We start from the raw sequence: 57671 nt of genomic DNA on the forward strand, positions 1-57671 counted from the left end.
TACGTCAGGGCACGTTCGAAGGCGACGCTCGCCGAGGAAGCACCCGGTGCGTACAAGGACATCGACGAGGTCGTTCGGGTGAGCGACGAACTCGGCATCGGGACGAAAGTCGCCCGGCTGAAACCACTCGCCAACATCAAGGGGTGAGGGACTTCCCGCACGTGTCTCCTCGGTTCCAAACCTTCCCCATCACTCTCGCAGTCCCTTCCTGAGGAACTGCGCACACGATTCGTGCACCTGATACGTGTCACTCTCGCTCACATCACTGTTCAGGAAGTCGAAGGTCACTTCCACGAACGGTTGGTCGCCTTCGATTTCGAAGCAGCAGATTGCACAGTCCATTGTCAGTCTCGCATTGGTGCTCAGACGTACTGCACCCGGTGGAGTTCGTAGCGGTACCGCCCGCCTTCGTCTTCAACGACGAGGAAGTGTTCGTCACCTCGACGCTTGAGTTCGACGAACTGCTCTTTGAGCGCGCCGGGGTTCACTGATTCCGTTCCGACGGCATCGAAGTAGAGGACGCCAGGTTGACGCTTTCTGTTGTCGGCCCGTCTGGCGTGGACCGCGAGCGTCGTTCCCCGGTTGCGCACGCCGATGTCCCCGGTCAGCGTCCATCGGTGGCTGTTCACTCGAACTTCTTTGCCAGTGATTCCTGCCGAGTGGGTCTGCACCATGTAGAGAGTAGGGGAGAGCGGAATTTGCCATTTTCTTCGTACCGAATGAACGTCCGAACCGATGTGGTTTCGAATCCGTCGTCACTGGTGGCGGGCTTCGACCGCTGTGGCCGTTCGGCGGTCCGGACGAGGACGCCGGACGGGACAGCGCCGAGAGAGACACCGCGTTCGACGCAGATGGAGTCGACGTGGGCCCGCTGGATGGACGAAGCAACGTATCTCAAAAGCGCACGGCGTGCTGGTTTCGGCGAGAGTTAACTGTCGAGTGCGCTTGCTCATTCGCTCCACGTAGTCCGGACGAGGTCGGTCGTCGACACGTCTCCGCGCCGCTCAGTCGGAACGTAGCGATGTACGTCGTCGTGGCCATTCTCGCAGTCGTCGGAAATCAGCACAGCCAGCCCCAGTTCCGTGAGATGCTGGAGATGCGCGAACGCCTCGCCCGCGCCGAACTTCACGTGATAGTCGGCCATCTCCCCGAAGAGGTCGGTCGCGACGGCCCACGGCGTGACACCCGAGTCCGTCTCGGCGAGTGAGGACAGCGCGTCTAGCGTGTGTACAGACCGCTCGCGGTGATGGGCACGAATCTCCGCTGTTCGCTCGGACACGTCGAATGCCGTACCGTGACCGGGATGGGCCATGTCGACTCGCTCGGACAACCGGGCGAGTGTCTCTCGATACGCGGACAACGGCGCGGTCTGGCGAGTGTCGCCACCGCCGACGTTCGGCGTAACCGTCCGCAACACGGCGTCGCCGACGAAGCCCGCTACGTCGCCCTCGGACTCGTCTTCGTCGAGGACGAACGCGGCGTGGCCAGCCGTGTGTCCGGGTGTATGCAGCACTTCGACACCGGCCACTGTGTCGCCATCGGCGAGCGATTCGACCGGCGTCGAATCCGGAACTGGCGTCGGCGAGTCGAACGCGACGAGTTCGTCGATTCGGTCGTCGGGTACGCCCCACTGTCGGAGCGTTTCGGCGTCTCGCGTTACCCGCCGTTCGCGTTCGTTAGCGTAGTCACCGAGCAGCGGTGCGTCCCGTTCGTGCAACCAGAGCGTCGCGTCGGCTGCAGAGGCGAGTCGCGGCGCATTCCCAGTGTGGTCGGCGTGCCAGTGCGTAACGAGGACGTGGTCGATGTCGGTGAGCGAGAGCCGGGCGTCTTCGATACCGTCACAGAGTCGTCGCCACGGGTCGTCACCCGGCGGGCCGGGGTCGACGAGGACACCGCGCGCAGGCAGGAGATAAGCACTGTTTCCGCCTTCCGGCCCGCTCCCCGAGCCACTGGTCACCGCGATTCGACGTATCTCGGCCATGCTGTCGTGGAATTCGTGGCGGGCGGGTGAGAAACGTGTTGTGTTCCCAGCGGGGTCACTCGCACTCGCTCACTGACGTATCTCGACGCCCGAGAACTCGAAGCGAGTTCCCCCGTCGCTGCCAGCACAGCAAGTCACTTCCCAGCCGTGCGCCTGGGCGATGTAGCGAACGATGGCGAGGCCGAACCCGCTTCCTCCGGGCGTCGAGGAGTGGCCCGGTTCGAACACCGATTCGCGCTCAGCCGGTGGAACGCCGGGACCATCGTCTTCGACGTAGAAGCCCTGCTCGTCGACGACACCGATGCGAACGGTGACGGCTGGTCCGCCGTGCGTCACCGCGTTTCGGAACAGGTTCTCGAACACGTTCCCCAATCGGTCTGCATCCCCGTCGACGGTGAACTCGTCGACGACAGTTAGTCGTGCGTCGTGCGTTTCGACCAGTCGCCAGCATCGGTCGGCGAGACTGGTGACGTCGACGGTTCGTTTTTCCGAGACGTGTTTGCCCTGTCGTGCCAGCGTCAACGTGTCGTCGACGATGACCTGCATTCTGTCGAGCGCTTCGGTGATGGATTCGAGGCGTTCGTGCTCCGCAGCCGATGCCGATTCGAACAGTGACTCCGTGTGGGCCTGTGCGATGTTGAGGGGGTTACGGAGGTCGTGCGAGACGAGGCGGGTGAACTCGTCCAGTCGCTCGTTCTGTCGACGGAGTTCTTCTTCTCGTTCGACGCGTTCGGTGATGTCCCGCGCGATACCGACGATTCTGGTCAACTGGCCGTCGACGATGACTGGTGCGAGTTTGGTCTGCCAGACGATTTCGCCGCCCGGCAGCGCGAGCTCTTCTTCGTAGACGATGGGCTCTCGCTGTTCGGCACAGCGTCGATAGTTCTGCTCGACGGCGGCCCCAGTTTCCTCACCGAGCGCCTCACGCGGCGTCTTGCCACGAACCGCTTCGGTCGTCAAGCCAGTCGATTGCTCGTGGAAGGGATTGAGTCGGGTGAACCGGAACTCGTACTCGTCGTCGGTGTCGTCGACGTCGAGGAGGAAGATGGCGTCGTCGGCGTTCTCGAACACGGCCTCGTACTCCCCGGTCAGTGACCTGAGTTTCTGTTCCCGCTGCTTTCGCTCGGTGATGTCCCGGCTGATTCCCATCACGCCGACGACTGCCCCGTCCTCGTCACGATAGGGGTACTTGTCGTCGAGGAACACGTGTCTCTCGCCGTCGATGTACCGGTCGACTTCGCGCCTGTCGGCCGTGTTCTGGGTGACGATGCGCTCGTCGATCTGGCCAATCTCTGTTGCACTTTCGGCGTCGAACAGGTCCTCGTCGTCCTTCCCGAGCAAGTCGTCTGGTTCGCAGCCGAAGAACCCGGCAGCCGACTCGTTCATGAACTGGTACGAGCCGTCCTCGTCTTTGACGTAGATGGCCTCGGCTGTGTTCTCGACGAGCGCCTCGAGAACCTGGTTCGTCTGCTCCAGTTCTGCTTCGACCGATTTCTTCTCAGTGATGTCCTCGAAGTAGATGGAGAGCCCGTCCTCGTCGGGATAGAGACGAACGTCGAACCACTGATCGTTGCGTGGATTGTATCCTTCGTACGTACACTCTTCTTGCTCGTCGAGCGCTCGTTCGACGTTCTCGTATGTGGGTGTCTCGACCAATTCGGGATAGACGTCCCAGAGACACTCACCGATGAGGTCGTCGCGGGACTTATCGAGTATTTCCACTGCTCGTTCGTTCACGAACGTGTACCGACACTCCGAGTCGAGCGCGACGACGCCGTCTGTCACCCGTCGTACTGCGTCACTCCGTGCGACGACGCGCTCTGACGCCTCCTCACGGGTCATAGAAAAACCATACTCGATTCGGTGTGATAATTGTGGCCTTTCGCTCGGCGAATCGGGGTTCGAAACCCTCACAGGATTTATGTATTTCGTGGAGCCTTAGTATCCGTAACAACCACGAGAATGGACTACAGCCCGGACACCCTGTCAGGCGACGGTCGCCCTCCATGACGACGGACAAGTCGACCAGTAGCGGTGACGATGGTCGTGCACTCGGCCAGACAGCACTCGCCTTGGTCGGCGTCGTCGGACTAGTCCTCGCTGCGATGTTACTCCCCGGCTTGGCGGGACAAGCACCGTTCGCTGACCTGGGTAGTTCTGCTGACACGCCTACCGGTGGCGAACTGGCAGAAACGGGCACTGCTGCGACCGGCTCAGACGGCGAACGCGGTACACCCCGCCAGAACGGTGACCAGCCCCTCGACACTGCCACACCGACGATTTCCGGTGCGCCAGACAGTCAAGAGGGGCGAACCGTCACTGGTGATGGCGCTGGAGGAACAAGCGGACAGCCCGGAGATAGCTCCGATTCGGGCAGCAGTGGCGGAACGGGCGATGCGAGCGACGGAAGCGGTGCAGGAAGCGAAGGTGGTGCTGGCTCCGGTTCCAGCGACGTACTGACGAACGGTGCCGACGCCGGTGCGGCTGCGGCTGCAGCGAGCGCACAGTCACAGACTATCGACGCGGCCACTGCGGGCATTTCCGAACTCGGTTCCCCACCGTCGTCCACGCAACTCGGTGGCGTCGACGCGTCCTCGCTCACGAACCAGTCCGCGGCCCGCCTCTTCACCGTCTGGAGTAGCGAACCGACGTACTTCCGGACGAACGTGTATCAACAGTACACGGGGACCGGCTGGGACCGAACGTCGACCGCACAGGTGTTCACCGGCGAGATTCCTGACGACGACACGGTCGCAGGCGGCGGCACTATCGAACAACGGATTCGCCTCGAAGTCGACTCCGGTCAGATTCCGACGGCGTGGCGGCCGACCGAGTTCACCGTCGAGAGCGGGGACACGGTCGTCGTGAGCGAGCAGGCGACGTTCCGTCGCGAACAGCCACTGCCGAAGGGCACCGTCGTGACCGTCACGAGCCAGAAGCCGCCGAACGACCCCACTCGGTTGAACGCGGCCGGGATGGACTACCCGGCCGATATCGAAGCGACGTACACGCAACTTCCGGCGGTGACGCCAGAGCGGGTTCGCGTGTTCGCGTCCTCCATCACCGACGACGACCAGACGGCCTACCAGAAGGCCAGCGCCATCGAGAACTGGCTCGAAACGCATCGAGCGTACTCGTTGCAGGCGAGTCACGACCAGTCGCGCCCCGTCGTCGACCAGTTCCTCTTCGAGATGGAAACCGGCTACTGTCAGCACTTCGCCAGCGCGATGGTCGTCATGCTCCGGAGCGAAGGCATCCCCGCACGGTACGTGACGGGCTACTCACCCGGCGTGCAACTCGGCGCGAACGAGTACGCGCTCACGACGGCGAACGCTCACGCGTGGGTCGAGGTGTACTTCCCCGGGACCGGCTGGGTCCAGTTCGACCCCACGCCCGCAGGCGGCCGACAGACGGCCGACCAGACGGCGTTCTCACAGGCTGCTGCACAGAACGGCGGCAGTACTGGCGCTGGCGGCGCAGGCGATGGTGGAGGTACCAGTGGGGACACCAGCGGTAGTGGGTCGGAATCCGCTGGTGATGACGGAAGTGGTGACGACAATCCCCAGACCGGTAGTGATGGCGCGGATTCAGGCACGTCGGACGGACAGGGCGATGCGACCACGAACGGTTCGTCGACGGGTGACGGTGGCCTCGGCGGCGTCGGCAACCAGACCGTCGCACCGAGTCAGGCCAGTTCGCCGGGCAGTCCCGGCGAGCAATCGCTGTCCACGAGTGGGCCGCCGTACACCGTCCAGTTCAACCGGTCGGTCGTCCCCGGTGCAGACGTAACCGTGACAGTCTCACGGGCAGGGACGCCCGTGAAGGGTGCGACGGTCGCGTTCGAGGGCGAGCGAGTCGGCCAGACGGACGAACGTGGACAGGTCGTCGCGACCGTCCCCTACGTCAGGGACCTCGACGTGACCGTGACTGCACCGAGCGGAACCGACTCCACGACCATGGCTACCCTCGTACAGGATGGCTCAATACTACCGACTGATGCAGCGACCCCGTACTCGATTCAGGTCAGACCGGCGGCGACCACGCCGGGGAACAACACGAGCGAGTCGCGAACCTACCGCGTCGAGTCGAACGTCACGATTACAGTGGACGGTCGGCCGTTTCCCGGCGGAAAGCTGAACGTCACGGCCACGGTCCAGGACGTGCCGATGCGAGAGGCGACTGTGAGTCTCGACGGCACGAAAGTCGCCACGACCGACCGACAGGGGCGGGCCACCGTCACCTTCCCGAACACCGTGAACGGGACACTGCCGCTGACGGTCGAACGGGGTGAAATCTCGGGGACGGCCAACGTCACGGTACAGGAAGTCGACGTCTCGGTGTCGCCAGCGTTCGGAATCAATATTCCGGGTGCACCAGCGACTGTCCACGTCACGGCGGACGGTGACCCGCTCTCCGGCGTTCCCGTCACTGTCGGCGGTGAGCGTGTCGGCGTGACTGGGACGGACGGGACCGTCGACACCGCACTCCCGCTCACCGATAGCGTCACCGTGACCGCGACCGTCGCGGGCCGGTCGGTGACGACGACAGTCGGCGGACTGTTCGGTAACCTCGCGCTCGTCGTCGGTGGATTTCTCGCGGTCCTCCTCGCCGTCGCAGCCATCGCACGGCACTACGGCGTCACGCCCGGGGCGGCACGAAACCGGGTGCGGGCGCTCGTCTCGTGGGCGGCGACGACGGCTGTCTCGGTCGTCTTCGCGGTCGCTGGCCGACTGCACGCACTGGGTCGCTGGCTACTCGGCCTCGGTCCGGCAGCGCTCGGCCGACTCCGACTCGTTCCCGGGCGGCTGTGGCAGTGGCTGACGGCACTCGCGCACCGATTGGACCCACGCCGACTATTCGCCTGGCTCCGTGCCGGACTCCTTGGGCTGTTCGGTGACGACGAAGGAGCCACGTCGAACGGCACTGGTTCGAGGCAGACGGTGGCGAGCGCGTCGAGCACGCCAACCTCGGCCGCACATCGGTCACTCCGCGACCTCTGGGCCGAATTCATCGGCGTCGTGCGCCCACCGAGTGTCCGGACGAAGACGCCGGGCGAAATCGCCCAGTACGCCATCGACCACGGGTTCCCGGCTGGCCCCGTGCGAGTCGTGACCGACGCGTTCCGCGACGCCGAGTATGGCGCCCACCCGACAGACGAGTCAGTGCTCGGGCGGGTCCGGTCTGCCGTCGCTGAACTAGGCGGCACCGACGGTCGCGCGACCGAGACCGAGCCGAGCGCCGAGGAGTCAGACGCGACGACGAAAGCGACTGGGTCGAGTCACGCTCCATCCGGAGGTGACGACTGATGGACCGCATCCTCCGGGCGTGGCGGCGACTGGTCGTCGCTGCTGGCCTGCTCGCCATCGCGGTTGGACTCGTCTTCGCGTTCGTCCCCGGGTCGGTCCCTTCGGGAGTCCTCCGGGGCATCGACGACCTCGTGACGACGACTGGACCAGCGACGCTGTCGCTCGCGGTCGCCGCACTCTTCGGTTTGTACGCGCTCGTTCGAGTCTGGCTCGACCGCACTGCGGAACCAGACGAAGCCTTCGGTGACCGGCGAGCGAGTCCATATTCGGGCCTCGACCAGTCGGCCGGTCCGAGCCACGTGACCGGAAGCGACGTCGATGCGACGCTCGCCTGGGCGGCCGCCAGCACAACTGGCGACGCACATCCGGGCCATCTGGACGATGCGAAAGACCGGCTCAGAACGGTCCTCTCTGCAGTCCTCGAACGAAGCGGCGAGTACGCCGACGGGACCGAACAGCAGACTATCGAGCACGCTATCGCAGCGGGGACGTGGACCGACGACACGGTGGCAGCCGTGTTCCTCGGCGACGAGACGAACGAAGCACTGCCAGACCTACCACTGTGGCGGCGACTCTACGCTTGGCTTTCGCCGACCCGTGCATTCCGGAGACAGTACGAACGGACGCTCGCCGCCGTCGAAGACCGCTGTGCCGACACCGTGTCGGGCTACAGTCGACCGGAACCGGTTGTAGTCGTCGAGTCCAGTGGCGGATTCGACCGGAGCGAGGATGGCACCGACGAGGTGGCCCGATGGTGACGCGAGTCGGCCGCTGGCGTGGTGTGACGGCGGCGACTGTCGCCTTCGCGGCGGCGGGGTTGGCGACCGGCCAACCGTCGCTGCTACTCGCCGCAGTCGTCCCGCTCTTGTTCGTCGCCTACAGCAGTCTCTCGACGGTCTCATCGCCATCGAAGACGCTCACGGTCGAGCGTGTCGCCGAACCACCGTCGCCGATCCCAGGCCAACGTGTCACCATCTCGCTCACCGTGACGAACGACGGCGAGCAGGCGCTGACCGACGTCCGACTCCGCGACGGCGTCCCCGACGGCGTCACCGTGGTCGATGGCTCTCCGAACGCGGCACTCTCGCTACGAAGTGGGCAGTCGACGACCGTCGAATACGTAGTCGTCCCGCGACGCGGGACCCACACGTTCGAGCCAGTTCGAGTCCGTGGCCGAAGCCTCTCAGCGAGCGTCAGTTCGACCGACGACATCGACGCGACCGGGACCGACGTGCTCGACTGTCGCGTCACCGTCGAGGACGTCCCGATACGCGACCAGACCACGTTCGTCACGGGCCCACGGCCGACGAACAGCGCGGGAGCGGGTATCGAGTTCGAGAAGACCCGCGAGTACCGCCGCGGCGACCCCATCAACCGTATCGACTGGCGACGGCTCGCCAAAGACGGCGTGTTGACGACCGTCGAGTACCGCGAACACCGCTCGACGAACGTCGCCGTCGTACTCGACGCACGCGCGCCGGCCAGACAGACCGCTGCAGCGGGATTGCCGACTGGTGCAGCGATGAGTGCGTACGCCGCGTCGCTCGCACTCGACGCACTGGCCGACGCCGGCCACCGGGTCTCGCTCGCCGCCTTGGGCGTCCGTGGTCCCGCCGGCGACTCCCCAGCGTGGGTCGGTCCGGAGAGCGGCCGGGGATTCACTGCCCGCGTCGCACAGGTCATCGACGCTGCGACCGTCGATGGTGGTTCGGGGACGATAGACGTCGAATCGATGGGTCGACGCGAACGCGGGGCAACGAACGGGGCCACCAGTTACGGCGGTAGCCCGGGCGGCCGTGGGGCTGAAGACGGCGCTTCGCCGATGGCGACCGACGGCGGCCGGTCCGACCTCGACCGCCTGCTCGCGCGACTCTCGCGTGATACGCAGGTGCTGTTCGTCACGCCCGCACTCGACGACTTCCCAGTCGAAGTTACGAAGACGGTACAGGCCCACGGTCACCGGACGACCGTCCTCTCACCGAACGTCACGGGTGGCTCGACGGCTGGCCAACAGGTCGTGACCATGGAGCGCGCACTCCGACTCGACGAGATGCGGACGACCGGCGCACCAGTCGTCGACTGGGCGCACGACGACCCCCTGCCACTCGCACTGGCGCAGGCCATCCGGCCATGGCTCGGGTGAAAAACACGAGGACTTCAACGATGAGTGGCACACCAGACCCCCAATCCGACGACCCGGCACGACTCCACGCGAGGGAGCGACGCCACCGGAGTTCGACCGAAAGAGTGGCCACACCACGAACCAGTGGTCTTCTCGCACTCGTCTCGACCCTCGTTGGCGTCGAATCACTCGTCGTCGGAACTGGCCTCGTACTCGCGGGAGTCCTCGCAGTCGTGACCGGGCTCGTGTTCGCAGTCACCACCTCGCTCGTCGGCCGAGAATCGCCCCTCGGCGACCTCGGCGCGTCGATATCCCTCCCGGTACTGGTCGTCCTGTTCGCGGCCAGCGCTGGCCTCCCACTCGCTGGGTCCGGAGCCGGTGCTGGTGTACTCTCACCCCTCGTGACGACGATGGTCGTGTTCGCGGTCTTCGGTGCGGCGACGACGCTGACCGGCGCCCTCGGCGGTGGCGTCGTCTGGCGAACAGCAGTCTCGTTGTTCGAGACGCTCTCGATTCCGGTTCTCGCAACGGTCGTCCTCTTCGTGCGTGACGTCGGTCTAGTCGGTGAACTCGACGGAGCACTGGGCGGCCTCCTCGACGGCGTGACCGACGCAGTACTCGCACCCACTGGTACGAGTCCCGAACTCGCTGGTTTCACGCTTCTCGTCGCTGCCGCGTCGATAGCGACGGCGGTCGCACTCCCACGACTGCCACTCGTCCAACTCGTCCACCGTCGAAATCGCCAGCGAGTCGCCACGTGGCGCGATTCCGTCGTCTCGTGGTGCTGGCGTCTCGGCGTCGTGGCGGGACTGGCACTCCCAATCGTGACGCTCGTCCAGCTCGCCGGCGCGACCGATTTGCTGTTCGAGTGGTCGCCGACGGTCAGATCGTTCGTAACGGACCTGACGACGCTCCAGCCACTTCGGTGGCTTCTGTTCGGTGTCGTCGTACTGGCGACCGGCCTCGGCTTGCTCGTCGTGGCCCTCCGGTGGGTCGCCCACCGTGAGGCAAAGGGGGTGGCAGTCGACTCGCTTCCGCGATTGACCGGTGGCGTCCTCCTGACGACGCTCGCGCTCGGTGCCGGTGACCGCGTCGTTTCACTGCTACAGGGACAGGCGCCAACCGGTGTGGTCGAAATCGTCGCTCGTCTCGTCGAACTCAGTTCGCCAGCAGTCGTCGTGCTCGTCCTCGTCGTCGCGCTCTGCACCGCGTTCCTCGGAACGCTGCTGACCGTATCCTTCCTCGGCGTCGTCGGCTTCATTCCGCGGCGGTCCGCTCCGGCGGCCGTCGCTGGGGGAGCACTCCTACTGGGAGCGTTGTTCGCCGGGGCCAGTGGCTCCGGGACTGGCTTCGTCCTCGTTCCCGTCGCCGCCGGAATCGTCGTCTGGGATGTGGTCAGCTACGGCGCGACTATGCGCGAGGAACTCGGGGCTGGTCCATCGACGACCCGACCGGAACTCGTCCACGCGGTCGCGAGCCTGTTCGTCGGAGTCGGTGCAGTCGTCGCCCTCACCGTCGTCGCCGGGATTCGGGTACCGACCGCAGGGCCGACTGCGACCATCGTCGCGGTTCTCGCGGCGGTCACCGGGGTCGTGTTCATCACGAGTGTCCTGCGAGGCTAGCGCTCGGGCAGTCGTCGAAGGAACGTCTGTAGTTCCGCAAACGCAGCGTCGAACCGTGTCTCGAAGACGTAGTGACCCGCGCCGGGGACGTGCACGAGCCGGCCCTGTTCGAGGGCTTCGGCTGCATCGTAGGCGGCGACGCGCCGCTCCACTTCGCGGTCACCGAGCAGCACCAGTGCGGGACACTCGATGTCGGGAAATGCGTCAGGAGCCTGTGGGTAGCCCTCGCGTGCGATTTCGGCGATTGCTGTCCGACACTCATCGTCGGCGACGGCGTGGCGTCTCGCCTGTTCGGGCGTGAACTCCTGGTACTCGTCGGCGCGTTCCTCCACCGTCTTCTCGGCGTCTTCGGCGAGTTGCTCGCGAACGATTTCCGCCCGTTCGCCCGGGCTCATCTCGGACTCACCGTACATCGCGGCTGGGTCTTCGAGGACGACCGCCCGCGGGAGTTCGGGATGGGTCGCGGCCGTCCACGCGACGGTCGACCCGCCCATCGAGTGGCCGAGCAGTATCGGGTCGTCGAGGTCGAGCGACTCGACCAAGCCGACGAGGTCTGCGACTCGGTCCTCGATGTCGTAGCCGGACTCCGGCGCGCCCGAGTGGCCGTGTGCCCGGGCGTCGTACGTGATGACCTCGTACTCGTCGGCGAGAGCCGACGCTAACGGTTCGAAGCATCTGCCGTTCTCTCCGAAACCGTGCGCCATGACGACTGGCGGCCCGTCGCCGGTTCGGTAGTACTGCAACTCGACGCCGTTCGTCTGGAGGGAATCGGTGGTCCAGTCTGTGGGGAGGTCCATGGTCGGGCGTGTCGCCGTGGTCGCAAATAGGTTTAGAGACGATGAGGAATATCCCTCAGGGCATGACGTCGTGAGACTCGACGACGGACTCGGTGAGCGAATCACAGTGTGAAAGTAGTGTCTTCGCGTCCGCATCGCTCGCCCGCTCTGCGGTCTGGCAGACGAAGAGGAAGTTCTCTCGGCGAACGGCGTACCGAGCATCCAAAAAGCCTGTCCGGTCGATGTCCTCCGCGTACGTTTCGGCAGCCTCGACGGTGTCCCAGCGGAGTATCGAGAGAAAGAACGGCAATACCTCTGGGTTCGCGTACGTTCCCTTCCCTGCCTCGTCGGATTTCATCCCGGGGATTCCGTCTTCCTTGCTGCGGCGTTCCCAGCCTTCCGGAGCAGGGGGAACCAGTGAGACCGGCTCGGCGTCTGACTCCGGGGGCGGTGGCGTTTCCTCTCCAGAACCGGAGAGCGCACTACAACCGGCCAGTGACGCGCTCAGGAGAGTTCCAGCACTGATCAGGGCCGTTCGTCGATGCATACCCGCACCTTCGTCAAGTCACGTAAAAGGCTTGGCAAGTCGGTAGAACGCCGTACCAGTCGCCGTGCAGAAATATTTGACTCAGAGTAACTCCGAGTCTTCGGCCAGTTTGGACGGAGATCGGAGTACCGGTTGGTTGGCACAGCCCGGGGTCTACGTTCATGACCTCTCCCGAGGATTCCAACCCCGGACAGAACGGCAGACTGCAAACCCTGATATCCCAACTTAGCGGTACGATGCCGTGGGATTCCCACGTCTTCAGGTGCGGGAGGATGTCAACTGGTCGGTCCGCCTGGGCCGTCTGGGCCGTCTGCGGTTTACGCAGGCCGAAATTCCTCAAAACCACTCTTGCTCCCAATTTACCGCTACGGCGACACGGCAGGAACTTCGATGCGCTCTAACACGTCGGTCACTACGTCGGCGACGGTCGCGTTCTGGATGGTCGCCTGCGGCGTGAGAATGATGCGGTGTTGCATCACCTCGCGGGCGACGAACTTCACGTCTTCTGGAGCGACGTACTCTCTGCCTGCGACGACGGCGTGTGCTCGCGCCGCTTCGAAAAAGCGCTGAATGCCACGCGGTGAGACGCCGATGTCGACGCGCTCGTCGGACCGTGTCGCCCGCGCGAGGTCGACCATGTACTCGCGGACGTTCTGGCGCATCGTCACCGTCTCGGGCGTCTGCTGGAGTCTGCGGACCTGATCGGGGGTTACGGCGGCCTCGATAGTCGGCATCTGTGTGCGTCGGTTCGCCCGGCGGTCGACGAGTTCGAGTTCGCCATCGCGGCTGGGGTAGCCCATGCTCGTCTTCACGACGAATCGGTCGCGCTGTGCTTCTGGTAGCTCGAACGTCCCTTCCTGTTCGACTGGGTTCTGCGTCGCGATGACGAAGAACGGGTCCGGCAACTGGTGCGTCGTCCCGTCGACGGTGACCTGCTTTTCGTCCATCGACTCCAGCAATGCAGCCTGCGTCTTCGGTGGTGCCCGGTTGATCTCGTCTGCGAGGACGACGTTCGCGAACACCGGCCCCGGGTGGAATTCGAACTCGGCGTCGTGTTCGTTGTACACGTGCGAGCCGGTGATGTCGCTCGGAAGTAAGTCGGGGGTGAACTGTATCCGTGAGAAATCGAGCCCGAGTGCCTGTGCGAACGCGATGGCTGTCAACGTCTTCCCGGTCCCGGGCACGTCTTCGAGCAGCACGTGTCCTCGGGCGAGTGCGCCCGTGAGGACGATTTCGAAGAACTCCCGCTCGCCGATGACGGCCTCGTTCACGCGGTCGATGACGGCTGTACAGCACCTGCTTGCCTCGTCGATGGGCATCTCGTCGGCGTCGGGCATTCGTGGTGTGTCTATCAGTCGTGTGGGGTGTATAAATCGCTGGTGCCCAGTCTCGCCTGGGCCAGGTTCGACGTCTGTCAGCGCGGGAAAATCGGCCCGTCAGCGGGACCTACCGAATCAGCGTGCAGATGGCTGGGGCGGTTCGACCGTGCTCTTCCGCTCCACGTCACGTAACCAGCCGCCCAGTGCGCCTGCCAGACCGCTCGGAATCGCGAAGAGCAGCGCGACCACGGTCCCGATGAGGAAGACGCTCATTCCGGCGAGGAGACTCCCGACCGGACCCGCGATGAACCCCACGAGTGCCCCGAGTAGCGAGAGGAGGACCGCAGCGACGATGCCACCTAACGCCCCCGAGAGGGTTCCGTTCCACCCGCCGTTCCAGGCACCCCCGCCCGCGAGGTACCCGGCGATGAATCCGCCGATGAGTCCGCCGCCGATGGTCCCGAAGACCGGGATGACGATACCACCCAACGACCCGATGAGGACGGTGACGACGAATCCAGTGATGACCGCTCGCCAATTCGTATCCATACTCCGCATAGGAGTCACGAGGTCTTGCCTTCGTCTGCAGTGAAACCTGAAAGTCAGGACGAGGGTACAAAGGCGAAGAGCCTCAGCAGTGACGCGAGACTTCTGTCGGGGGGTCGTCGTCGCTTTTTGAACAGGACGGTATCTGGGGCGCTGGCTAGAGAAGCCAGTTGGGGATTCAAGAGAGAACTGCGACGTCGACGAGACGGAAAGCGTCTGGTCAGTACAACTGCACTCGTCGAGTTCTGGGGTCGCCAGTAAGGACCTCCGCTGTCCGGCTCCATGCCGCGAGATGTTCGGTCGGAGAAATCTGTTCGGCCCGCGGTAAAATGAAATTTCCAGAACAGATTCTTACAAACTGTCTTTTCGCCAATTATTGGATTTCAGGGGCTGAGAGACTATTCTTTGTGGGGTCGATAGATATCAAGCGTCAATGGTACCGGTTTCAGAGTGGTAATTAGCCGTATGAGAACCTGGGATTCGTTTGGGGTCAGATCGTACTACGCTATTTATAAGTGTACTCAAGACCAGCCACTTCCTGAATTGGGCAAGATATCTGTGAGATGTGAACCTCGTCCAGGATTGCCGAACATGATAGTATCCGTCAACATATTTTTCGAGGGTACTGACCCGAGTCCGGGGGAGGTCAAGTACGGCCCGGGGGATCCGAAAACTGGCTTCCCTGTCCTGCGCTATGAATTATTCGCACCCATCAATAGGTTCGGTGACATTCGTGAATTTCTCGACTCTGAAGAACCAGTAGAATTTAGATTCGATTACGAATCTGATTTCAGTTACGAATCTGATGAAGCCGGTACTCAAATAGTCACGGGATGGGCAATAAGTACGATTGAAGATGAACCCATCGGTGAGGAAGAAGACGAGGGGTTACTCCACCTATAATATCTCTGTTTCCCGTGGTCCAGATCGGATTCTCACAACAAGTGTTCGAAACTGGCGTTCCGAACTCAACTGCTGGCTGTCTCTCCCTCGTTTTTGATCGCTACCGTCCAAATGAGGTGCTCGACAACCGCATGTCTATCGGGGAGGTGCTGAATGAATAACTAGAGCGTTCCATATCTGGACAACATTGTCTTATCTGCTTCATCGCCTATCTAGTGTCGAAGACGTTCGAGGCATTGTACTCGACCTTTTCACAAGCAATTGGGCGCTTCGATACGGCGTTGAACGCTAACTAACCCGCCTAATACGGCACCCGCGTCGACATCGCGCTCTCGTCCGAAAAGGCCACACAATCGAGCATTGAGGTTCGTGATTCCAATGGGGAATAACACAACGGTTGGAAGACGGTGTATCGGATCGGCAGTGACCAGTTCTACGCGAGATGGGGTGATTCCGTACCGATGGCGGTGATTCTCGAATCTCTCGCGACACTGTGCGTCCTCGTGTTCGTCGTGACGAGTATGCTTGCGATGGGGCTGAACCTGACGGTCGCACAGATACTCTCACCACTCAGAAATCGGACGCTGGTCGCGTCGGCGCTGGTCGCCAACTTCGTAGTAGTACCACTTCTCGCCGTCGCTATCTTGCGATTCGTCCCGCTCTCGCAGGCGCAGTCTATCGGGCTCGTTCTCCTGGCGACGGCAGCCGGGGCACCGTTCTTGCCGACGCTGGTGCAGGCGGCGAAGGGCGACGTCGCGTTCGGGGTCGGGCTGATGGTGTTGCTGATGGTGACGACGGTCGCATACGTCCCACTCGTCTTACCAGTGCTGTTGCCCGGCGTCGCAGTCGACCCCATGGATATCGCTAGCTCGCTGGTCGTGTTACTCCTGCTCCCGCTCTCTATCGGTCTCGCGGTTCGCGCACGGTATCCAGAACTCGCGCGACCGGTCCAGCCGGTGATGGCACAGACGTCGACGACGGCCTTGGCCATCTTGCTCGTCCTCATGCTCGTGCTGAACTTCCAGACGCTCGTCGCGGTCATCGGGACGGGCGCGATACTGGCTCTCGGACTGTTCGTCGTCCTCTCTCTCGTCGTCGGCTATCTCCTCGGAGGCAGTGCCCTCGAAACCCGGGCAGTCGTCGGGTTGGGGACTGCCCAGCGAAATATCTCGGCGGCACTAGTCGTCGCGGCACAGAATTTCGCCGACCCCGACGTCGTGGTCATGCTGCTCGTCGGAGCTATCCTCATGTTAGTCGTGCTGTTAGTCGTCGGCGGCGAACTCGGCAAGCGGAGTACGGCTCCGTACGAGTCCGTCGACGACGGCGTGGAGTCCCCGGTTTCACCGACTGACCCACACGAAATCTGATGTAGGCGGGGACGTTTCTGCACGAACGGAGTTCGATGTCGGGCGGAGATCAATGTCGGCCCGAGAGACGGAGACGAGTTCTTCGTGGAACGCGGCGACGCGAGATTATTGCGCCGGACCGGTGAAACTCCGGTCGCATTTTTCGCAGACGTACACTCCCAGATTATCTTTGTTCTCTCGAAAGGTCGTATTCCGCGAGCCGCAATAGGGACAAACGGTGTTACTGCGTGGAGGAGTCACGTTTCATTGGGTGAGTAGGCTCGTTCTATGAAGAGAGTATTGATTCGAAATATATAGTACAGTATGTACTTTCCAATAGTGTCGTCTCGCGTTCGTCGGACGAGTAGTGAGTCGGTGGGGCCGCCATGTGCGGTACCGAAGCAACTCACGATTACCCACCTTCGGGGGAACACGTACTACGATAGGAGTGCCTATCGGTCGGTCAGTCCGATTCGAGGGTGAACTCGACGCGCCAGTCGACGTTCGTCCAAGGCCCTTGAACCTCGCCGCTCCGGTGATATTCCAGCGTCTCATCGAGAGAGTACTCCCCAGGACTGTCGAATGCGGGTTCGGCGAGTGCATCACGGTCGAATTGCGAGCGGATTTCGTAGCGCCTCTCCACCGTCTCGCCGGGCTCGATGTCGGTCGTAATGCCGATGTCACACCAGACGAGAGATGTGTCCCCATCAGTTTCTCTGACGCTCACGCAGTCTTCTTCGACGTAGTCGCGCCACAGAAGTGCCTGTGCATCTGTGTCCGTCCGCTCCGCCCAGAGTATCGAAAACGGCGGTGCGGCCCCGCTGAAGACGGACTGAACATCGTCGCCGACGTTCGTCAGCGAGAACACGATTGCGCCGGGGTCGTCGGGAGCCACGTGGTCGTCGACGAGTTCGGCACCGAATTCGAGGACCGGTTCTCGGTCGGGAAACGCCCGGTAGACCGCGACGCCCCAATGTGTCGCCGTCGCGTCAGGGTCGGTATCCGACTCCCACGTGAAGAAGTCGACACGTTCCGTGAGTTCGCGGAGTCTATCTGGAACAGAATCGCGCCATACCTTCCCCTCTGAGAGTGACATTTTGACGACATTTCGGTGTTCCGATGACTCGATATCGTCGACGTCCAGAATCGTCTGTTCGCCTTCTTCGCGCGAAACTGCGTCGGTGGAGTACACCTTGTCGATACGGACGAAGTACTGCTTTTCCGGCGCGACCTTCGTCGTGGACACGTCGAACGCTGTGACGGAGAACCCATCGTTCGAGGGTACTTCTGTCGCGGACGACCCAGTGTTCGTCGTCGACGGGGAGCCATCTGTCGTGTCAGCGGTACCGAGGCAGCCTGCGGGGAGGGCCGCGCCGATAGTAGCGATGAGGGTTCGGCGGCGCATATCGTCACATGTGTGCTACGTATCAAAAATGTAGAGTTAGCTGAAACCGTTCTTGTACCGTGGTCGGGAGTCGTCCGAGACAGCGTCTACCGTCTCACTCCACAAATTAGTTACACTGACTAGTAACACTGATTGGGAAAACCGTGGACGACGTGGCCATAGCCGGCCCAGCATGACGTTTTCCCCCTAGCGACCCTACTCTGCGCATGACTGCGCCCCGTTTCGGGTATCTCACTCCGGAGACCCTTCCGCTGTTCACCGACCGCTACGAGTTGACGATGATGCAGGGGTATCACGCGCAGGACCACAACCCGGAGACGACGTTCAGCCTCTTCTTCCGGAAGTTGCCGTCGAACCGCGGCTACGCAATCGCCGCGGGCCTCGAACAGGTACTCCACTACGTCGAGAACCTCAGCTTCGGTGACCGAGCGCTCACCTACCTCGCGGAAGCGGGCTTCGACGACGAGTTCCTGGATGTGCTGGCCGACTTCTCCTTCTCGGGAGAGATTCGTGCAGTGACGGAAGGGACGCCGGTGTTCCCGAACGAGCCACTCCTCGAAGTGACGGCTCCGATTCTCGAAGCCCAGTTGTTGGAGACCGCCATCATCAACCAGGTCAGTTTCCAGACGCTCGTCGCCACGAAAGCCCGCCGGATGCACGACGCGGTCGAGCGACACGGTGGGGAGCAGACGCTCGTCGATTTCGGGTCACGGCGGGCACACGGCACCGACGCCGGCCTGAAGGCGGCGCGTGCCGCCTACATCGGCGGTTTCGACGGCACGTCGAACGAGGCCGCAGGCGAACTGTTCGGGCTGCCAGTGTTCGGAACGATGGCGCACTCGTGGGTCCAGAGCTTCCCGAGCGAACGCGACGCCTTCGAGGCGTTCGTTCGCGAGTACGGCGAAGACAGCGTCCTGCTGGTCGATACCTACGACACCGTCGAAGGTGCGCGCTGTGCCGTCGACGTGGCGACTGAACTCGGCGTCGACATCAGTGGCGTCCGACTCGATTCGGGCGACCTCGTAACGCTCTCGAAGGCGGTCAAGCCCATCGTCGGCGACGCCGATGTGTTCGTCTCGTCTGGACTGGACGAGTTCGAAATCGACTCGTTTCTGGCTGCAGGTGGGGTCGCTTCGGGATTCGGTCCCGGTACGGCACTCGTCACGAGTGACGACCAGCCGTCGCTCGACGCGGTGTACAAACTCGTCGCCGTCGAGCGAGATGGCGAGTTACAGCCGACGATGAAGCTCTCGTCGGGGAAGGTCACCTATCCGGGACAGAAGTCGGTCCGGCGAGTCGCAACGGTCGGGAAAGCCGTCGAGGACATCCTCGGTTTGCGCGACGAGTCGCTTCCCGGAGAGGAACTGCTAGAAGTGGTCGTCGCAGACGGGAAACGCGTCGGTCCAGTACCACCACTCTCTGACTGTCGGGCGCGGGCGCTCACTGCGCTCGGGTCGTTCGAACTACGGTATCGGGACCTGAACACACCAGTGCGATATCCAGTCACTATCAGCGACGGCCTGTCGGAACGAACCGAAACCCTCCGGCACTCGCTCTCAGGCTGAACACTCAGACTGTATCCGCTTCGGCTTCGACGTCCAGTACGAACGCCTCTAAGTCGGCCTGTGCGAACGTCGCGACCCGCTCGCAGTACTCGAAGAGGACGTCGTTGTAGCGGTCCCGAGTCGACTCTTCGAGGCTGTTGTGGCCACGGTAGCCCTCGGCCGGTATCTCGGGATGTAGCGTACAGACGACTCTGAGTGGCACGTCGTCCGGGAAGTGCCCGGTGATGATGCCGTACTGGTCTGCACCCCAGATGCCGACGCCAGTCTGGCGACTCAGTGCCGAGTCGATTCGGTCGAGTTGCTGGAGTTCTTCCCCACTGACCACGGCCCCCGGTCCCTCGAACATCTCGTCGAAGGCCCGGTCACGACCGTCGAATATCCACCCGTCCATCTGTTCTCTCGCGCGTTGGAGCAATGCCCTGTTCGGTCTGACGAGTTCCATGCTAGTCCAGTGGTCGCCGATGGCGATGAGGCTACCCGACAGGGGAGTAACCAGTCCGTCGTTCGTTTCGGAAGTGTAACTAAAAAACTGCTTGTACTTCTCGGTAGTACTTTAATATCGCAAGGAGAACTAGTAAACATACTCAATGCGAGTCAGTTTCCAGCACGCGAACCCACACACTGGCAACGAATCGTTTCTCGTGCGGCTCAGCGACCCTGTTGCCGACCAGACTGCGTGCATCCTGGTCGACGCGGGTACGAACGTGTCGGTCGACGACCTGCTCGCGGACGACGAATATCTGACGGCGATTATCCTCACTCACGCGCACCTCGACCACTACGAGCGACTGGGGGAGAACGTCCGGGACGCCGCTCCCATCTACGCCGCCGAGCCGACTGCGGCGATTCTCGACGACGTCCTCACCGAGGCGACGACACACTACGACGTGAGCAACGTCGATGCCGTCCTCGACGCACTCACACCGATTTCCGACTGGACCAGCGTCACGGGCGATGTCGACGTTCGACCGGTGCCAGCGGGCCACGCTCCCGGCGCGGCCGCCTTCGGTATCCGGTTCGACGACGGCTCAGAGACCCGCACGATGCTGGCGACCGGTGACTGGACGCGCCGCCGGACCGCTGGCTACCCCGGACTCTCCACCGAACTCGACCCCGAAGCGGTGTTTCTGACCGGTGCGACGTCCGAGGGTTTCGAAGACGAACTCACGGGCGCTGTCGCGACCACGCTCGAGCGCGCACACGCCGGCTCGACCGTCCTGCTGACGGCCAGTGGGCTGACCGCGGTCCACCTCACGTATCTGTTAGCCACGCTGACGGACCGAGAGTCGATTGCGATCCCGTCCGTCACACTCGTCGGTCACGCGGCGAAACTGTACGAGACCCTCGGCTACGACCTCGACGGCGTTCAGACGGTCCGGACGTTCGACGATGCCACGGCCGTCCTCGACCCGGGAGCCGTCACCATCGCCGGACCGGAAGTCCCCGTCGACGGGAGTGCCCGGAGCTGTTACGAAGAGATTCGCGACGACCCCGGTGCGACACTCGTGCAGGTGACCGGTGGCGTCGGTTCCCCTGTGGAATCGGCGAACTGCACCGTCGCACACTACACGTACAGCAACCACCCGACCGACGAAACCGTCGACCAGCTCGTCGCAGACCTCGCACCGAAACAGGTCGTCGTCACGCATCAGACCGGGAGCCGACTGGCTCGCTTCAAAGACCGATACGACGCGTTCACGTGGGCGACGACGGACAAGGGCGAGTACACCTTGTACGAAGACGGCCAGTGGGTCGAACCGCCGTGGGTAACCGACGCAGTCGCCCGTCGGCTTCGCGCACGCCAGTATCAGAACGGCAACAGCAGTAAACACGGGGCGCTCGTCACCGGGGACGACACGGTTCCAGCGGTCGCGCAGGTCAGCCCGAACCTCACCGCAGAAGGGTTGAACGTCGACGAACTCTCGCGACAGCGACCGAGTTCGGCTGCGAGACCACAGCGCACGACGACGACAGAACAGCCTCGAAGCGAGGGCTCAGACGCACCGACGACCGCTGCGGAGACTGGGTCGCGCAAAGATCGCGCGAACCGCGATGACGGCGCGTCGACTCACGTCGAGGGGGCTGACGAGGCCAAAGCAACCGAGTCGACCGAACAGACCGATACGTCTGCCACCATCGACATCAGTGCCGTGACAGACGTGACCGAGCGTCTCGATACAATCGAGCGTCGACTCGACCACCTCGAATCTGGACGGGACGACGAGTCCCGGACGGTTCAGGCGCGAGTCATCGACGCGGGTGACGGTGAGTACCTACTTCGACTGCTGTCCGATACCGACCTGTGGACGCAGCTCGAACACGGCGAGACGGTCGATGTCACGTTGTCCCCGGCCGAACAGCCAGACGGCCAAGCTGAGACCGACGGTTCGTGATTGGAACCGGTATAATTGTCTGTGTCCTTATGAAAGCTGAGAGTGTGAAGCGAGGCACTGTTGCCCGAAGACGTGTTCGTAGAAGACATGGCCATCGCGATGACGCAGGACCCGAGCACGAATTCGCCGGTCCTCGACTTGCTCGACTGCCAGGAGCGAGTCGAGATTATCGGCACGTTCATCCAACACCCCATCGACGAGTTCACGAAGACCGAAATCGCTCGCCCGCTCGACGTCGACCGGAACGACGTGGCGACCCATCTCGCAGAGCTCCTCACGTACGGTCTCGTCGAGAAGGTCAAGACAGACGTCCCCTCTGCCGCGCCCATGTACCGACTCGACCTCGACAGCGACATCGCAGAGAAACTGCTCGAACTCGACGAAGTCCTGTTTCGAGAACGTGGCCGGTCCAGTGTCGAGCAGTTCGAGTGACGCGCGTTCGGTCGACCGAGTACTAGAATCACCGCGACCGAGAGGGCAGCATTCTGTTCGGCCTGCGCGAGCCGAATCGACGACGTTCGACGCTTACTCTCGCTCTTTCACCGACCAGTGAGACCGACTGCGTCAGCCAACAGTTCGTGCGACCGGAGGCCGTCCTCGTGGTCGGCCACGACGTGTTGAATCATCACTTCGTCGACGCCGACACGGTCGGCGAGTTGGTCCAGCAGTCCGGCGAGCGTTTCTGGGCTGCCAGAGATGGCCCGTGGCCATTCGTCGTCGTCGAGCGTCGCCGGCGTCGGTTCGGGCACGCCACCGAGTTCGTCGATAGCCTCGTCGACGGACGGGGTGGAGTCGAGGACACCACGTCGAAGTCGTTGGTAGGCGGCCTCCGCGACGGCACGCTTGCGTGCTGCGGCTTCGTCGGTCTCTGCGCAGATGGCGTTCACGGCGACCATTCCCCGCGGCTCGTCGATGCCCCCGGCCAGTCGTGACGACTGGAAGGTCTCGTAGTACTCTTCGAACGCGTAGGTAGCGAACTGCGGCCGAATAAACGCCGCAAAGCAGTATGGGAGGCCGAGTTCGCCGGCGAGTGCCGCACTGGACGGACTGGACCCGAGGAGCCACGGTGCTGGTGGTTCGTCTCCGGAACTGGGGACAGTCAGGTCGCCGTAGATGTGCTCGTCGGGGTAGTCGTCGTAGAGGTGGTTGACCACGGCCTCGATTTTCGCCTTGTGGTCGCCGTCAGGGTCTTCCACGTGTCGGTCCGTTCCGAGTGCCTGGTCCGAGGCCGGAGAACCGTTCGCCCGTCCGAGACCGGCGTCGATACGTCCCGGAGCGAGGCCGTCCAGCACACCGAACGACTCGGCGACTTTGAACGGGCTGTAGTGGTTGAGCAACACCGCACCAGAACCGAGTCGAATCGAGTCGGTCTCGGCGGCGAGGTGGCCGAGCAACACTTCGGGAGTCGTCCCGGCGAGGCGGTCAGCCATGCCGTGGTGTTCGGCCACCCAGAAGCGAGTGAAGCCGAGGCGCTCTGCTTGTCGAGCAGACTCGATCGTGTTCGCGTACGCGTCGGTCGCGGTCCCATCATCGGGAACTGGAGAGAGGTCGACGACGGAGAGATCCATGTCCAGGATTCGGTGACTGCGAGGGATAACGATTCGGCTCCCAGCAGAACCGTTCGGAACCCTGTCGGTCGACAACGGCCGCCGTGGCCTGTGAGACTGCGGTCGACGGTCGGTCGGGACGTGTCCCTAATAGAGACGGCACCAATGACATCCGCGTCGCGACTAACAGATGAGTATGGTTACGGAACTCGCCCACGAGTACCAGTTACTCGTTCAGGGCACGGGGGATGGGGACGCAGTCCGTCGGGGGAATATTCGGCAGCTGTTGCTGGAGCGTGGTCACAAAGCGTCGTGCATCGAATCTGCGGAGGACGAACTCCTCCAAGGTGGGTACTTACGAAGCGCGGGATTGCTGGGACAAAAGCTCAACATTCGACGGAACATCTGACGCGCCAGCGAGGCGACCTGAGTCGCTAGGCCCCTCCGGTTGCGTTCTCTCTCGCTCTCTCGCTACCGCGAACTGTTTTCACTCGTCGTCCCGACAGCCACACCCGTCTGGCAACGTCGAGGGAGACCCCTGTCGACTATCGGCGTCTTGGCTCTGGTCGTCGAAACTCACTCGGGCACGCTGTCGCCCGTCGTTTCCGGTATCGGTGTCCTCTGCGTGGTCACTCGTAGAATTTCTCCTCACTGGAGTGGCGGGGGCGAACAGCCGTCTCGCGACACCCGGCAGGAGCGTGACCATCAGGAACAGGCCACTCATGAAGTACCACGGCTTTCCCTGCACGGGGCGTGCGCTGCAGTTATCGACCGCAGACGAACAGAGCCACTCGCCGTCAGGAAACCCGAGCGCGAAGACGAACAGGCCCACGAGCACGACGGACGCGAATCCTCTGTAGCCGCCGAGCAACAGCGCAGCGAGAACGATTCCGCCGAAGAGGCCGAGTTCGAACGCGTGGACCTCGTTGTACGTGCTGAACAGCGACCGAATGTACCACGCCACGTCGAAGTGTGTCGGCGCACGTTCGACGGTCGAGACGAGAAACCCTGCCGTCGAATGTGTGCCTCCCATCAGGTGAGACAAAAGCGCGGTTCAGATATCTGTTCTCGGGTGAGGGAATCACGAGCGAGGGACGAAGCTACGGGCAGAAAGGGACCGTCCGGCCGACCGGACAGTCAGTTACTTCTCGATGACGACGAAGTCGCGCTGGCGAGTGGCGAGCGCGTACAGCGGCACTAGATGCTCGATGAGCGCACAGATTGGGGTGAGGAGCAGGTAGCTGATTCCTCGGACCCCGCCGATCTGTCTGGCTCCCCTCGCGATGGTGCCGACGTAGATGAGCGTGCCGACGATCATCGCTGCGAGCAGGACGGGTGGTGCGTCGACGCCGTAGCCGAGGACCCACACCGGCATGAACACCCAGCTCGACGTGACCGCGACCGACCAAGTGACGATTCGCGTCCCGACGACGAGTCGACTCAGCATCGGTGCCTTCGGCAGGTACGCCAGTACGCCGACGTACCAGCGCGCCCGCTGTTTCAAGAACGCGGTGACGTCGTGTGGGCTGAGGACACTGATTCGCGTCTCGCTCTGCCACACTGGGACCTCGGCTTCGACGAGTTCTAGCGCGAACGCGAAGTCCTCGACGATGCTCTGTCGGTCGAAACCGATGTCCGCGAGGACGTCACCGCGGACGCAGAGCAGTTCGCCGTGGAACCCGAGGTATGGACGACCGAGGATGCCGGTGAACAGTCGGTAGATGGCGATGTCGTCGACGTAGCGAATCTGGTCGGCGAGGAACGTCAGCATCGACCGGCCGGGCCGAGGGTCGAGAACCGGGTTCGTCGCCCGGTAGCCGCGTGCTTCGTAGTGCGGAATCTCGTACAGGAACGTGTCGTCGAGGACGCGGTTGTCGTCGTCGATGAACGCGTACCAGTACGAAGGCTCCCGCGAGACTACGGTCTCGATGTAGTAGTTGATGGCGCGGCCTTTCGCGATGGCCGTACACTCGTAGTCGTCCGGGACGACGACCGTCCGAAGGCCGTCCCATGCCGTCAGTTCTGCTTCGAGGTCACTCCCCTCGTCGAGGAGACAGTAGACCTCGTAGTCCTCGAACGTTTCGAGCGTCTGTTCGATGGTCTCTCGCAATGCTGGTGCGACCCGCTCGGAGGCGACCGTCGTGATGACGATTCGGGCGTTTTCAGCTCGCTCGTCTGCCTTCTCGGTGCTGTAGAACAGCGAGCCGAGCAGGCCAGCCAGCATGTAGACGGTGAACACGAGGCCGACCAGTACGCCGACGGCCTGCACCGTGGCGAGTGCGAGCGCGGCGGTACTCGTCACTGGTCGTCACCTCGGTGGGGCGATTCGCCGAGTGACGGACAGTTGCTTGCCGCGTCTTCGCGACGGTCGTGACTGCCTGCCCACCAGACGGTAGGCGAGGGGCGACCGGCCGCACAGCCGATGGGTACTGCGTCAGTCATCGTGGTCACTCGAATTTGAGGATGATTACGCCGGAGCTGTCGCCGGTGTCGCCGTCACCGTCGACCGCCGCCGCGGCGAAGTAGTTGTACCCCCCGTTGCTGCTGGAATTGGTGAGCGTGACGCCGAGCGTCCCGTCACCGTTCCCGTCGAGCGTGACCGTGTGGTAGGTCACACTCGCTGCGGTGTTCGCTTCGTAGTCCTCTATCTCGTAGCCGTTGGCGGCGTTGCCGCCGAGTTCGAGTTGCCCCTCGACCTGCAGGACAGTCACCGTCTCCCCGGGCGTGCCAGAGACCGTGATGGTCTGCGATGCCTGCGAGACGGTTGCGCCACTGTGGCGACTGTCGAGGACACCGGCGTCGAGCGAGACGCCGTCGACGCCGATGGACGGGGCCGCTGCGAGGCCAGATTTCGCGGTGGCCTGCGAGCCGCCATCACTCCCGTCGCCGAAGAGCGCCGTCGTCTGGGACGTGCTGTCGGCGTACGTCACGGTGATGGTCGAACCCGCGAGTTCGAGGCCGGAGATGGAACCGGCGGAGCCGGTCTGCGTCCCGTCCTTGATGCTCGTGGGGTCGTTGTCGACCGAGAAGGTGAACGTCTCACCGTTCTGGAAGTCGTCGAAGTTCAGGGTCGCGGTATCGTAGCCCTCGTCGCTATCGACACCGTTGTGTGGCTGCGAGAACGGTTCGACACAGTTGTCGCCGGGCGTCTGATAGCCCGTCGTGGCTGCGCCGCTGTTCGCTTCGAGACACTTCGCACCGCTGTCGCCGGCAGTTCCGACTGGGTCGAAGACGACGTCGGGCAGGTGTGCCGACCCGAGGTCGAACGTGACCGAGGTGATATCCGAGTCGCCGGTGTTGGTCACCTGGAACGAACCGGCACCGTAGGTGCTCGTCGAGAGACCGCTGTCCGGCGTAACCGCGATTGACGCCGAGTTGGTGCTGTCGCCACCATCGGAGTCACCGGCGTCGCCGGAGACGATTTCGATGGCGTTGACGAGCGGGTTCTCGGCCGCACCGGGGTCGAACGCGATGTCGACGCTACCGTCACTGGTGACGACGAAGGACTGCATCGTGCCGTTCGCGTGGCCGACATCGGCCACGGGGTCGTACTGGGTCAGGACCTGCGTGCCCTCGACGGACACGTTGAACTGTCGGTCGCCGACGCCGCTGGTCCCGGAGAACTGGTTGGCGATGTAGAGTCTGACCGTGACTTCCTCGCCGGAGTCGACCGGGAAGGACCAGGTCGAAGCGCCGTAGCGTTCACAGTCGAAGACACCATCGGGCGTCGACGATGGCACGCTTGCGGTCGGGCTGACCGCATCTCCGTTACAGTAGTTGCCGACGCTCGAACTCCCGACGGAGACGAGGTATTCGGAGCCGGTGCCCGTGACGCCAGTCCAGTCGGGACCGTCGTCGAGCGACGCGATGGTCGAGCCACCGGCGTTCACTCGGTAGAGCGTCTCGGTGGACGAACCGGCGTTCTCGTCGTACTGCAGGACGACGACGTTCGAGGCGAGTCCAGCGTCGGTCGCCGGGTCGCCGTGGACCGCGGTGAAGTAGTTGTAGCCTGCGTCCTCGCCGTCACCGTCGTCCGTCGTGTTCGTCAGCGTGACGGGGACGGTTCCCTCACCATTCTCGTCGAGGGTGACGGTGTAGTACGCCACCGCCTCGGCGTCGTTGGCCTCGAAGGCCTCGACGTCGTACGGCGATGGGACGTTCTTCAGGGTCAGTTCGCCTTCGACGCGGACCAGCGTCACCGTCTCGCCGGGCTGGCCGGTGACGGTGATGGTCTGTGCCGCATCGGCGACGGTCGCCGCGCTGTGGCGGTCGTCGAGGACGCTCCCGTCGAGCGTGACACCGGCGACGCCGAGCGTGGGCGCGGGTGCTTCGTCGTCGGTGACGTTCGCGGTCGACCCGCCGGCGCTGCCGTCGCCGGCCAGTTGCGTGACCTGCGTCGAGCCGTCTTCGTAGGTGACGGTCACGGTGGAGCCTGCGAGTTCGAGCCCGGAGACCGGGCCGGCTTCTTGCGAGCCGACGGTCGCGCCTTTGATGCTGGTCGGGTCGTTGTCGGCCCAGACCGCGGCGGACTCGCCGGGTTCGAAGTTATCGAACTCGATGGTCATCACGTCGTAGCCGTCGTCGCCGTCGACGCCGTTGTGGGGCTCCGAGAACGCCTCGCTGTCGCCCTCTGCGGTCGTGATGCCCGTGCCGCCGTCCGTGGCGATGTTCAGGCCCTCGCCCGTCGGGTCACCGGCGGTGCCCAGCGGGTCGAACACCATGTCCGGCAAGGACGCACTGCTGAGGTCGAACGAGACGGACGTGATGTTCTTCTCGCCGGTGTTGGTCATCTGGAACGACCCCGAGCCGTAGGTGCTGGTCTCCAGCCCAGTGTTCGGCGTGATTTCGACCAGCGCCGACCCGGTCTGTTCGACCGGGGCCTCGACGGTCACGGTGACCGTGTCGGTGGCTTCGGGATTCGTGTAGACGGTGTGGGACTGGTCTGCGACCTGTACCGTCACCGTGTGTTCGCCGGGCGAGACGTTCTCGAACGTGTAGGAACCGTCGACGGGCTGGCCGCCCTGATACGGTTCGTCGTCGAGTTGGACGTGGACGTGGTCGGTCGCGGTCGCACTGGTGCCGTCCCACGAGACGGTGAGCGAGTCGCCCACGACGGTCGCGCCGTCGGTCGGGCTGGTCAACTCGATGGCAGCGGACGCTGCCTCGTCGGTCGTGGTCAGGCTCTGGACGCTCCCGGCGGTCCACTTGCCGGTGTTGCTCTGTGCGAACGACTGATACTCGTAGGTCGTGTTCGCGTCGAGCGATACCGTCGCGTCGAACGCGCCGGTGCTCGACTGCGGACTCCCAGTCCACCAGTTCAGTGTCGACTCCTTCTCTCCCTGCTTCCAGTAGGTGAAGTAGGTGGTCGCGTTGTCGTAGTCACCGAGACCGGTGAGGTCACCTTGCAGCGTCGCACTGTTGCCCCCGACATCGGTCGCGGGTTCCGTCGCGACGCCGAAGACCGCTCCTGCGTCGGTGCTGAACGTCTGCATCGGACCTGCTTTCCACTCACCTTCGTTGCTCTGCGCGTAGGCGACGTACTCGTAGGTCGTGTTCGGGTCGAGTTGGACGTCCGTGCTGAACGGGCCGGTCGTCTCAGTGACGGGGCCAGTCCACCAGACCATCGTCGACTCCTTCTGTCCCTGCTTCCAGTAGGTGAAGTAGACGGTCGCGTTGTCGTTGTCACCGAAGTTGATGACTTCGCCGTTCAGCGTCGCCCACTCGACGCCCACGTCGGTGGCGTCGTTCGTGGTCGCGCCGAAGAACTGTCCGGTCGGCGTGGTGAACGTCTCGACAGCGCCTGCCTTCCAGTCGCCGTCGGCGCTCTGGGCCATCGCCTGCCACTCGTAGGTCGTACTCGGGCTGAGGATGACCGATTCGAGGAAGGTCCCCGATTCGGTCGTCGAGTCGCCCGTGTACCAGTAGGTCTCGTCGGGCTTGCCCTGGACCCAGAAGCGGACGTACGTCGTCGCGCTGCTCTTTTCGCCGAGCGTGAGGTCACCGCCGAGGTCGGCACCCTGCGTGGCGACGTTGGTGGCGTTCCCGGTCTCGACGCCGAAGACACTGGGGTCAGTCGGTTCGTCGTCGTCGACCGCGTGGACTTCGATGGCCGAGACCTTCGCGTTGTCGTACAGCGCGTCGAAGTCGACGGTCAGTTCGCCGTCGGTCACCTCGACGGTGAACGTCTTCGTGGTCGCGTTGGCCGGGCCGACGTCCGCAAAGAGGTCGTACTCGGTGAGGACCTCTTGGCCCTCGATGCTCGCGTTGAAGACGCGGTCGTTCTGGTTCGTCCCGTCGCTCGGGCCATCCGAGTCGGGCGAGTCGCTGCCGGCGACGCCCTGGTAAATCTCCGCGAAGTGGAGCGTGACCTCGTAGGTCCCGTTGTCGATGGGGATGGCGTACCCGAACGGGTCGCCGTAGCGCTCCGTCTGATAGAGCGCGTCGTCTTCGGTCTCACCGATGTCGACCGACGTGCTGTAGGTCGACCCACCGACGGAGTTCGTATCCGCCACGAAGACGGTTCCGTCGGAAGCAGTGAACTCCGGACCACCGGCGTTCACCGCGAAGACGAAGTCGCCGGTCGACGCGTCGTCGGTGTCCTGCACGGTCACCGTGACCGTGTCGGTGTCCGTGGCGTCACCGTCGTCGACGAGCACCTCGAAGGTGTACGTCGAGTCGGCGTCGACTTCGGGCGCGGTGAACGACACCTGCGCACTGTCGCTCATGTCGAGCAACCCGTCGGGAGTGCCCGAGAGTTGCGTCCACGTGTAGCCGAGCGCGTTGTCGTCGCCGTCGGGGTCGGACGACGCGCCGGCGTTGAGCGACACCGAGTCGCCTTCCTCGACGGTGATGTTCGTCCCTGCGTCGGCCACAGGCGGCTGGTTCGGAGGCGCTTCGACGTACTCGACGTTCAGGTGTTGCCACGTGGCGGCGAACGTCGAGTCGCTGCCGAACGCAGTCGAGATGACGCCGATGGCGAGGCCGGTGCCGTCGGAACTGTCGAGCCAGCCCGCCGGTATCGTCGTCTCGCCGACTTTGGTCATTTCCCCGCCGTCGACCGCGTAGAACGCTTCCACGGTGTCGTTGGACGGATGAACGGTCAGGTAGAGGTCGGTCTCGGTCGTGGTGCCCGTGACGCCTGGGGCGTCGGGGTTAGCCACGTCGCTGAACGCACTGTCGACCTCCTTGGCGAACTGGACACCACCAGAGCCACCCTTGGCCGAGGTGACCAGTTTCAGGTAGTTGTCCTGGTCGCCGTTCCCGATGAACACGCCCATCGACTGGTAGTCCTCGGGCGTGTCCGGGTAGCCGGTCACCGTCGTGTGGACGGTGAACGACTCGTCGGGTGCGTCGACACCGACCTGGAACGCGTACTCCTGTGAGTTCGTGCTCTGGTGGGCGTCGCCGGTCGTGACGGCGTCGACGGTGAGGACTTCGGCCGCACCGCCGGCAGTCATCTGTTCGGGGTCGTAGAGCGACTGGTAGTCGTCTGCGCCGTTCGTCATCACGCCGGTGAACCCGAGGTCGACGATGGTGCCGAGGTACGAGTCGTCGGCGAAGCTGAACGTCGCGGGCAGACTGGTCGTCGTCCCGTCGTCCGGGTCGATAGCGAACGGGTCGTCGGTGTCGAGGAGTCCGTCGTTGTCGTCGTCCGGGTCGTTGACGTTCGAAGTGTTGTCGCCGTCGAAGTCGGCGGGCGTCGACGCGGCAGAGCACGGGTTCGTGCCCACGTCGAGTTCGTCGGCGTTGTCGTAGCCGTCGCCGTCCTCGTCGAGTGACGAGTCGTCGGCAGCGGTACAGGCCGGGCCGCCGCCACTGCCATCGTAGTCGTTCGGCTCGAACACTGTCAAGTCACCGCGGGCAGTCCAGACGGTGCCCGGGAACGGGCCGTCGTCTCCGACTGTCGCGATACCGAGCGCACTGACGCTGCTGAACAAGTTTCCTTCCTGATTCGTCACGGCGTCGCCAGCGGCGTTCAGTTCGACGCGCTCGACAGAGTTCGCGTTCTCGACGACGAGCAGGTCACCCTGCATCTGGCCGCCGAAGTTCGACGCGGTGTACTCCGCGATGCCACCGGTCCAGCCGAAGGTGCTTCCGATGGAGTTGTCCTCGGTCGGGTCCTGATAGTCGCACTCGACCGGGTTGACCATCGACGCCGGGACGGGGCTGTTCGCCGTCGTGATGTTCAGAACGACGTTTCCGTTCTGGTCGTAGATGTCCGCACCGGTCGGGTTCGCACGAATCGGAGCAGGATGTCCACCGTAGGACCCCTCTGGCGCGATGTGGAGCTGGTCACCAGTCCCGTAATCGCCGGACTCGCTCGGGGCGTTGGTGCAGAGTCCACCTGACCCTTCACCGACCGGCTGGCCGCCCCAGCCGGTGTTCGGACCGTTGTCGATGACGTACAACTGGTCGTCCTCGCTGAGGACGATGTCGTAGGCGTTCCGGTAGCCGGGCGACCAGATCTGGACCGGCCCGTTCTCGACCAGCTTCGCCTGGTTCACACCGTCGTCTCCACCGAAGGGCAGGTCGTCGCCATCCGATGCGTCGTCGTTCTGGATGGTCGGAATCGCGTACAGGAAGTCCATGGCCGGGTAGGCGCTGTCGTAGTCCTGCAGGCTCTTCGGCTGGTGGTTCTGTTCGATCTGCTGGAGGTCGATGGCCAAGACCGCAGCCGAGAGCGCGTACTCCGGCGTGTGGCCGAAGTTGTTGCTCGGCGCACCCTTGTTGGCGTGGCCACCCTGTGCGACGAACAGCGTCGTGCCGTCGTCGCTCAGGTCCAGCCCGTTCGTCGCGTGGTTCTCCTCGGACCGAGGCAGCCCGAGGACCATCACCGTGTGGTCGATTTCTGAATCGGCGAGAACGCCGTCACCGCCCCAGTCGAGGGTGAGACGTGAAATCGAGCCGGAGTTGGTGTCGACGCTGTCGTCGTCGTCGCCGACCTTGATGGTCGGGTCGCTCGACGAGACGTAGACGACGGGCGTTTCAGCCGTGCCGCCGACGGTCAGGCCGGTCACCTGTCGGTGCGTTTCGCCGGTGTTGTGGACGCCGTTGTCGTCGTGGTTCGGGATGTCCTGCACGACGTCGATGGCCTTCTGGTAGACGACGCTGTAATCGTTCGCATCGTTGCGTTCGATTTCGAGCGCGTACACCACGCCGTTCTGCTTGGCGACGTACAGTCGGCCGTCGGGACCGAATTCGAGCGCAGTGAGCGACCCCTGGCCGAAGCCCTGGAGCGAACTCTTTCCGAACCCGATTTCGGCGGTGCTCGTGCCCTCGGCGGTGAGCGGAATCGTCATCGGCGAGTCGTTGCCGGAGTGCGAGATGGTGAGCGTCGCACTCCCCGGCGTCGCGTCGCTGGGCGTGTACGTCACCGGAATCGTCGCAGACTCCCCGGGTGCGAGCGACGATTGTGGGGCTGACCCGACAGCGAACGTACTGTCACCCGATAGGCCGACGCTGTCGATGCTGATGGGCGGGTCGCCGGTCCCGCCTAGATTCGTGACGGTGACCTGTTCGGTCTCGCTGTCGCCGACGAGCACCGACCCGAAGTCGACGCTCGACGGGCCACTCAACACGTTCGACTGCGGTTCGGTCGAAACGATTTCGATGGCGTTGAGCTGCGGGTTCTCGGTGACGTGACCGAAGTCGACGTCGATGGTCCCGTCGCTCGTGACCGTGAAGGACTGCATCCCACCCGTCTGGTCACCGAATTCTTCGACCGGGTCGAAGTCGGTAATCGACTCGTCCTCGACGCTCAGGTCGAACACGCGGTCACCCACGGCACTGGTGCCAGAGTAGCCGTCGTAGAAGTAGAGGCGGACTTCGACCGCCGTTCCGGACGGGACGGAGAACTCGTACTGCATCTCGGCTCCGTCCCCCGGGTCCCAGCGTTCGTCGTTCCAGATCCCACTCGGTGTCGAACTCGGGACCGATGCATCGAGCTGGTCCGGTTGGCCGTGGGACGAGGTCGACCCGCCGCCAGCGACGAGATACGGTGTGTCTGAAACCCAGTCTGGGCCACTGTCGGTGGCCGCGATATCCGGGCCACCCGCGTTCGCACGATACAGCACATCATCCCCCTCGGCGGCGACCGCCGTCGTCGTCGTGACGGCGAGCGCCCCGACGAACGTCGATGTGATGAGCAGTATCGAGACCAATACTGTCGAGAGTTGTTTCGGTAGTTCGGTTGTCATAGAGATACAGCCCATCGGCTTCTCCCCCCGGTGGGCGTGTCACACCTATCAGCCAAGTATACAAAAAGAAAAACACGTTATAACGTTGCCAATTCGTCCCCGATTGGCGGAACGGCCGGTTATGGTCGGATTCGAAGAGAATCCGCGTAGACGACGAGGCACGCTCGGTTTCGTTGTACCGGTGACCGTGAGATGTGTTCGTGGTATTCGGCCATCTCTGACGGTTATACGGGCGAATTCTGTAATGTCCGTGGGTGAGGAGGTCATCGAGAACGACGGAAAATCAAGGCTGTTTCGGTGCCGATGGCTGACTTTCAGACGAATAAGAGAGTCATATTCGAGTGAATTTCTTGTGTGGCTGAGATTAACTGCTCGGAGACTGTCAGGTAGTGTGTCGTACACCGAAATTTTACTTCGTGGACATGAATTCTCGGTGTGATTCGATGGAGACGTCACAGAAAACCGAACTCAGCCGTGAGAATCCACCCGACTCTCGTCGATATCTCTACTGAGATGCCGGGCGCGAAAAGAGTGTGCTGGACGTCGCCGAATCTGTCGTTCAGAGTGCGGGCAGTTCGAGCGTGGGCAGTTGGCTCGTAATCATCTCGCGGTCCTGCTCGTACTGCGGTGGCAGCCGTAGTCCGGACCCGAGGTCGGCGACCGATTCGTCGACGGTCAGTCCGGGCTTGGTAGTGGCGAGTTCGAACAGAATGCCACCGGGTTCGCGGAAGTAGACCGACTGGAAGTAGTTGCGGTCCTTGACCCACGTCGGTTCCAGCCCAGCCTCGGTGAGTCGTGCTCGCCACTCCGACAACGATTGCTCACCGACGTCGAACGCGACGTGGTGGACCGTGCCGCTCCCTTCCCGCCCATACGGTGCGTCGGTGTCGAGCAGGTCGACTACAGCCGTCGCCGTCCCGTCTTCATCCCTCTTGACGTAGCGGACTCGGTCACCCTCTTGCCCTTGGAGGTCGAAGCCGAGGACTTCCAGCGTGGCGGCCGTGTGGAAGACGCTCGCCGACTGGAGCGTGACGCTGTGGACGTCCCGGATTGCACGTTCGGCCGGTACCGCGTCGGTCGCCGGTGTCTGGTCGGTCGCCGTCGCGACGAGTTCCAGTGGTTGGCCGTCGCCGTCGCCGAATTCGAGGACCGTATCACCGAAGCGGTCAGTGGGGTCTTCGACGGGGAATCCCCGTCGTTCGAGTCGGTCCTGCCAGAAGTCCAGTGCACCGGGCGGAACGGAGAACGCCGTCGCGACTGGCTGTGGTTTGCCGAGTCTGCCCTCGGCCCCGCGCTGGTACGGGAACGTGGTGAACAGGGTTCGTTCGCCGCGTTCGTCGCCGTAGTAGAGGTGGTAGGCGAACTTGTCGTCGTAGTTCACGGTGCGCTTGACGAGGCGCAAGCCGAGCACGTCGGTGCAGAAGTCGACGTTTGCCTGCGGGTCGCCGGAGATGACCGAGACGTGGTGGAAGCCGTGTACTGTGTCTGTCATGGGTTCGTTGGTGTGTGTTCGTACTGTCGTTCGTTCACTGGACGAGTCCAGCGACCATCGCCGAAACGCGGTCGGCTTCGTCCTGGTCGATACCGTGGCCTCTGCCCTCGACGATGCGCGTGGCCACGTCGGCGTTCAAGGCGTCGAACATTGCCGCCGACTTGTGGACGCGCTCGACTGGCACAAACTGGTCCGCGGTGCCACAGCCGAGGAAGACAGGCATCCCGTCGAGGGTTCCCTCGTACTCGTCCGTACTGACTGTCTCCCCGAGCAAGCCACCGCTCAAGACCGCCAGACCGCCGTACCGTGCCGGGTTACGGGCGACGAACTCTGCGGCGAGACACGCTCCTTGCGAGAAGCCACAGAGCATCACCCGGCCGCGGGGGATGCCGACGTCGAGAGCGGTGTCGACAGCAGCACGAACTGCCGCCAAGTTCGCGGCCAGTTGCGGTTCGTTCGCTTCGATGGGCGCGGTGAACGCGTTCGGGTACCACGAGTTATCGGGTGCCTGCGGCGCGAGTTGGGCGACGCTGTGGTGGTGAAACTCGTCGGCCCACTGGACCACGTTTCGGGCTGTTTCGCCCCGGCTGTGGAGGAGGACGACTGCAGCATCGGCGGCGCGAAGCGGCGCGCCGGCGGTGACGAGGTTCTGCTGTCGGTCGGTGCCAGTCATGTGCTGGTGTGGACAGTCGCTTGGCTGTGTGTCGATTCGATACTCGTCAATTGGAGCCACTCAAGAATATACGTTCTCGGACGTTCCCGTCACCGGGTGGCACAGATGTCACGGGGACCACGTCACTCGAACCGAAAAGAGATGGGACGACTGTGGATTCCGGTCGGACTGCTCGGCGATAGTCGTGGAATCGGTCGTGGATGTCGGCTCGCTCGACCAATCGCAGTCGACCAGCAGTTCCGGCCAGTTTAAACGTTCCCGTTGATGACGTCAGCGACGCGCTGGCGGTCGAATAACTGCTCTTCTTTCGAAATCTCTGGGTACGGTCCCGTCTCGTACTCGGGCCACTCGCCGAACTGCTCGGGGTGGAGCTGTTTCGCGGTCATCTCTATCTGGAACAGGTTGAGAATCGGCCCCTGATAGCGGGCACCCTGGGCGTACACGCGGTCGTTCTGAACCGCCGTAATCTCGCGGGCGACCGGGTCGTCCTGCAGCTTCTGGCGGACGTCGGCCATGTTCACCGTGGGGTGCATGCCGGCGAACAGGAAGATGACTTCGGGGTCAGCTTCGAGCATCGTTTCGAAGTCGACGGTCGTCTGGGACTCCACGTCGTCGCCGAAGGCCTCGACCACGCCGAGCGGACGCGTGTGAGCCGTCCGGAAGCCAGGTTCGTCGAGTCGGTAGACGTAGATGCTCTCGATGTCCGTCGAGGCGATCATCACGGAGGACGGCCGGTCGGACTCGGCGGGAAGTTTCGACTCGATAGTGTCGACCATTCCGTTCCGAACCTCGGTGAGGGCTTCGTAGCGAGCCTCTTCGCGGAAGGCCTGTGCGACCTTCTCGAACTGCTCCCACAGGGTGTAGTACTCGTACTGGTCGCGCCAGCCCTCGGGCGGTTTACTGCGACCGGCGCTGTAGGAGTTGCCGAACCACGGCCCGATGTTCTGCTCTACCTCGTCGAGGTCTTGCTGGTTCCACTTTCCGAGCGCCGAAACGCTGGACGGGTCGGCGAGGTGGATGTCGCTGTCGAGTTCGTACAGCTTCTCCTTGCTCGTCTCCCACGAGGAGTAGAGTCCCTGCCAGTCGAGGGTGACGCCGGGCAACCGAGTGACGAACTCGTTCCACAGGCCGTCGTAGTACTCCGGGGCGTGCATCGCGTTGATGCTGTTGCCACGGCCGAGGGCGAACGCCATGTCTGCGAGGTGGGTCAGGCGGGTGAAGACGGTCTCTGGTGCTTCTTCGAACTCGACCTCACCCATCGGTGCCATCGACACCGTGTAGGGCCCATCGGGCGTCTCGGTCGATTCGCCCGAGTCAGTCGATTCTCCGCCCTCGGACGGCTCTCCCGTCGCCGTCGAGCCGTCCGTTCCGACCGCAGACTGCGTGCTGTTCGTGTCGCTCCCACCCGTACACCCAGCGAGCAGGCCTGCCGTGAGTGCCGCACCGCCGTAGCGTAGGTAGGCCCGCCGCGTCGACTCCGTACTGTTTCTCGTCTGCTTGGACATATTCTTTAGGCTAGCCTAAAAAGCATTAACAGCTTCGATTTTTAGGCTCGCCTAAAATAATTCCTCTACGACTGCTCCGCGCCTCGGTTAGAAGTCGCCACGAACGATTGCGGCGACTCTCTCGCGGTCGAACAACCGCTCCTCGCTCGGAATCTCGGGGTACGGCTGGCCGTCCTCGTACTCCGGCCACTCGCCGAACTGCTCGGGGTACAGCTGTTTCGCACCCATCTCCATCTGGAACAGGTTCATCAGCGGGCCCTGATAGCGCATCCCCGCCGGGTAGACGCGATCTTCTTTCACAGCCGTCAACTGACTGCCGACCGGGTGACTGTTGAGTTTCTCGAGTGTGTCCGCCATGCTGTAACTCGGGGTCATCCCCCAGAGGTGCAGAATCACGTCGGGGTCGGCTTCGAGCATCGTCTCGTAATCGATGCTCCCCCAGAGGCTCCCCCAGTCCTTCTGGGCGAACGCGTCGTTGGCACCAAGCGGCCGGGTGTCGGCCAGCCAGTAGCCGGGCTTGTTGAGGTGGTACGTGTAGAACTGCTCGCCGTCGGCGGCGAGGGTCACGCGGACCGCAGTCGGCCGGTCTTCCTTCGCGGGCAGGTCGGCCTCGATGGTCGAGACGAGGTCGGTGTGGACCTGCGCCAGCGCCTCGTAGCGTTTCTCTTCCCGGAGTACCTGTGCGACCTTCCCGAACAGTTCCCAGAGTGAGTAGAACTGGTAGTCGTCGGTTCCGTCGGGGACCCCGTTCTGCGTGCCGCTGAAGAAGTTGCCGAACCACGGCGAAATCTGACTCTCGACTTCGTCGACGTCGGACTGGCCCCAATTGTTCTGGTTCGCGGCCCAGATGGGATCGGCGAAGTGGACATCGCTGTCGAGTTCGAATATCTTCTCCTTCGGAAGGCCGTCGACGAGCGGGTCGACGAGGCCCTCCCAGTCGAATGAGACGCCGTCGAGTCGGTCGTAGTAGTGGTTCATCGTCGTCCCGGACATCTGGGGGACGTACACCGAGTTCACACCGTCGCCGTGTCCGAGCGCGACGGCCATGTCCGCGTACGTGGAGAAGACGGTGAAGATGTCCTCGGGCGTCTCCTCGAACTCGACTTCGCCCATCGGCGACATGGAGACCGAGTACGGGCCGTCGTCCGTGGTCGTCGACTGCTCGTTCGAGTCGCCGGTCTCCGTGGGTTCGTCGGTTCCCGCAGAGCCGCTGGTGTTCTGGGACGTGGTCGTCTCGTTACCGCCGGTACAGCCGGCGAGCAGTCCTGCCGTAACTGCTGCACCGGTGGCGCTGAGATACGCGCGCCGTGTCGAACGTGACTGGTCACGCTGCTCGTTGGACATGTTCTTTAGGCTTGCCTAAAACACTTTAATAGCTTCGATTTTTAGGCGGGCCAAAACAGGTGCTACGGTTTCCTATCGAAGCTCTCGGCCCCGTTATCGAGCAGTCGCTGGGGGACGTAGTCGAGTTCTCCCGCCTGCACACCCCAGAGTGTCGCGTACAATCTACCCTGCGCGAGCAGTTCGTCGTGGGTGCCGCGCTCCTCGATGCGGCCGTCGTCGACCACCAGAATCGTGTCCGCGTCCTTGATGGTCGAAAGTCGGTGGGCAATGGCGACAGTCGTCCGGTCGGCGGTCACCTCGTCGAGACTCCGTTGAATCAGGAGTTCCGTCTCGGTGTCGACGCTCGCGGTCGCTTCGTCGAGGACGATAACCTCCGGGTCCTGCAGGACGACACGAGCGAGGGCGATGCGCTGGCGCTGGCCACCGGAGAGCTTCACGCCACGCTCGCCGACCCGTGTCTCGTATCCGTCGGGCAACGCCTCGATGAACTCGTGGGCTTCGGCGGCACGCGCAGCCTCCCGAACCGCCGTGTGGCCTGCATCGAACGCCCCGTACCTGACGTTCTCTTCGACGGTCCCGTCGAAGAGGAACGTGTCTTGGCTTACATAGCCGATAGACCCACGGAGACTCGACATCGTCACCTCGCGCACGTCGTGGCCGTCCACGCGAACGGCCCCGTCGGTCACGTCGTACAGTCTGAGGAGGAGTTTCGCGACGGTCGACTTGCCCGCGCCGGTCGGCCCGACGATGGCGACGGTCTCGCCCGGGTCGACGGTGAAGTCGATGCCGTCGAGGATGACCTCGTCGGGTTCCCCACCGTCACTGGGGGTGTCTGCATCCGCCATCCCGTACGCGAACGACACGTCGTCGTATTCGATGCGACCGGAGACCTCCCCGAGTTCGACAGCATCGGGCGCGTTCTGTACCGACACCGGCACGTCGAGCAGGCCACAGACACGCTTGCCCGACGCCCGGGCGTTCTCGTACCAGTCGACGATGCTCGACAGCTGGGCGAGCGGCGGCGTGAGTTGTTGCGTGAGCAGGACGAACACGACGAAGTCGCCGACGGAGAGGTCTCCCGAGAAGAACAGCGGCGGGCCAACAGCGACCCAGAGTCCACCGAGGACGAACGTCGCCAGGAGGACGAGACCGGTCAACAGTTCCATGCCCGGTCGGTAGAAGTAACTCAGTCTGAGAACGGCCATCTCCGCATCGAAGAGGTTCCGCGAGACCGTGCGGACCCGGTCGTTCTCGTACTCCTCCGTGCTCGCAGTCTTCACGAGTTCGATACCGCTCAGCCCGTTCTCTATTCTGGTGTTGAGATTACCAACCTCCGCCCGGAGCGTGGTGTACTTCGGCTCGATGACACGCACGAACCACCACGTGAACGCGACGAGCAGCGGAATCGCCACGAGCGTCACCGACGCGAGTTGCCAGTTCGTGTAAAACAGCGTCGCCGAGATACCGACGACGAGGACGGCGATGCGGACGGTGTCGCTCAGCGCGTTGTCGAGGAACACTTCGAGGTTCGAGGTGTCGTTGTTCAGAATCGATAGAATTTCACCTGTCTGCTTGTCGTCGAAGAAGGCCATGTCCAGCCGTTGCATCTTCTCGTAGGCGTCGGTCCGGATGGTGTACATCACGCCGTGAGCGAAGTAGTTCATCGTCACCCCACGGACCCACGCGAGGACGGCCGAACAGACCAGCGCGACGCCGACGAGTCCTGCCGACAGCCAGAACTGGGCCAGTTGCTCGGTGGGCAGCCACGCCTGGGGAACGAACGGGAGCGTGTACTGACTCTCGCCCGTGAACACGGCGTCGATGGTCGTCCCGAGGACGATGGGCGTCACCAGCGTCGCGCCGTAGCCGAGCACGCTCGCGACGAGGCCGATGAGGAGCCATCGGGACTCCGCGCGGCCGTACTCGTCGAAAAGTCGTCGCAGCGGTCGGCTCACCTGGTCACGGGCGCGTTCGAGTCGCGAGTTGGCTGGGTCGTCGGTCACAGTAGCGTCACCTCCGACGTAGACCCGCGGGTACATACCGTTAGGGACGACGGAGAATCGGGGTGGGTGCTACTGGTAGCGGCCGATGAGTCCAGGCCAACTGTGCAGGTGCGGGGCCTGCTGCTACTGGGTAGTCGGGCTCTCGTCGGTGGAACCGGTAGATTCGTCGCCGGATGGTACGTCGGCAGATTTGTCGGATGCACCAGCAGCAGCGTCGTCGGACGCAACGTCAGCAGTATCCTCCGCACCCTCAGGATTCTCAGCATCCGCAGCAGCGTCGACATCGTCGGCGACCACTGTAGCCGCCCCGCACTCGGGGCACTCCTCGTGGATCGTACTGTACCGCGCGTCACACTCGGCACAGTCTGTGTTCGCGTGTTCCTCGGCCACAGCCTTCGCTTCTGACGTGAACTGGCCGACCTCCCGACCGATTTTCCTGAATAGCCCCATCTGTCTCTGCAGAGAAGGCCTCCAGCGGGATAAGACCTCGTCGTCCCCCAGTGAGGAGTCCCCGCTCCCCCGTGGTGGCGACCTCGTCTCGCTGATGGAAAGCCCACTTCTTTGTGTAGTCGTGGGTCGGGTTCAGAGTTATAACCAGTCTACTCTCAAAGATGTTGTCGCCGTAATTGGTAAAGAGACTCGATGACTATACTCGACTCAGCAATGGCGTCCAGTACCGATTACCCGTCGCCGGTCGACGAAGAGGTCCGCCAGCTGTACGAGCGGTATCAGGCTGCGGACAACGCCGAGGACCGTCACGAAATCCTCCTCGAAATAGGAGCACTCGATGGGCGTCGTCACGAAGAGATTTACGACGCACTCGAGGACGAGTAGGCAACTTTAGTCTACCGCACCCAGTCTAGACACGGGAGACGTACTCGGAGTCTCTATCCCTCAGCAGTCATCGTATTTTCGGCAAGTGGTACCAAGAGGGGTTCGCACGTCACTCGTCGATGGCCCGGTGCGGCGCGATGTGCGGTCCCGTCGGGCTCTCACTGTCGACGCTAGCGTCGACTTGGAACACGTCTGCGAGTAGTTCCTCGGTGACGACTTCGCGCGGCGGTCCCCAGTCGTACATCTCCCCGTCTTTCATCGCGATGAGGTTGTCCGCGAAGCGCGCCGCCTGCCCGATGTCGTGCAGGACGATACCGACCGTGACGCCCTCCTCCTCGTTGAGGGTGCGAACGACCTCCATCACGCGCAACTGGTGGTGCAAGTCGAGGTACGTGGTCGGCTCGTCGAGTAACAGCACGTCGGTGTCCTGCGCGAGGACCATGGCGATCCACGCGAGCTGTTTCTGGCCGCCGCTGAGGTTCGCCATCGAACTGTCGCGCATGTGCTCGACGCCGGCCAGTTCGATTGCATTGTCGACTGCTTCGTGGTCGTCCTCAGTGACGGACTCGAAGAAGCCCCGGTGTGGATACCGACCGTGGAACACGAGATCCTCGACGGTCAGGCTCTCCGGTGAATCGTTCTCCTGTGAGAGCAGGCCGAGTTTAGTGGCCAGTTCCTTCGAGTCGAACTCGCGAAGTCGCTCGCCGTCGAGCAGGATACGACCTCGCTCGGGTTCGAGCTGGTTCGCCATCGACTTCAGGAGCGTACTCTTTCCGCTCCCGTTCGGGCCGACGAGGGCCGTCACTTCCCCCGCCGGGAGGACGACCGTGTCACACTCGACGACCGGTTCGTCGGTCGTCGGGTAGCCAATGGCGAGATTATCTCCGACCAAATCCGACGACTGGGTACTGGGAACTGATTCCTGCTCCATCGTTAGACCTCACCAAGATTAGTCCGTCGCCGCATCAGATAGAGGAAGTATGGGCCACCCACGAGACCGGTGACGATACCAACAGGGAGTTGCAAGGGTGCACCGGTGAGTACCTGCATGCCAAGCCGAGCACCGACATCAGCACCCACCACCAGCGCCGGTCCAGCGAACAAACAGCCGACGATGAGCTTCTTATAGTCACTTCCGACCACGTTCCGTACCACGTGTGGCACGATGAGACCGACGAAACTGACGATGCCTGCCACAGCGATACTCGCGGAAGCGGCGAGGACGGCCACACACGAGAGCGCGAATCGCATTTTCTCGACGTTCATACCGAGTGCCTTCGCGGTCCGCTCACCGAGCAACAGCACGTTCAACTGTCGGGAGCCGAGCAGCGACAGTCCCATCGCTAGAATAGTCCACGGAAGGATGATTCGGACCTGTTCCCAGTCGGCACCGAGTAGTGAACCTGTCGTCCACGCTCGTGCGGTCTTGGCGATGGCGATGTCTTGGGCGAAGAAGAACATCGCAGTCTGTAACGAGTTGAACACCGTCCCGACGATGATACCCGCGAGGACGAGGCGGACGGGTGAGGTTCCGTTCTTCCATGCAATCGCGTAGACGATTAAGAACGCCCCAGCGCCGCCGAACGCCGCGATCAACGGCATGTACGTCGTCAGCGTGCCGAAGAAGACGAGCGTCATCAAGATCATCATCCCGGCACCAGACGAGACGCCGAGGATGAATGGACTCGCCAGTTCGTTCCGGGTGACGGCCTGAAAGATGGCACCCGAAACGGCGAGGTTCATTCCCACGAAAACACCAGCGAGCACGCGAGGAAGACGCATATGCCAGACGATCAGGTTCTTTCGTCCCATCTCGGGCAGTTCCTCGCCGAGAAGGAACGCTTTCCAAATCTCGATATCGAATAGAACCTTCGTATCGCTCAGGGAGCCCCAGACTTCACCATAGCTCATCACGTACGGGCCGTGACTCACCTGCACTACGCCAGCAACTGCTACGATTGCTGTACTCGCGATAGCGAGGGTGACCAGTTTCGGGTCGAATAGCCAACCCAAGCGAGTAGCCATAGGTGTCGAGTCCCTGCCGGTGTCGAGATTGGCTTCTCCTCCACTCATATTGAGGCCTGATTGATTCCACAGGATGGGTACCCTGTTGTTGTGGCCGAAAAGCTGAGTCGTCTCAAGCTTGCGTAATTTTGTCGCTGTCGCAATCCGAGATTCATAAATTCAGTCTCCATATGTTTTTGGCGAGCCTAAAGAGACAAACCTCTTTCGAAATTTAGGGGGGCCGAAAAGTCGAACCGTGCCGTCTATTCCCAGAATCTACTCTAGTCAGAACACGAAAATTGGTTACGAAGGTTGGGGTTACTCAACGGGTCGTCCACCGTCAGGGCGTAAATTTGCCAGTAGCGCTAGTCGCTTACTGTAATGATGGAGTATTCAGACCAGTTGCCCCATTCGATGACGTGCGGCTGGGGGTTGCTCCAACCGTCGTGGATAACGAGTTCGTCAACCGTCGCACCACCACTCCATGTGTATCCAACGACGGCAACTGAGTGATTTCCGTAGGCCTTTTTCGAACTGGGGTAATCCTTCGCCCGGCCGCCGTTCAGCATGTTCAACATGAACGGGCGATTGTTGTTATCAATCTCTTCGAGGACTAGTTCCGCATCGACGGTGAGGTGTTGCTGAGCGGAATAACTGTTCGAACCAGCCGAGTACGCCTCGATGCCATCGCAGATGGGCTGGAGTATCGCATCGTCGAATGGTGGTGATATATCTCCCAAATCGATGGGATCAGAAGTTCCATCGTTCGAAGTGTCCATGTTGATATGTAGTCTATCGATTAGCGACTCTCGACGAGAGCCGTTCGACTCAGAAACATTTTCATGGTAGCCGAGGACCATCGAGGCGGCTATTGGAGAGCAGCCGTCCCAGTCGTCCCATTCGTCGATTCCCCATCCGATGTTCGTCGAGTCTCCACCACCGAGATCCTGTGCGGTCCAGCAGGGAACACCGGAGACCGACCCTTCTACCGTCGAACTGGCTGCTGTTACGTTACTGAATATGGAACCTCCGAGGACTGAACCTCCAAGAACTGCGCCAGCATTGGAGAGGAAACGGCGCCGACCGGAATCGCTCGATTGGGAACTGTTCGCGGCATCTGCATCATCTCTTCTTTCCATCGCACTTGGGAATCACCAATGGAGACATTTAAAACTTATTTTTCCTATATGTGTGTTTGATTACCATTTGGTGTTAGTCAAAGTATATTAATAATTGGGGGCAATTGTCGATAAAACTGCCTTAGTCGATAGATTACGAGGTTCGTCCAGACGCAGCATCTATCTTCCGGGCACGTTTCACAATCAATCGATCATCGATGTGGTCTAGCAGACTTCGCTGGCCACGCTCGGTCCGGTCGGCGATGTCCTCGTCCGTGATGTACGTCTCGAACCGACGGTCGATGGCGCGCTCTCTGAGTTCGACTTTCCGCTCTTCGGAGAGGCCGTGGTCCTCGGGGAGGTTGTTCTCGAACCACTCACGCCAGCGGTCTGTGTCGGCCCACTCGCCGGTGAGCGTCGACTCGCGGCGAATCCAGTCGTACCGGTCCGCGAGTTCTTCGGGATAGCCCTCGTCGACCGCGGCGGCTTCGACCACCGCGATGCCGACACGGGCACCGCGACCGGCCGCGATGATCGCCTGTCGGTCGGCCTCTTCTGAAGGCGAGGCGACGTACAAGCCCTCGATTGGGGTTGTCCCGTCCATCTCGGCGTACGACCGCTCGAAGTGTTCGTGGGTGTAGAACATCGCTTCGTCGTCGTCCAGCCCACGCATGTACTCGCCATCGTAACGAGTCGCAGCGATGACGCGGCGGGCAGTGACGACGCCGTCGTCCTGTGTCTCGACGACGAAGCCGGGACCGTCGTCAGCACGAGTTACCGACTCGACCATGTCAGAGACGAGGTCACAACCGGTCTCGACCAGGTGGTCGTGCATGAGGCCGTAGAACGTCTCTACGTCGATTCCCGCGGGAAAGCCGAGGTAGTTCTCGAGGTGGGCACACCGCTGAATGGACGACCGGCCACGGTCGAAGACGACCGTGTCGAGATCGTAACGCTCGGTGAACAGCGCGGCCGAACAGCCGGCCGGGCCACCACCGACGACGACGACGTCGTAGTCGAAGCGCTCGTTTCCATCGTCCGTTGTCGCTTCCTCCTGCGTCTCGGACATCCTCACAGGTCTCCGTTGACGATGGCGGACACGCGCTGGCGGTCGTACAGTTCTGCGTCGGCACCGTACAGGTCTGCGGCCAGCCGTTCGGTCAGCACGAGGTTCGTGATGGGGCCCTGATAGAGGCCACCGGCGCGGTACACGTCGCCGTTCTGGACGGCGGTGAGTGCGCTCGCCACGTCGTGGTTCTCCATGAACGAGACGACCGTGTTCTGGAACTCCTCGGCGGACTTCGCTTCCTGCCCACGGATGAGGATGGTCTCGGGGTCGACTTCCAGCAACGTCTCGAAGTCGATGGCCCCACGACTCTCGTGGAAGTTCTTCACGTCGGTCTGTGCGAGCGCGTCACCGACTTTCAGGTCGCGAAGGTGCTTGAAGCTCGTTCCCTCGTCGATGACGTAGGGGTAGAACTGCTCGGGCTGGTCGCCGCCGCCCCAGATGACCGCGACGTTCGGTCGCTCGCTCTCGCCGGGGATGACCGACGAGAGGTTCGACTGGAACTCCTCGTGAACCGTCACCATCGCCTCGTAGCGGTCCGTGCGCTGGAAGACCTCGGCGAACTTGCCGAAGGCGTCCATGAGCGAGAGGTAGTCGTAGTCGTGCCACGGGTAGCCGCGCGAGAAGATGCTGTTCCCGAAGAACGGGCCGATCTGGTTCTCGATTTCGTCGATGTCGCCCTGCTTCCACTTCGCGCGGTTCATGAGGAAGTTGGGGTCGGCGATGTGGACATCGGCGTCGAGTTCATAGAACTGCTCTTTGCCGAGCGAGTCGCCCCAGAGCTGCTTGATTGCGCTCTTGTCGACGCTCACGTTCGGGATGTCGTCGTAGTACTGCGTGTGGTACCGACTCGGCAGCCAGACACCCTTCGGCGGTTCGAGGCCGAGCGCGATACCCATGTCCGCCCAGCTACCGTTGTTCGCGACCCACGTCTCCGGGACGCTCTCGAACTGGACCTCGCCGACTGGTGTCATCGAGACCGAGTATGGTCCGTCGCTTGACTCCTCTTCGGACGTCTCCGTTGAGGCATCGGTCCCCGTCGGCGCGTCCGTTCCCGTCGCCTCGGACGTGCCAGTTTCTGACGGCTCGCCACCGTCGCTGTCGCCGGTACAGCCTGCGAGAAGAGTGCCTGTGAGAGCTGCTCCGCCAACCTTCAGATACTGACGACGAGTCGCCGAACTGTCTTCCCTGGAATCACGCTTCATACTCTTTAGGCCCACCTAAACCAATAAATGGCTTGCGATTTTTTGGCCAACCGAAAACAGCGGCAGACTCGTCCATGTAGGGGATAATTGCCTGTCTACACTCTGAAACCGGGGTGAGCGACCGAATCCGTCGGTGCGCTCCGCTCGTGAGGGACAACGCTATTGCGAGTTCCCCTGGATTCCACCCGTATGCAGGACGAACTTGGACGAGTTCTCAGCCGCGTAAAGCGGCCGCTTCGCTACGTGATGGGCCTCCTCTACATCGGTGCAGGCGTGATGCACTTCGTCGCGCCGTCGGTGTACGCACAAATCGTGCCGCCGATGTTTCCAGCCGCGCTCACACTCGTCTACCTGAGCGGCGTCGCCGAGATACTGCTCGGCGTGGGCGTGCTCGTTCCCCGAACCCAGCGGGTTGCTGCCTGGGGACTCATCGCCTTACTGGTCGCAGTCTTCCCGGCGAACGTGTACATGGCGACGAGTGGCGTGGTGCTCGAAGGCGCGCCAGCGTTCATGCAGGACCCGTCGCCGATAGCACGGTGGGGGAGGCTTCCCCTGCAAGGACTGCTCATCCTCTGGGCATGGTGGTACACGAAACCATCTACAGCGACCAAGAACTGAACGGCCAATTTCCTTCAGAATTGGTCTCAGCGGTTGACTCAGCAAGGTCTGGACTTTTAGGCCTACGACGTAGTTTGTCTATTGTTCACAAATGGCAGAATTCGATTACGTCGTCGTCGGTGCTGGCTCGGCAGGCTGTGCAGTCGCACACAGGCTCTCCGAGGAGCCGGAGTGTGAGGTACTCCTCCTCGAAGCGGGGGCTCCAGACGAGGAGCACGAAGAGACGATATACACACCGTCGATGTTCCCTGGGCTGTTCAAAACGGACGCCGACTGGGAGTACTACACCGAACCGCAGTCCGAGATGAACGGACGGCGACTCTACCATCCGCGGGGGAAGACACTCGGTGGGACAAGTTCGATGAACGCTCAGATATACAACCGCGGGAACGCGTGGGACTGGGACAACTGGGCGGCGATGGGCAACGATGGGTGGTCGTACGAGGAGATGCTCCGGGTATTCAAGCGGGCAGAGAACTTCGTGGGGACCGGTCACGACGAGTATCACGGGACGGACGGACCACTGACCGTCTCTGACCTGAGCGACCCGCACCCCTCGTCGAACACGTTCGTCGACGCCGCACAGGAATGTGGGCTGGCGCACAATCAGGACTTCAACGGCAACTCCCAGCTCGGTGCGGGACTGTACCACGTCACACAAAAGGACGGCAGACGTTGCAGCAGCGCCGCAGCGTACATCAAGCCAGTGCTCGACCGCAACAACCTCACCGTCGAGACACGAGCGCACGTCACGAAGATTCGGTTCGACGGGACGCGTGCGGTCGGCGTCGAGTACACACAGGACGGGACGGAACATACGGTCGACACGAGCGAAGAAATCGTCGTCTCCGGCGGGGCGTACAACTCCCCACAGCTGTTACTGCTCTCCGGTGTCGGCCCCGCAGACCACCTCGAATTGCACGACATCGACGTCGTCGCCGACCTCCCGGGCGTCGGTCAGAATCTCCAGGACCACCTGTTCACGTTCGTCGTCTACGAACGGACCGACGAGACGCCACCCGCACCCTCGTCGAACATCGGCGAAGGCGGCGCCTACCTGTACGTCGACGAGGACGAACCGGCACCGGACCTCCAGTTACACTACTGTCCAGTGTACTACATGGAGCACGGATTCGCGAACCCTGACGGACTCGGGTTTTCCATCGGGTCGACACAAGTCCGGCCAGAGAGCGTCGGCACCGTCACACTCGCGTCGGCTGACCCGGCCGATGCTCCCGTCATCGACCCGCAGTACCTCACTGAAGAGCCAGACCTCCCAGTGCTTCGGGAAGGCATCAAGCGGTCCCGTGAAATCGCACAGTCGGACACGTTCGCAGACATCCGTGGCGAAGAGGTATGGCCCGGGGAAGACGTGCAGACGGACGAAGAAATCGAGGCACACGTTCGCGAGACGGCACACACGATCTACCACCCGGTTGGCACCTGCACGATGGGCGATGGCGAGATGGCTGTCGTCGACGACAAACTGCGCGTTCGCGGCGTTGACGGACTCCGCGTCGCCGACACGTCGGTCATGCCGAAGATACCGAGCGGGAACACCAACGCGCCCGCAATCGCGATCGGCGAGCGCGTTGCGGAGTGGATGACGGAGTAGTCGTCTGCTCGCTCTCCGCACCGCTGTCGAAGGGTTGTCTCACGTAGCGTTACAGCGCGAGAGACCACGCGAGTTGTACCGTCACAGTGAGGGCGACTGGCACCGCGACGGCGAGGCCAGCCTTCGTCCGCGAGAGTCGATGCGTGTACTGGATACCGGACAGCCAAATCACGGCCTGCCAGAGGAGGAACAGGGCACTGACGGCCGCAGTGATCGAGGCTGCCTGTCCGGCGACGAGGCCGCCTAGTCCACCGACCGAACTCACCGTCTCTTGGTCGAAGGTTCCCCCCGTGACGAGCAACCAGACGACCGGCTGGATGAGTCCTGCGATGACCTTCGGGAGGAACCCCCACGCAGTGACTTTGAGGGTCGAGCCAATGGTACCGACGCCGCCAGCGGCGAGACACGTTAGATGGAGGATACCACCGAGGAACCCACACATGATGAGTGTCGTGAAAACCTGAATCGGGGCGTTGAACGCTACTGTCACCAACACGAGTCCGACTTTGGCGATTCCACTGTCCATCCCTGCGCCGACGAGGACGGCTAGGACGAACGTGAGGAGCGACGAGAGCCCTGCGAGACAGAGAATTATCGCTGGTGGCAACGACGACATGTCTTCTGTCCGCTTGCGGAAAAACTGGTTTGGGTCCAACAACACACTGGCAACCATACCGGAAATCCGAGGACTACTGACAAAAATACATATCATAATTGTGTCAAAATATCGCATCCGAGAACGTCTCCAGTCCTCGATTCACACGACCGAAGTCGGGCCGCTCACGGACGAACGAGCGTATCGTCTGCGAGGAACTTGTCCAGCGCATCGAGGTCTCGTTCGAGCGTGAAGAGGTGGCCTGCCAGCAGATCACTCGTCGCTTCGTCGCCACTCGCATTGGCGAGTTCGACGTGGTCTCGGAACTCCTCGGCGAGCGTGGCGTATCCTTCGAGGTCACGTTCGAGCGAGGACCGAACGTCGTAGTGATTGGCCGCCTCGATGTACATGGTCGCGTGCTGGCGGAGACCCATCGGCCCGGAGACGGGGACCCCGCCGAGCGCGACTACGCGAATTCCGATGTCGTCGGTCATTTCGGTGAGTCTGGCAGTGTTGGCTTCGAAGAGATTCCTGAGTTGGTTCGACCCGCTCCCTTCGACGCACCACGCGTGTTTCCGAAGCTGGTTGTACAGGATGTACAGCCCCGAAAGCTCGTCGTTCATCGCGTCGACGAGTCCCTCGGCAGTCGACCGTTCCAGTCGGAGTTCGGTCTGTTCGACAGTGTCCCAGCGCTGACGGCGGTGAGACGAGCCTGGTCGGCGAAGGTGTGTCGGCTTCGCTCCTGCAGAGGGTTGCTGGGTCCCCGAATCGGCTTGCCGGTCAGTTCTCGTCACGGGGGGCCGAGCACGCTGGACGAGTGCATCGTCTTCGAGGAACTTCTCGACCTGCTCGGCATCGTTTTCGAGCGTCTCGAGGTGGTCACTTAGCAGTTCTACCGACGCTTGGTCACCTAATCGGTCGGCGAGCTCGACGTGTTCACGCATGTCCGCGATGATCGTCCCGTACGCTTCGAGGTCGCCCTCGAGCGACGACCGCAGGTCGAAGACGTCCTCAGCTTCGAGGTGGACCCGCGCCCGTTCCTGAATCGTCGGCGGTGTGTTCGGCGGGATGCCCCCAAGTTGGACGATGCGGACCGCGAGGTCGTCGGTGAGGTCGCGAACTCGTTTGTACGCGTCTTCCAGAAAGTCCGAAACGTCCTCCTGTTCCGCTCCCGCGGCGGTCCAGTAGTGCTTGCGCAACAGATAGAACAGGTTGAACGAACTCGCGTGGTCGACACTGAGTGCGTCGACGAGTCGCTCCGCGGTGCGTTGTTCGACCCGTATCTCGTTCGGTCCGAGAGTCCCCCAGCGCTGGCGCACCGTCCCGGTCGGTGGTTCCCGAACGAGGCGACCGAGTCGCTCGCTCATTCCGCCCCCCACGTCGCGTTGCTTCGAACTACCATTACGCAACTCTCTACGCGCCGGTACGATTTATCTGTACCTTCGCTCGCACTTTCGGGGAAGACTCCGTAACCTGTCGCCGAATAAAACACTGGGTGGGTTTTATCATATTATATCGTATTGAGGCACAAACTCTATATAACTTTAACACCAGTATTCCACAGCCAAAGCAATTCATATTGGTGCTCAAACGAATGTGCTTTTTATTCCGAGTACTAACTAAACGTGAATCGGTGTGGAAAAATTAAACTATATAGCAGTTCATACGGTTTGAAGTTTCAGTCAAATACGGCGAAATTGTGACCGTGAGACCGAAACATGTAGAGAATATGGGGTTGGGTCGATTGGAAGACTCAGTCAGCGTCGCATCGCCGAACGGTTTCAGCGAGGACGTCGACACCGATTCGAATCGACGATTCGTCGACGTCGAAGTGGGGTGTGTGATGTCCATCGGGATGGTCACTGCCGATGCCGATGTACGTGGCCGCTCCGCCGTGCGCTTGGACTCGACGGATGAGGTACGACGCGTCTTCGCTCGCACCGAACCGCTCACGGTTCACAGCCTCGGTGACCGTTAGCTGGTCCGCTGCGGCGTCGGACACGATCTCTCGCATCTCCGGGTCCGACTCGAACGTCGTCGTCTTCCCGTACGTCTCGATATCGAACGAGACACCGTGCATCTTCGCTGCGTGCTCGACGATGCGTCGCGCTTCGTCCATCATGTACTGATTGACCGCTGCGGTCGAACCGCGGACCTCGATCATCAGTTCGGCGCGGTCCGAGATCACGTTCTGTTCGTTCGGTGATGAGACTTTGCCGACGTTGATGCGTGACACACCGTCACTGTGTCGGGGAATCCCGTAGAGGCTCTGAATCGCGGTCGTCGCCGCCTGCAACGCGTTCGAGCCCGTTTCTGGTGCGTTTCCAGCGTGGGCAAATTATCCGTGAACGCTACACATCGAAGACGGTGAGGTCGATGATGTCGGGCACGATGAGTGCGAGTGCCAGCGAGAACACCATCAGGCCGAGGACTGCGACGAGGGAAGCCTGCTGTTGCTTTTCGTTGTCCGCTTCCGGATTCATGTACCAGAGGTAGATGTCCTCGACGAAGTTAGACGCGCCGGAGAGCAGGAAGCTGTCGCCACTGCTCGTCACGGCGGCTGCGAGTGCAGCGAGGAGAATGCCTGCCAACCAGTCGGGAGGATGTCGACCACAATGGTCGGCATCAGCAGCTGGGGGTCCCCGATGTTGAGGTACACGACGATACCCATCGTGCCGACGATTTCTAACGACTACGTGAATTGAGTCTCTTCGGGAGGACGAGAGATGAAACACCGTCACTCGGGTCGGGCGACTACAACCGAACGCCCGTGTCATCTCTGTTCAGGAGAAGCATTTACACCCCCACCGCAACAATGTGGTATCGATGAATCGAGGATTTCGCGACGTCCTGTTGGACAACCTTTGCGCCCACGAGAACGCTCTGTGGACCGTGTTCGGTCTCTGTGGCGTCCTCTTCTTGTTCCTACTCGTGTCACTGACTGTCGTCGAACCAGGGTCGGCGACCTACGTCATCGTCGTCGTCGACCTCGTCTCCGTGGCGGTAGTCGGCGCGCTCACGAGTACAGTCCTCCGCTACTGCCAGCCCGAGTGACCGCTCGTGACGAGACGACCGACTCGAAAGAAGTGGGTACCGTGGAGAAAATACGTGGTCCAGCTAGGTGAGCGACTGGTCTGGAGGGGTGGTCACGGCAGTGCAGGCGATCACCGGTTCGTGGTCACTTGTAGTTGTACTTCGTCATCCCGTGGCGGACACAGTAGCCCAGACCACCACCGTTGACGATCTGCAGCACTTCTTCGTCGTCCGGCCACGAGAAGTTCTTCGTGTCGGCCCAACAGCCCTGCTGGGAGTTGTAGAGGTCGATGTCCGGAACGTGGTAGTTCCACGCCCAACTCAGGTCCTGGATGATCTCGTTCGTCCGCTCCTGTGATACCGGCGTGTGTGCTTCCTTGTACAGTTCGTAGACGTTGACTCGCTTCGTCTCTCCGGAGAGGTCTTCTGCACCGACTTCGACGGGAACCTCGGGCTGGAACGGCTTCCCGCTGTACGGTGAGTATTCCTCGCCGTCTTCGATCCACTCTCTGACCTGTTCTTCGGACCCGGCAGCGGGACCGAACCCACCTTTGCCGAGCCGCCAGCCCCAGAACGAACCCCAGTTGAAGTACGAGATGGGGTGATACGTACTGCCAGCGTAGTGGCTCTCGGTACTCAGGTCCCAGTCGCCCATCTTTTCTTGGACGATGTCGAGTTTGGTCCCCCGCTCGACGGTGTTGAACTCGACGTTGAAGCCGTACTCGCTCAGTTGTTTGGACGCGACCTGTGCCGGGAGGAACCACGTTTCTGACGTTCCGGCGATGAAGCGTAACTTCTCGAGTTTGTCGCCGTTCTCGTCGACGACCGTCCCGTTCTGGCGGGAGAATCCGGCCTTCTCGAGGTACGAATCCGCGAGGTCGTACTTCGCACCCGAGCCGTAGTCGATGAACTTCTCCAGTTGGTCACCCGCGTACTTCTCGGTGAAGCCGAGGTCCATCCCCGAGTGGACCTGGATAGGGTTTCCGGACCCGACGCTTCGGGCCACCGTCTCGGTGTCGATAACCGACGCCATCGCCCGCCTGACGTTCACGTCCTGCAGGTAATCGCGGTTTCGCCAGTTGATGAGCATCTTGATCATCCACTTGCCCTGCCAGGTCGTGAGGTTCTGGACGTAGTCCGGGACCTGTCCGTCGTACCGCTGGTCGAGCGGGACGTTGTCGAAGTCGACCCGGTCGTTGGTGACGAGCTCGTCGGCTCGGGCCGACGAGGAGGCGTACGGGCGACGAATCGTTTGGATGTCGATGTCGTCGGCGAGTCGGTGCCCGTCCCACCGCTGTAACGTCACCTCCTTGTCGGTGACGGTGTCGAGTTTGTACGCGCTCGTCCCGAGCCCTTTGTCTTTGAACTCCTGATGTGAGATGGTGTACTCGGTGAGTTCTTTGGTCACGCCGTCTCTCGCCTTCTGGTCGGGAGCGTCTTTGTACTTCTCGACCCAGGGGGTCCAGATGTCTTCGTTCCACCCGATGACCGCGCCGTGGATGGCGACGTTCTTCAACAGGTCCTCGTTCTGTTTCTCCTTATAGTGGAACCTAGCAGTGGACTCGTCCACGACTTCCAGGTCTTTCCACTGACTGGAGCCGGGCGCCTGATGGTGCAGGACGCCCCAGTACGCCATCATGTCTGCTGCGGTCCAGCGGTCACCGTTCCAGTTCTTCAGGTTCTCGTTCAGCGTGATTGTGAGCGCGTTCGAGTCGGCGTCGTAGCTCCAGTCGTCGTATCCCGAGAGGACGAGGTCGCCCTTGGCGTTGAGTAACCCACCGAACTCGAGTGCGTACCCGGCGAGATTCCCCGACCACGTCTGTCCCGACCACGGGTTCCACTGCACGTCGGCTGGAATCGCCGATGTACCCATGACGTTGTCGATGACTGGCTCGAGGGGTTCACCCCCGCCGTTACCACCGTCCCCGCCGTTGCCGTCGCCGCCACCGCTACCGTCTCTACCGTCGTTCGGAGATGTGCCGTCGTCGGGGTCACCACGGCCACCGGAGTTACACCCTGCGAGGGACGCGATGCCAGCTGCGCCGACACCCCGAAGCCACCGACGCCGCGAGACGCCGCCATTCTGGTCACTGCCAACCTTCTTGCTATCACTACGCATGCTGATAGTGACGTTATCCACACAGACATATATAATTACTGTTGAAACGCGTGTCCACTACAGAATACAGTCGCGAAAATGCGAGAGAAGGCGCGGTGAGGTGCTTATTTCTGTGAACGACGCCACCGTCCAGTTCCTCTTCACGAATTGGCCACACGAGACAAATAACAGCAAAATAACTCTTTCACGGACGGCGAAATCAATCGTCGAGGGGTTCACTGACCGTTCCCTGAGCAGTGGGTCGCCTCGGGGTCTATTTAGAGACGCGGCGAGTGCCTCAGTGTTTGCCCCCGAGGCCGTTCACTGCTGTTCCCACTGTTCGATGCGGGGTTCGACAGTCCAGTTGTAGTACGCCGTCCAGCCCACCGCGAAGAGGGCAGCGACAGCCATCGTCGGGATGGCACCGTTCGCCCCCAGTGACCGCTGCAAGACGACACCGCTCGCGATGACCCCGACCGTGTACACGTACTTGACCACGTCTCCACGCTGGATATTCATACTGCTACATCCGACCACTGCTGTAAAAACCTTCCTCGGGACTCGACGCGCGTCCGATCTCCGACGACAGTGACGACAGACCCAATAAATCGTTTGACTATCTCAAACATATTTAATCGAAGTGGGCAGTTCCAGTACTCTGTCGTCCTCGGGCTCGTCCCGTGGAGACGGGTGACGAGACCATCGAGCCCAATTGCGTCGGCGCGATCTCGCCGGTACGGGCACGAAACGACTGTCCCGGTGAGCACATAACATTACATCCTTAGTCTTGTAATGCTTGGCCGCGCGACGAGTGTTCTCGTCGTCGGTCCTCTGGCTTCCCGGTCTGCCGGGAGAGTTCGAAACCACCCGGATACCGGAAATTCGACGGTCTCACCCACACGAGGCGACCGCGAGTGAGTCTTCGCTCGGAGCTCGATGTTGAGTTCTCCGACGGGATACCAGTCGTAGTGCCGAGGCCGCTCGACGGTGCTGGTCAGTCTGTGAAGCGGACGCTTTTTCGCTCTGAAGCGGGGTACGCTCGCCATAGCAGGCCGCAGTACACATATTTTGCGATGCGAAACAAACCACCGGTAGTCTTGGTGGAACCGGATACATGGTATCGCTCGAACCGACTCCGTCTCACGGCACACACGGCCAGCTACTCCCCAGACAGTCGTATCGAGGTGGTGGACAGTGGCTCCCTCATCCTCCGAAAACCACTGGACGTGAAGACGCTCGTTCTGCTGGCGGTGGGAAGTATCTGGCTACGCGCTACGAGTCCGTTTCCGAGCACGAAACGGACTATGTTACGGAGACACATAGTCCGGGCTTCAACGACGGTGGAGTGCGTGCGCGGTGGCGTCCCGTCCTGCTCTATCTCCCCGACGCCTCGACCACTCGACGGTGTTCAGTGTGTCCAGGCCGAGGAGCACAGTACGTCAGCGATGGGCAATGGTGGATGCGAGGGGAAGGGAGTCTGTACGTGGGACTCGCTGCCGGAGCACGAGCGATACCGTTCGTGGAGTCGTCACACTGAGACCGGCGGCGTCGTCCCTCCGAGCGCTCGTGACACTTGGTCGCGACTAGCTGACGGCTCCAGCCTCGGCCCGGCCTTCGGTAGCGGTATCGTCGTCGACGGTCCGCGCACTCGACTGCGTCTTCCTGGGGTCGCCGATGGCTGAGTCTCGACCACGACGTTCCAAGACTGGGTTTGACAACGCTAAACGATATAGGCCCGACTCAGTTCCCTTTGAGTCCGTTTAGGGTCATTCAGTCGCCCTAGAGTCGGTCTCCTCCACCGCGAGAACTCAGAGCGGACGCGACACTGTTAAGTCACACACGGGTACGCGTCTCTACTATACTACCATATATCAGATTTCGGTCAGACTGGGAAAGGTTTAGGTACTTAGGCGAAATTGGTATTTCTATGCCAAGGAGTGGCAAACAAATATCTAGACGGCAGTGGTTGGGAACCGTGAGCGCGGCGACGATCGCCGGTCTCGCAGGCTGTAACGGCCGGGGGGACACCGACTCCGACCAAACCAGTTCTGACGGGACCAACGGTGGCGGTAACGGCACCGGCCAACAGAACAACAACGACCAGGGAACCCCAGTCGAACCCGTCTTCGACGAGCTTTCGACGTCATCGTTGCTCCCTGCGGACTTCAACTGGAACCCGTTCGCAGCACAGAACTTCCCCGGGAACCTTGCCCAGTGGGTGTTCGAATACGGAGCAGTGCTGTTCAACGGCGACGGGAAACTCCGTCCGATGGGGTACGAATCGTGGGACTACGATACGGAGAACGACGTCCTCACGACGAAGCTGCAGCCGGATCTCGGCTTCTGGAACGGCGACGACTTCACCGCGCACGACCTATACACGTACGACGAACTGGTGCGGCTCCAGTCTCCGGACTCCAGCGAGTTCGAGCGTATCGAAGAGGTCGACGACAAGACGTTGAAGTACCATCTGAAGGAACCGCGGAACCCGAACATCTACTTCAACACGCAGCTCCGGCGCACCTTCTTCCAGGGCGCAGACCGGTGGGAGTCGTGGATGGAACGGTATCAAGACGCGAGCAGTGCGGACCAGCGCGATAGCATCACCAAAGAGCTGACCGAACTCACCATCAGTAACGAAGAGTTCATCGACAAGGGCCTCGGTCACGGTGCATACAAGCTATCGGACTGGTCTGACACCGGTACGACGCTGAAGCTGTGGGACGGTCACCGAAACGCCGGCGACATCGGCATCGAGACCGCGAAGACGCAACTCGCACCGACCGCCTCTCGTGCCGACCAGCTCGTCACCAACGACAAAATCGACATGTCCAGCGGTCCGTTCCAACAGCAGTGGAAAGGTGCCAGTCCAGACCACCTGAAGAATCTGGCGG

At 62.3% G+C, this 57671-nt stretch carries 47 protein-coding genes and 2 pseudogenes (2 of these 49 only partly in view); 17 read left to right on the top strand and 32 right to left on the bottom strand.

The genetic code is table 11. The features are described 5' to 3' along the window. Nucleotides 1–147, top strand: partial view of an RtcB family protein gene (locus ACSC1P_RS18210; RefSeq protein WP_435361634.1) — the final stretch only. 1293 nt of this gene lie to the left of the window's left edge; only the last 147 of its 1440 coding nucleotides appear in the window; its start codon lies off the left edge, out of view; the stop codon is at nt 145–147. Nucleotides 148–189: 42 nt separating this feature from the next. On the opposite strand, the gene ACSC1P_RS18215 is transcribed toward ACSC1P_RS18210, so the two are convergent. The 4 genes from ACSC1P_RS18215 to ACSC1P_RS18230 form a co-directional block, all read right to left on the bottom strand. Then, the gene (locus ACSC1P_RS18215; RefSeq protein WP_435361635.1) at nt 190–342 is read right to left on the bottom strand and encodes a hypothetical protein; all 153 of its coding nucleotides are present in this window, start codon (nt 340–342) and stop codon (nt 190–192) included. A gap of 20 nt (nt 343–362) precedes the next feature. Then, nucleotides 363–674 (bottom strand): hypothetical protein, encoded by a 312-nt coding sequence (locus ACSC1P_RS18220; RefSeq protein WP_435361636.1) that lies wholly within the window; start codon nt 672–674, stop codon nt 363–365. A gap of 275 nt (nt 675–949) precedes the next feature. Then, on the bottom strand, nt 950–1981 hold the full coding sequence (locus ACSC1P_RS18225) for an MBL fold metallo-hydrolase (protein WP_435361637.1): 1032 nt from the start codon (nt 1979–1981) through the stop codon (nt 950–952). Between the two features lie 69 nt (nt 1982–2050). Further along, complete coding sequence (locus ACSC1P_RS18230; RefSeq protein WP_435361638.1) at nt 2051–3823, bottom strand: PAS domain-containing sensor histidine kinase; 1773 nt, start codon at nt 3821–3823, stop codon at nt 2051–2053. Between the two features lie 164 nt (nt 3824–3987). Here ACSC1P_RS18230 and ACSC1P_RS18235 point away from each other — a divergent pair, with 164 nt between their 5' ends. Genes ACSC1P_RS18235 through ACSC1P_RS18250 form a run of 4 tightly spaced genes read left to right on the top strand, consistent with a single transcriptional unit; the run spans nt 3988 to nt 11031 of the window. Then, nucleotides 3988–7287 (top strand): transglutaminase domain-containing protein, encoded by a 3300-nt coding sequence (locus ACSC1P_RS18235; RefSeq protein ID WP_435361639.1) that lies wholly within the window; start codon nt 3988–3990, stop codon nt 7285–7287. After that, nucleotides 7287–8045, top strand: a complete 759-nt coding sequence (locus ACSC1P_RS18240; protein ID WP_435361640.1) for a DUF7269 family protein — start codon at nt 7287–7289, stop codon at nt 8043–8045. Before ACSC1P_RS18235 ends, ACSC1P_RS18240 begins: the two co-directional genes overlap by 1 nt. After that, nucleotides 8039–9430, top strand: coding sequence for a DUF58 domain-containing protein (locus ACSC1P_RS18245; RefSeq protein WP_435361641.1), 1392 nt, complete (start codon nt 8039–8041; stop codon nt 9428–9430). The genes ACSC1P_RS18240 and ACSC1P_RS18245 overlap by 7 nt, the downstream gene beginning before the upstream one ends. A 20-nt stretch (nt 9431–9450) precedes the next feature. Beyond that, nucleotides 9451–11031: a DUF7519 family protein gene (locus tag ACSC1P_RS18250; protein ID WP_435361642.1), complete on the top strand. Its 1581-nt coding sequence runs from the start codon at nt 9451–9453 to the stop codon at nt 11029–11031. On the opposite strand, the gene ACSC1P_RS18255 is transcribed toward ACSC1P_RS18250, so the two are convergent. Continuing rightward, complete coding sequence (locus tag ACSC1P_RS18255) at nt 11028–11828, bottom strand: alpha/beta fold hydrolase (protein ID WP_435361643.1); 801 nt, start codon at nt 11826–11828, stop codon at nt 11028–11030. The genes ACSC1P_RS18250 and ACSC1P_RS18255 overlap by 4 nt on opposite strands. Nucleotides 11829–11883: 55 nt before the next feature. Further along, nucleotides 11884–12354: a hypothetical protein gene (locus ACSC1P_RS18260; RefSeq protein WP_435361644.1), complete on the bottom strand. Its 471-nt coding sequence runs from the start codon at nt 12352–12354 to the stop codon at nt 11884–11886. A gap of 79 nt (nt 12355–12433) precedes the next feature. Here ACSC1P_RS18260 and ACSC1P_RS18265 point away from each other — a divergent pair. Further along, nucleotides 12434–12570: pseudogene (locus ACSC1P_RS18265) on the top strand (RNA-guided endonuclease InsQ/TnpB family protein); the annotation flags it as partial. A gap of 149 nt (nt 12571–12719) precedes the next feature. Here ACSC1P_RS18265 and ACSC1P_RS18270 read toward each other — a convergent pair. Both ACSC1P_RS18270 and ACSC1P_RS18275 read right to left on the bottom strand, forming a co-directional pair. Then, entirely contained in the window at nt 12720–13691 is a 972-nt protein-coding gene (locus ACSC1P_RS18270; RefSeq protein WP_435361645.1) for an AAA family ATPase, read from the bottom strand. A 117-nt stretch (nt 13692–13808) separates the two neighbouring features. Continuing rightward, entirely contained in the window at nt 13809–14222 is a 414-nt protein-coding gene (locus ACSC1P_RS18275) for a DUF5518 domain-containing protein (protein WP_435361646.1), read from the bottom strand. Between the two features lie 588 nt (nt 14223–14810). On the opposite strand from ACSC1P_RS18275, the gene ACSC1P_RS18280 reads away from it, so the two are divergent. Both ACSC1P_RS18280 and ACSC1P_RS18285 read left to right on the top strand, forming a co-directional pair. Beyond that, nucleotides 14811–15122, top strand: a complete 312-nt coding sequence (locus tag ACSC1P_RS18280) for a hypothetical protein (protein WP_435361647.1) — start codon at nt 14811–14813, stop codon at nt 15120–15122. Between the two features lie 461 nt (nt 15123–15583). Next, nucleotides 15584–16489 (top strand): bile acid:sodium symporter family protein, encoded by a 906-nt coding sequence (locus ACSC1P_RS18285; RefSeq protein WP_435361648.1) that lies wholly within the window; start codon nt 15584–15586, stop codon nt 16487–16489. A gap of 442 nt (nt 16490–16931) precedes the next feature. Here ACSC1P_RS18285 and ACSC1P_RS18290 read toward each other — a convergent pair whose 3' ends face one another. Beyond that, on the bottom strand, nt 16932–17873 hold the full coding sequence (locus ACSC1P_RS18290; protein WP_435361649.1) for a DUF8130 domain-containing protein: 942 nt from the start codon (nt 17871–17873) through the stop codon (nt 16932–16934). A 206-nt stretch (nt 17874–18079) separates the two neighbouring features. On the opposite strand from ACSC1P_RS18290, the gene ACSC1P_RS18295 reads away from it, so the two are divergent. Beyond that, nucleotides 18080–19438, top strand: coding sequence for a nicotinate phosphoribosyltransferase (locus ACSC1P_RS18295; protein WP_435361650.1), 1359 nt, complete (start codon nt 18080–18082; stop codon nt 19436–19438). Between the two features lie 4 nt (nt 19439–19442). Here ACSC1P_RS18295 and ACSC1P_RS18300 read toward each other — a convergent pair whose 3' ends face one another. Further along, the gene (locus ACSC1P_RS18300; RefSeq protein ID WP_435361651.1) at nt 19443–19880 is read right to left on the bottom strand and encodes a DUF7539 family protein; all 438 of its coding nucleotides are present in this window, start codon (nt 19878–19880) and stop codon (nt 19443–19445) included. Between the two features lie 145 nt (nt 19881–20025). Between ACSC1P_RS18300 and ACSC1P_RS18305 the strand changes: the two genes are divergently transcribed. Both ACSC1P_RS18305 and ACSC1P_RS18310 read left to right on the top strand, forming a co-directional pair. Beyond that, the gene (locus tag ACSC1P_RS18305; RefSeq protein WP_435361652.1) at nt 20026–21831 is read left to right on the top strand and encodes an MBL fold metallo-hydrolase; all 1806 of its coding nucleotides are present in this window, start codon (nt 20026–20028) and stop codon (nt 21829–21831) included. A gap of 60 nt (nt 21832–21891) precedes the next feature. Further along, entirely contained in the window at nt 21892–22263 is a 372-nt protein-coding gene (locus ACSC1P_RS18310) for a hypothetical protein (protein WP_435361653.1), read from the top strand. A 107-nt stretch (nt 22264–22370) separates the two neighbouring features. Here the strand turns inward: ACSC1P_RS18310 and ACSC1P_RS18315 are convergent, their stop codons facing one another. Then, the gene (locus ACSC1P_RS18315; RefSeq protein ID WP_435361654.1) at nt 22371–23399 is read right to left on the bottom strand and encodes an LLM class flavin-dependent oxidoreductase; all 1029 of its coding nucleotides are present in this window, start codon (nt 23397–23399) and stop codon (nt 22371–22373) included. A 169-nt stretch (nt 23400–23568) separates the two neighbouring features. On the opposite strand from ACSC1P_RS18315, the gene ACSC1P_RS18320 reads away from it, so the two are divergent. After that, nucleotides 23569–23787: a hypothetical protein gene (locus ACSC1P_RS18320; protein ID WP_435361655.1), complete on the top strand. Its 219-nt coding sequence runs from the start codon at nt 23569–23571 to the stop codon at nt 23785–23787. Between the two features lie 78 nt (nt 23788–23865). On the opposite strand, the gene ACSC1P_RS18325 is transcribed toward ACSC1P_RS18320, so the two are convergent. The 10 genes from ACSC1P_RS18325 to ACSC1P_RS18370 all read right to left on the bottom strand — a co-directional run bounded on the left by ACSC1P_RS18325 (nt 23866) and on the right by ACSC1P_RS18370 (nt 41041). Then, a complete protein-coding gene (locus ACSC1P_RS18325) occupies nt 23866–24411 on the bottom strand; it encodes a hypothetical protein (protein ID WP_435361656.1) in 546 nt (181 codons plus the stop codon). A 108-nt stretch (nt 24412–24519) separates the two neighbouring features. Continuing rightward, on the bottom strand, nt 24520–25680 hold the full coding sequence (locus ACSC1P_RS18330) for a glycosyltransferase family 2 protein (RefSeq protein WP_435361657.1): 1161 nt from the start codon (nt 25678–25680) through the stop codon (nt 24520–24522). Then, nucleotides 25677–25820 (bottom strand): hypothetical protein, encoded by a 144-nt coding sequence (locus tag ACSC1P_RS18335; RefSeq protein ID WP_435361658.1) that lies wholly within the window; start codon nt 25818–25820, stop codon nt 25677–25679. The genes ACSC1P_RS18330 and ACSC1P_RS18335 overlap by 4 nt, the downstream gene beginning before the upstream one ends. A gap of 5 nt (nt 25821–25825) precedes the next feature. Continuing rightward, complete coding sequence (locus ACSC1P_RS18340) at nt 25826–33574, bottom strand: malectin domain-containing carbohydrate-binding protein (protein ID WP_435361659.1); 7749 nt, start codon at nt 33572–33574, stop codon at nt 25826–25828. Between the two features lie 559 nt (nt 33575–34133). Next, nucleotides 34134–35066, bottom strand: coding sequence for a VOC family protein (locus ACSC1P_RS18345; protein ID WP_435361660.1), 933 nt, complete (start codon nt 35064–35066; stop codon nt 34134–34136). A gap of 34 nt (nt 35067–35100) precedes the next feature. Next, nucleotides 35101–35739: an alpha/beta hydrolase gene (locus ACSC1P_RS18350; RefSeq protein ID WP_435361661.1), complete on the bottom strand. Its 639-nt coding sequence runs from the start codon at nt 35737–35739 to the stop codon at nt 35101–35103. Nucleotides 35740–35987: 248 nt separating this feature from the next. After that, nucleotides 35988–37244 carry an ABC transporter substrate-binding protein gene (locus ACSC1P_RS18355; protein WP_435361662.1) on the bottom strand — a complete coding sequence of 419 codons (1257 nt, stop codon included), beginning with the start codon at nt 37242–37244 and terminating at the stop codon, nt 35988–35990. An 87-nt stretch (nt 37245–37331) separates the two neighbouring features. Next, nucleotides 37332–38588 (bottom strand): ABC transporter substrate-binding protein, encoded by a 1257-nt coding sequence (locus tag ACSC1P_RS18360; RefSeq protein ID WP_435361663.1) that lies wholly within the window; start codon nt 38586–38588, stop codon nt 37332–37334. A gap of 62 nt (nt 38589–38650) precedes the next feature. Further along, nucleotides 38651–40627, bottom strand: coding sequence for an ABC transporter ATP-binding protein (locus tag ACSC1P_RS18365; RefSeq protein WP_435361664.1), 1977 nt, complete (start codon nt 40625–40627; stop codon nt 38651–38653). A gap of 87 nt (nt 40628–40714) precedes the next feature. Then, a complete protein-coding gene (locus ACSC1P_RS18370) occupies nt 40715–41041 on the bottom strand; it encodes a zinc ribbon domain-containing protein (RefSeq protein ID WP_435361665.1) in 327 nt (108 codons plus the stop codon). A 213-nt stretch (nt 41042–41254) separates the two neighbouring features. Between ACSC1P_RS18370 and ACSC1P_RS18375 the strand changes: the two genes are divergently transcribed. Beyond that, the gene (locus ACSC1P_RS18375; RefSeq protein WP_492764736.1) at nt 41255–41425 is read left to right on the top strand and encodes a hypothetical protein; all 171 of its coding nucleotides are present in this window, start codon (nt 41255–41257) and stop codon (nt 41423–41425) included. A 109-nt stretch (nt 41426–41534) separates the two neighbouring features. On the opposite strand, the gene ACSC1P_RS18380 is transcribed toward ACSC1P_RS18375, so the two are convergent. The 5 genes from ACSC1P_RS18380 to ACSC1P_RS18400 all read right to left on the bottom strand — a co-directional run bounded on the left by ACSC1P_RS18380 (nt 41535) and on the right by ACSC1P_RS18400 (nt 46818). Beyond that, nucleotides 41535–42356 (bottom strand): ABC transporter ATP-binding protein, encoded by an 822-nt coding sequence (locus tag ACSC1P_RS18380; protein WP_435361666.1) that lies wholly within the window; start codon nt 42354–42356, stop codon nt 41535–41537. A 2-nt stretch (nt 42357–42358) separates the two neighbouring features. Next, nucleotides 42359–43498 (bottom strand): FecCD family ABC transporter permease, encoded by a 1140-nt coding sequence (locus ACSC1P_RS18385; protein WP_435361667.1) that lies wholly within the window; start codon nt 43496–43498, stop codon nt 42359–42361. A 296-nt stretch (nt 43499–43794) separates the two neighbouring features. Further along, a complete protein-coding gene (locus tag ACSC1P_RS18390; protein WP_435361668.1) occupies nt 43795–44568 on the bottom strand; it encodes a C39 family peptidase in 774 nt (257 codons plus the stop codon). A 133-nt stretch (nt 44569–44701) separates the two neighbouring features. Beyond that, a complete protein-coding gene (locus ACSC1P_RS18395) occupies nt 44702–45616 on the bottom strand; it encodes an FAD-dependent oxidoreductase (RefSeq protein ID WP_435361669.1) in 915 nt (304 codons plus the stop codon). Nucleotides 45617–45618: 2 nt separating this feature from the next. Then, nucleotides 45619–46818: an ABC transporter substrate-binding protein gene (locus tag ACSC1P_RS18400; protein ID WP_435361670.1), complete on the bottom strand. Its 1200-nt coding sequence runs from the start codon at nt 46816–46818 to the stop codon at nt 45619–45621. A gap of 189 nt (nt 46819–47007) precedes the next feature. Between ACSC1P_RS18400 and ACSC1P_RS18405 the strand changes: the two genes are divergently transcribed. Next, a complete protein-coding gene (locus tag ACSC1P_RS18405) occupies nt 47008–47436 on the top strand; it encodes a DoxX family protein (protein ID WP_435361671.1) in 429 nt (142 codons plus the stop codon). Nucleotides 47437–47527: 91 nt separating this feature from the next. After that, a complete protein-coding gene (locus ACSC1P_RS18410) occupies nt 47528–49051 on the top strand; it encodes a GMC family oxidoreductase (RefSeq protein ID WP_435361672.1) in 1524 nt (507 codons plus the stop codon). 49 nt (nt 49052–49100) lie between these two features. Here the strand turns inward: ACSC1P_RS18410 and ACSC1P_RS18415 are convergent, their stop codons facing one another. The 4 genes and pseudogenes from ACSC1P_RS18415 to ACSC1P_RS18430 form a co-directional block, all read right to left on the bottom strand. Further along, nucleotides 49101–49724 carry a Yip1 family protein gene (locus tag ACSC1P_RS18415; protein ID WP_435361673.1) on the bottom strand — a complete coding sequence of 208 codons (624 nt, stop codon included), beginning with the start codon at nt 49722–49724 and terminating at the stop codon, nt 49101–49103. A gap of 107 nt (nt 49725–49831) precedes the next feature. Continuing rightward, on the bottom strand, nt 49832–51013 hold the full coding sequence (gene dpsA / locus ACSC1P_RS18420; protein ID WP_435361674.1) for a DNA starvation/stationary phase protection protein DpsA: 1182 nt from the start codon (nt 51011–51013) through the stop codon (nt 49832–49834). Nucleotides 51014–51399: 386 nt separating this feature from the next. Continuing rightward, a pseudogene (locus ACSC1P_RS18425) lies at nt 51400–51981 on the bottom strand (M20/M25/M40 family metallo-hydrolase); the annotation flags it as partial. A gap of 16 nt (nt 51982–51997) precedes the next feature. Next, the gene (locus tag ACSC1P_RS18430; protein ID WP_435361675.1) at nt 51998–52237 is read right to left on the bottom strand and encodes a sodium:solute symporter family transporter; all 240 of its coding nucleotides are present in this window, start codon (nt 52235–52237) and stop codon (nt 51998–52000) included. A gap of 235 nt (nt 52238–52472) precedes the next feature. On the opposite strand from ACSC1P_RS18430, the gene ACSC1P_RS18435 reads away from it, so the two are divergent. Next, nucleotides 52473–52700: a hypothetical protein gene (locus ACSC1P_RS18435; RefSeq protein ID WP_435361676.1), complete on the top strand. Its 228-nt coding sequence runs from the start codon at nt 52473–52475 to the stop codon at nt 52698–52700. Nucleotides 52701–52824: 124 nt separating this feature from the next. On the opposite strand, the gene ACSC1P_RS18440 is transcribed toward ACSC1P_RS18435, so the two are convergent. Further along, on the bottom strand, nt 52825–54798 hold the full coding sequence (locus tag ACSC1P_RS18440) for an ABC transporter substrate-binding protein (protein ID WP_435361677.1): 1974 nt from the start codon (nt 54796–54798) through the stop codon (nt 52825–52827). A gap of 300 nt (nt 54799–55098) precedes the next feature. Continuing rightward, a complete protein-coding gene (locus tag ACSC1P_RS18445; RefSeq protein WP_435361678.1) occupies nt 55099–55296 on the bottom strand; it encodes a DUF8074 family membrane protein in 198 nt (65 codons plus the stop codon). A gap of 1456 nt (nt 55297–56752) precedes the next feature. Here ACSC1P_RS18445 and ACSC1P_RS18450 point away from each other — a divergent pair. Beyond that, nucleotides 56753–57671, top strand: the beginning of a protein-coding gene (locus ACSC1P_RS18450; RefSeq protein ID WP_435361679.1) for an ABC transporter substrate-binding protein. 974 nt of this gene lie beyond the right edge of the window; 919 of the gene's 1893 nt are visible here — the first part of the coding sequence; its start codon is at nt 56753–56755; its stop codon lies beyond the right edge, outside the window.

The sequence above is a fragment of the Haloarchaeobius caseinilyticus genome (assembly GCF_051207395.1).
GTDB lineage: Archaea > Halobacteriota > Halobacteria > Halobacteriales > Natrialbaceae > Haloarchaeobius.

Coding starts and splice junctions, on each gene's coding strand:
- ACSC1P_RS18245 (WP_435361641.1), top strand. CDS start 8,039: ATGGTGACGCGAGTCGGCCGCTGGCGTGGTGTGACGGCGGCGACTGTC.
- ACSC1P_RS18280 (WP_435361647.1), top strand. CDS start 14,811: ATGATAGTATCCGTCAACATATTTTTCGAGGGTACTGACCCGAGTCCG.
- ACSC1P_RS18230 (WP_435361638.1), bottom strand. CDS start 3,823: ATGACCCGTGAGGAGGCGTCAGAGCGCGTCGTCGCACGGAGTGACGCA.
- ACSC1P_RS18320 (WP_435361655.1), top strand. CDS start 23,569: ATGAGTATGGTTACGGAACTCGCCCACGAGTACCAGTTACTCGTTCAG.
- ACSC1P_RS18325 (WP_435361656.1), bottom strand. CDS start 24,411: ATGGGAGGCACACATTCGACGGCAGGGTTTCTCGTCTCGACCGTCGAA.
- ACSC1P_RS18235 (WP_435361639.1), top strand. CDS start 3,988: ATGACGACGGACAAGTCGACCAGTAGCGGTGACGATGGTCGTGCACTC.
- ACSC1P_RS18350 (WP_435361661.1), bottom strand. CDS start 35,739: ATGACTGGCACCGACCGACAGCAGAACCTCGTCACCGCCGGCGCGCCG.
- ACSC1P_RS18365 (WP_435361664.1), bottom strand. CDS start 40,627: ATGTACCCGCGGGTCTACGTCGGAGGTGACGCTACTGTGACCGACGAC.
- ACSC1P_RS18345 (WP_435361660.1), bottom strand. CDS start 35,066: ATGACAGACACAGTACACGGCTTCCACCACGTCTCGGTCATCTCCGGC.
- ACSC1P_RS18290 (WP_435361649.1), bottom strand. CDS start 17,873: ATGCGCCGCCGAACCCTCATCGCTACTATCGGCGCGGCCCTCCCCGCA.
- ACSC1P_RS18410 (WP_435361672.1), top strand. CDS start 47,528: ATGGCAGAATTCGATTACGTCGTCGTCGGTGCTGGCTCGGCAGGCTGT.
- ACSC1P_RS18225 (WP_435361637.1), bottom strand. CDS start 1,981: ATGGCCGAGATACGTCGAATCGCGGTGACCAGTGGCTCGGGGAGCGGG.
- ACSC1P_RS18390 (WP_435361668.1), bottom strand. CDS start 44,568: ATGGAAAGAAGAGATGATGCAGATGCCGCGAACAGTTCCCAATCGAGC.
- ACSC1P_RS18255 (WP_435361643.1), bottom strand. CDS start 11,828: ATGGACCTCCCCACAGACTGGACCACCGATTCCCTCCAGACGAACGGC.
- ACSC1P_RS18250 (WP_435361642.1), top strand. CDS start 9,451: ATGAGTGGCACACCAGACCCCCAATCCGACGACCCGGCACGACTCCAC.
- ACSC1P_RS18315 (WP_435361654.1), bottom strand. CDS start 23,399: ATGGATCTCTCCGTCGTCGACCTCTCTCCAGTTCCCGATGATGGGACC.
- ACSC1P_RS18385 (WP_435361667.1), bottom strand. CDS start 43,498: ATGAGTGGAGGAGAAGCCAATCTCGACACCGGCAGGGACTCGACACCT.
- ACSC1P_RS18445 (WP_435361678.1), bottom strand. CDS start 55,296: ATGAATATCCAGCGTGGAGACGTGGTCAAGTACGTGTACACGGTCGGG.
- ACSC1P_RS18295 (WP_435361650.1), top strand. CDS start 18,080: ATGACTGCGCCCCGTTTCGGGTATCTCACTCCGGAGACCCTTCCGCTG.
- ACSC1P_RS18305 (WP_435361652.1), top strand. CDS start 20,026: ATGCGAGTCAGTTTCCAGCACGCGAACCCACACACTGGCAACGAATCG.
- ACSC1P_RS18370 (WP_435361665.1), bottom strand. CDS start 41,041: ATGGGGCTATTCAGGAAAATCGGTCGGGAGGTCGGCCAGTTCACGTCA.
- ACSC1P_RS18400 (WP_435361670.1), bottom strand. CDS start 46,818: ATGAAGCGTGATTCCAGGGAAGACAGTTCGGCGACTCGTCGTCAGTAT.
- ACSC1P_RS18440 (WP_435361677.1), bottom strand. CDS start 54,798: ATGCGTAGTGATAGCAAGAAGGTTGGCAGTGACCAGAATGGCGGCGTC.
- ACSC1P_RS18335 (WP_435361658.1), bottom strand. CDS start 25,820: ATGACTGACGCAGTACCCATCGGCTGTGCGGCCGGTCGCCCCTCGCCT.
- ACSC1P_RS18415 (WP_435361673.1), bottom strand. CDS start 49,724: ATGGTTGCCAGTGTGTTGTTGGACCCAAACCAGTTTTTCCGCAAGCGG.
- ACSC1P_RS18340 (WP_435361659.1), bottom strand. CDS start 33,574: ATGACAACCGAACTACCGAAACAACTCTCGACAGTATTGGTCTCGATA.
- ACSC1P_RS18380 (WP_435361666.1), bottom strand. CDS start 42,356: ATGGAGCAGGAATCAGTTCCCAGTACCCAGTCGTCGGATTTGGTCGGA.
- ACSC1P_RS18355 (WP_435361662.1), bottom strand. CDS start 37,244: ATGTCCAAGCAGACGAGAAACAGTACGGAGTCGACGCGGCGGGCCTAC.
- ACSC1P_RS18275 (WP_435361646.1), bottom strand. CDS start 14,222: ATGGATACGAATTGGCGAGCGGTCATCACTGGATTCGTCGTCACCGTC.
- ACSC1P_RS18270 (WP_435361645.1), bottom strand. CDS start 13,691: ATGCCCGACGCCGACGAGATGCCCATCGACGAGGCAAGCAGGTGCTGT.
- ACSC1P_RS18300 (WP_435361651.1), bottom strand. CDS start 19,880: ATGGAACTCGTCAGACCGAACAGGGCATTGCTCCAACGCGCGAGAGAA.
- ACSC1P_RS18360 (WP_435361663.1), bottom strand. CDS start 38,588: ATGTCCAACGAGCAGCGTGACCAGTCACGTTCGACACGGCGCGCGTAT.
- ACSC1P_RS18395 (WP_435361669.1), bottom strand. CDS start 45,616: ATGTCCGAGACGCAGGAGGAAGCGACAACGGACGATGGAAACGAGCGC.
- ACSC1P_RS18435 (WP_435361676.1), top strand. CDS start 52,473: ATGAATCGAGGATTTCGCGACGTCCTGTTGGACAACCTTTGCGCCCAC.
- ACSC1P_RS18240 (WP_435361640.1), top strand. CDS start 7,287: ATGGACCGCATCCTCCGGGCGTGGCGGCGACTGGTCGTCGCTGCTGGC.
- ACSC1P_RS18375 (WP_492764736.1), top strand. CDS start 41,255: ATGGCGTCCAGTACCGATTACCCGTCGCCGGTCGACGAAGAGGTCCGC.
- ACSC1P_RS18405 (WP_435361671.1), top strand. CDS start 47,008: ATGCAGGACGAACTTGGACGAGTTCTCAGCCGCGTAAAGCGGCCGCTT.
- ACSC1P_RS18215 (WP_435361635.1), bottom strand. CDS start 342: ATGGACTGTGCAATCTGCTGCTTCGAAATCGAAGGCGACCAACCGTTC.
- ACSC1P_RS18285 (WP_435361648.1), top strand. CDS start 15,584: ATGGCGGTGATTCTCGAATCTCTCGCGACACTGTGCGTCCTCGTGTTC.
- ACSC1P_RS18220 (WP_435361636.1), bottom strand. CDS start 674: ATGGTGCAGACCCACTCGGCAGGAATCACTGGCAAAGAAGTTCGAGTG.
- dpsA (WP_435361674.1), bottom strand. CDS start 51,013: ATGAGCGAGCGACTCGGTCGCCTCGTTCGGGAACCACCGACCGGGACG.
- ACSC1P_RS18260 (WP_435361644.1), bottom strand. CDS start 12,354: ATGCATCGACGAACGGCCCTGATCAGTGCTGGAACTCTCCTGAGCGCG.